The sequence below is a fragment of the Aeromonas sp. 2MA4 genome, from assembly GCF_029237305.1.
Lineage (GTDB): Bacteria > Pseudomonadota > Gammaproteobacteria > Enterobacterales > Aeromonadaceae > Aeromonas > Aeromonas salmonicida.
Genome location: NZ_JAACFY010000027.1, coordinates 1 through 46,571 on the forward strand (window position 1 = coordinate 1; position 46,571 = coordinate 46,571).

Here is a 46,571-nt window from a genome sequence, read left to right on the forward strand (position 1 = left end):
TGGAGGCGCATTATAGGGAGTTGAATCTTTCTGGCAACCCCTTATCGGCAATAAAATTGCAAAAATCGGCATCTTTTTAGTTATTCATATCCAACCACAGCTTTTGTACAAACTTATCCACAGAAACGAGTTCCGGATTGCTAGAATGGCCAAAAACAAGGAGGCCAAGATGGACTTGCGACTGAGACCCTACAAGGGAAAACGCCCGCAACTGGGCAAACGGGTATATGTAGACCCCTGCGCGACTCTGGTAGGGGATATAGATCTGGCGGAAGATGCCAGCATCTGGCCCATGGTGGCGGCGCGGGGGGATGTGAACCATATCCGCATCGGTGCCCGCAGCAATATTCAAGATGGCACCGTGTTGCACCTTACCCGCAAGAGTGCCAGCAATCCTGACGGCTATCCGCTGTTGATCGGAGAGGATGTGACGATCGGCCACAAGGCCATGCTGCACGGCTGCACCATAGGCGACCGTGTGCTGGTCGGCATGGGGGCCATCATCCTGGATGGGGTTGTGGTGGAAGATGACGTGATGATCGGGGCCGGCAGTCTGGTGCCACCAGGTAAGCGACTCGAATCCGGATTCCTCTATATGGGTAACCCCGTCAAGCAGGTCCGCCCCCTCAAACCTGCCGAGGTCGTATTTCTCAAGACCTCAGCCGGCAACTATGTCCTGCTCAAGGACGAGTATCTGCAAGAGGCTTGAGCAGACCCCACAAACAGGAAGCCCGGCATGATGCCGGGCTTCTCTTCTTATATAGCTATCTATATAGCAACAGAGTGCCGAGAGTTAATGGGCCTGATCCCAGTTGTCGCCCGTGCCCGCTTCGACTAGCAGCGGCACATGCAGTTCGGCAGCGGCCGACATCTTCTCCTTGATGATGGCAGTGTACTCTTCCAGCTTCTCTTCGCGGATCTCGAACACCAGTTCATCGTGTACCTGCATCAGCATGCGGATCGACTCATCCTCGATGCCGCGGATCCAGCCATCTACATTGATCATGGCGCGCTTGATGATGTCGGCGGCCGTCCCCTGCATGGGGGCGTTGATCGCCGCCCGCTCGGCGCCCTTGCGCAGACCGGCGTTGCGGGACTTGATATCCGGCAGATAGAGACGACGACCGAACAGGGTCTCGACATAGCCCTGTGCTTCCGCCTGCTGGCGGGTACGCTCCATATACTCCAACACACCCGGGTAGCGTTCGAAGTAAAGGTCCATGTACTTCTGCGCCTCGGCGCGACCGATCCCCAGCTGTTTGGCCAGGCCAAAGGCGCTCATGCCATAAATGAGGCCGAAGTTGATCGCCTTGGCGCTGCGACGCATGTCGGTGGTAACCGCATCGAGCGCGACCCCGAACACCTCGGCGGCCGTTGCCTTGTGGATGTCCTTGCCCTCGGCAAAGGCGGTCAACAACCCCTTGTCACCGGAGAGGTGTGCCATGATGCGCAGCTCGATCTGGGAGTAGTCCGCCGCCACCAGCTTGTAACCGGCGCTCGGGATGAAGGCCTGCCGGATCCGGCGACCCTGTTCGTTGCGCACCGGAATGTTTTGCAGGTTGGGATCAGAGGAGGACAAACGGCCGGTGGCCGCCACCGCCTGATGATAGGAGGTGTGTACCCGCCCTGTCTGGGGCTTGATCATCAGCGGCAGCTTGTCGGTATAGGTGGACTTGAGCTTGGCCAGGGTGCGGTGCTCCATCAGCAGGCGCGGGAGCTCGTAGGTCTCGGCCAGTTCGGCCAGCACCTCTTCCGCGGTGGATGGTGCACCTTTTGGGGTCTTCTTGATGATCGGCAGACCCAGCTTGGTGAAGAGGATCTCCCCCAGCTGCTTGGGCGAGGAGAGGTTGAACTCCTGCCCGGCCAGCTCATGGGCCTGACGCTCCAGTTCGGCCAGCCGCAGCTCTATCTCCTGGCTCTGCTGGTGCAGCAGCTTGGGATCTATGGTGGTACCGAGCAATTCCATCCGCGCCAGTACCGGCAGCAGCGGCAGCTCGATTTCGCTGAATACCTGGCACAGGCCAGGCACGGCTTCCAGTTGGCCCCACAGGGTCTGGTGCAGACGCAGGGTGATATCCGCATCTTCCGCCGCATAGGGGGCTGCCTGCTCCAGCTCAATCTGGTTGAAGGTAAGCTGCTTGACCCCTTTGCCAGCGATATCTTCAAAAGAGGTGGTTTCGACCCCGAGATAGCGTTTGGCCAGCGAATCCATGTCATGACGACTGGCGGTAGAGTTGAGCACGTAGGACTCGAGCATGGTGTCGTAGGCGATACCCTGCAGGTCGATGTCGTGGTTGAGCAACACGTTGCGATCGTACTTGAGGTTCTGACCCACCTTGAGACGGGTCGGATCTTCCAGCAACGGCTTGAGCTTGCCCAGCACTACGGCCTCGGTCAGCTGCACCGGCGCCCCGAGATAATCGTGACCGAACGGCACATAGGCCGCCTTGCCCGCTTCGACGGCGAAAGAAACGCCGACGATGCGCGCCTCCATGTAGTCGAGACTGGTGGTTTCGGTATCGAAGGCAAACAGCGGTGCCACTTTCAGCTGTTCCAGCCAGCCGTCAAACTCGGCCTCATCCAGAATGCAGCGGTAGTCGGTTTCGATGGCGGCAACCGGTGGAGCGCTGTCATCGCCAGCCTCTGCCTGTCCGGCACCCTCTTCGCCACCGGACTCAAGCTCCTTGATCAGGTTGCGAAGCTCGTATTCACGGTAGACTGCCAGCAGTGACTCCTTGTCGATGGGGCCAAGCTGCAGCTCTTCCAGACTCTGTTCCAGCTCGACATCGGTCTTGATGGTCGCCAGTACATAGGAAAGGCGAACCTGCTCCTCCTGCTCACGGAACTTGTCGGCGAACGCCTTGGAGCCGCGGAAGCCGAGGGCCGCCACCTTGTCGAGGTTGGCTGCAATCTCGTCTATGCTGCCAATCCCCTGCAGCAGGGCCAGCGCTGTCTTCTCGCCGACACCCGTCATGCCGGGGATGTTGTCCACCTTGTCCCCCATCAGGGCCAGATAGTCGATGATGAGCTCGGGCGGCACGCCAAACTTTTCAATCACCCCTTCCCTGTCTGTCTTCACATCTTTCATGGTGTCGATCAGGGTGACATGGTCGGAGACCAGCTGCGCCATGTCCTTGTCGCCGGTACTGATCAGCACAGGTAACTGCTTCTCGGTGGCCTGGCGGGCAAGCGTGCCGATCACATCGTCCGCCTCGACTCCTTCGACCATCAAAAAGGGGAAGCCCATCGCCTTGATCATCTGATGGATGGGGGCAACCTGGCTGCGCAGATCGTCCGGCATGCTGGCACGGGTCGCCTTGTACTCGGGATAGATGTCGTCACGGAAAGTCTTGCCCTTGGCGTCGAACACCACGGCCACATGGCAGTCAGGGTATTGCTTGCGCAGGCTGCGCATCATGTTGGCCATGACACGGACGGCACCACTCGGCAAACCGGTCGATGTACGCAGATCAGCCTGCTGGGAGGCGAAGAAGGCGCGGTAAAGATAAGAAGAGCCGTCGACCAGAATAAGGGGATTGCTAGGGGCCATGAAATCGTCCTGCCAGAGATAAACAGCCGCTAGGATGCCACAGGGCCCCCTTCACACCAAGGGGGCTAGCGCCACCATCAACAGGCCATTGAAAAGGGGCGCGCTGTGGATAACTCTGTGTTCAAAAATGGGGCTCAGTACGGACCACAGTGACAAAGCTGTGCATAACAATATAAAAGTACATATAAAACAATACGATGAGATCGTAAAAACTGATCTTGAGACGGTTGAGATGATCTCGATCAATGTGGAAAAAGATTTAAGGGAGTAGATACGGCAGGATCGAAAACGAAACAATCCTAGCACAGCGAGATGACTTGACCAGCGGATGGCGAACGATAACCATACAAAAGTACAACAATCTATCCTGGCTCACATTTTCAACAACGAGGGGTTTGCCATGAAAAAAGTGGCCGTGATTTTGAGTGGCTGTGGCGTCTTTGATGGTGCCGAAATCCATGAGGCCGTCATCAGTTTGCTGGCGCTGGCCCGCCAGGGTGCGACTACCCAATGCTTCGCTCCGAACGTGGCGCAGCTCCATGTTATCAACCACCTGACCGGTGACGTGAGCGAGGGGGAAAGCCGCAACGTGCTGGTTGAAGCCGCTCGTATCTGTCGCGGTCAGATCAGAGATGTGGCAGAGCTGGATGCGGCCGATTACGACGCGTTGCTGGTGCCCGGCGGCTTTGGTGCCGCCAAGAACCTGTGCGACTTCGCCATCAAGGGAGCCGAGTGCCAAATTCAGCCAGATGTCCTCAAAGCCTGCCAGAGCTTTGCCAACGCCAACAAGCCGGCGGCATACATCTGCATCGCGCCCGCCATGATACCGCTCATCTATGGCGCAGGCACTCTGGCGACCATAGGTCATGACGAAGGCACCGCCAATGCCATGGAGGCCATGGGGGGCAGCCATCTCAACTGCCCGGTCAACGAGTTCGTGGTGGATCAGGAGCGCAAGGTGATCTCCACCCCCGCCTACATGCTGGCCAACAACATTGTGGAAGCGGCAGATGGCATAGAGAAGACGGTCAAGCAGCTGCTGGCGCTGTAATCCCCACCCCACCAAAAACAAACGGGCCGCTCATGGAGCGGCCCGTTTTCAATCTTGCAGCTGGCTGCCGGTTAGATGGATTCGCCCATCTGCTCCATCTTGCCCAGCAGGGCACGCAGACGCTCCTGCCATGCCACGTGCTCGTTGCGCAGCAGATGGTTCTCGTCTTGCAGCTTGCTGTTTTGCTCTTTCAGTTCGTCCAGCTCCATCTTCAGCAGGGAGATGTTGTCGACGGCGGATTGTACTTTGGATTCGAGTTGCTCAAGGACTTCTAGTGACATATGCATACCTGTATGTTCAATTGCGATGCCCCACAGAGGGCGATTCAAGCGCGTAAAGCCAGCATACCCCGAGCACATCGGCACAAACAAGCCAGCGCGCTGTAAAATGCGCCTTCCATAGATGTATTGTCTAAATATGCGTCTATTTTTCTCGCATCCTGCGCCCTGGCAGATACAAGAGCCTCATAACCAGCAGGCAACACCCTGCCAATCCAGTCACCACGGGCATGTTGCCGGGCACTTCCCCCCAGTTATGCCTTCATCCGTGCAGCGCCACATAAGCCCCCAACAGCAAGCAGGCGACCCCGTACATCAGCAGGCCATAGAGCAGGTTCCAGCGCAGGATCATCCCCGCACTCAGGTTGTAGCGCGATGCCAATGCCAGGTTGGAGCCGGAGAGCGGGCTGGTACCGGTCGCAAGCCCCCACCCCAGCAAAAAGCACATGCCGAGCAGGCTGGGATCCGGTGACAAGGGCCACAGCAGCGGCGCCAGCCCGGAGATGCTGATGAGCGGATGCACACCGACGATGGCCACCAGCAGGATCAACAGCAGCGTCAGGGATGACTCGAGCCAGCCGAAGTGGTTGAAGAGTGGCAGCCCGTGCTCACCGCCGAGCTCGAGCACAGACAGAGCGCTGTTGATGCCGGCTGCCAGCAAACCGGCCCCCAGAAACAGCACCAGCTGGCCACCGATGGCTGGGAAACGCTCCACCACCTGCCGCTTGAGGGCGGCGCCTCGCCCGGCTCTGGGCATGAACAGCAGCGCCAGCAGCGGTGCCACCAGCGCAATCACAGCCAGAATGCCAAGTGCTGGCCAGATCTGTTTGATGAGCAGCACCAGCAGCGCCAAGGCCACCGGCAGCCCCAGGGTCTGCAGTCGCAGCGGATAGCCGGCAAAATCCTGTACACCGAGTCGCTCCACCTGCCAGGCGGTCAGTCCCATGGCCAGCAGAGCCGCAATCACACCAAACGGCATTATGCTGGAGAGCTGCAGACCCGGCGCGTACGTGAGCGCCACCGCCATGGCGACGAAGAAGGGGGACCAGAAAGCCGCCGCACAGAAGATCCGGCTCAGCACCATTACCTGGCGTCGCTCCAGGGTGCCGTTACGTTCCAGCCGATCGCCGATGATGAACAACACGGAGAGGTTGATGACGGATCCCAGCAGATTGAGGCTGGCCATGGTGCTCCACAGCCCCTTGCGACCGGACCAGGAGGCAGTACCGGTCAGCAGGCCGGACGTTGCAAGATTGAGGGTGCTCACGGCGGCAAACATGGTGAGCATATTGATGTTGGGCAACAGCCAGTCGCCCGGGTTGAGACTGGCCCCCCGCCACCCTGAGAAGATCAGCAGCAAGAGGGCTGCCCCATACAGAGCAAGGGCCTGTCGCCTGGCAGCCCCCACCAGCCAGGGCCAGGTGAGGAGCGATGCCCCCCAGGCAGCGATGGCCGCCGGCCAGGGGGAGAATCCCAGATAGAGGTGCAGCAGGTTGAGCAGCCACATCCCCAGGATCAGGTAACCTGACCAGCGCTTGGCCATCGAATCGTCTCGGTCAGGGGATCAGAGACACTGATCCATATCCAGCGAAGGCTTGTCGCACTCCGGGCGGCCCACTATCTTGGCCGGTACGCCGGCGACAGTGGTGTGCGGGGGCACAGGGTTGATCACCACGCTGCCGGCACCTATCTTGGCACCCATCCCCACTTCGATATTGCCGAGCACCTTGGCGCCCGCCCCTATCATGACCCCTTCGCGGATCTTGGGATGGCGATCGCCGCTCTCCTTGCCGGTCCCTCCCAGGGTCACGCTCTGCAGGATGGAGACATCGTCTTCAATCACAGCGGTTTCACCGACCACTATGCCGGTGGCATGGTCAAACATGATGCCCTTGCCGATCCGTGCAGCCGGGTGCACGTCGACCCCGAATACCACCGAAATCTGGTTTTGCAGGTAGAGCGCCAGCGAGCGACGACCCTGGCGCCACAGCCAGTTGGCAACCCTATACCCCTGCAGGGCATGGAAACCCTTGAGGTAGAGCAGCGGGGTGGAGAAGAGATCGACCGCCGGGTCGCGCTCCTGCACGGCGCAGATATCCGCCGCCACCATTGCCAGCAACTCGGGCTCGCTGCGCAGGGCCAGCTCGATCACCTCACGCAGGGCGATGGCGGGCATGGTGGCGCTGTCGAGCTTGTTGGCCAGCTGGAAGCTGAGAGCCGAACGCAGGTTCTTGTGATTGAGAATCGTGGAGTGAAAGAAGCTGGCCAGCATGGGCTCTTCGGTCGCCATGCATGCCGCTTCTCGCTCAATTTTTTGCCAGGTTCTGGCAACCAGATCATCCATGTTGCAGCCTACTGTTGTTCTGATGGAGTGCCTTGCTGTTCCTTGTGCACCACAGAGATGGGGTCCATATGAATGATGACATCCATGCGTTCAAATTCCTGACGCACCGCCAGTTCGGCTTCATCGGCAATCTGATGGGCCTTGACCAGAGGGAGCTGATCGTCCAGTTCCAGATGCAACTGAACGAAACGGGTCGGACCGGATTGGCGGGTACGCAGATCATGCACCCCGTGGACACCTTCGACTTCACAGCAGAGGGCCATTATTCTCGCTTGTTCTTCGGCTGGCAACTGACGATCGAGCAGCGCCTGCACAGACTCATAGCCGATATGGATGGCGCCCCACAGCAGGAACAGACCGATCAGGATGGCAAACAGGCCATCGGCCCAGAACCAGCCCCGCCCCGCCAGCACCAGCGCCAGCAAGACGCCGGCATTGAGCAGCAGATCGGAGCGGTAGTGCATCATGTCGGCCTTGATGGCCACGCTGTTGGTCTTGCGGATGACAAAACCCTGGAAGCTGACCAGCAGCAAGGTCAGCACTATGGAGCCGCCGCTGACCCAGATACCCGCTTCAAGTCGCAGAATGGGGGCCTGATTGAGCAGGGAGGAGATGCCGTGCATCACCAGCAGCAGGGCCGACCCAGATATGAAAGCGGACTGAATGAGACCCGCCAGCGATTCCGCCTTGCCGTGGCCGAAGCGGTGCTCATCATCGGCCGGGGCCAGCGCATAGCGAATGGCCAGCAGGTTGATGATAGAGGCACTGACATCCATGAAGGAGTCGGTGAGCGACGCCAGCAGACTTGAGGAGTCGGTCATGAGCCAGGCGATCAGCTTGCCGGTGATCAGCAGGGTGGCGGTGGTAACGGCGGCCATGCTGGCCAGCGTCACCCAGCGGGAATATTGTTGATGGCTCAAAACCGGCTTTCCTCTTGCGGTTAAAAATCTATTATACCCTGACCCCTGCGTCACTTTGGCGCGAAAAATCAGCGGAATGACCCTAGATGCACAAAATACTCCTGGTCGACGACGATCTCGAGCTGACTCAGCTGCTCACCGAAATTCTGACCCTGGAAGGCTTCCAGGTGACTGTCGCCGAGGATGGCGAAGAGGGGTTGCTGCGGCTGGCCGAGCAGGACTTCAACCTGGTGCTGCTGGACGTGATGATGCCCAGGCTCAACGGCTTCGCCATGCTGGCAAAGCTGCGTGAGACCCACGACACCCCGGTGCTGATGCTGACTGCGCGGGGCGACAGCCAGGACAGGGTCAACGGGCTGGAGGCCGGCGCCGATGATTACCTTGCCAAACCCTTTGATGACAGAGAATTGCTGGCCCGGATCCGCGCCATACTGCGCCGGACCCAGAGTGCGCAACCCCAACGTGGCGGCACTTCCGAAGAGATCCGCTTCATGGATCTGGTGCTGCAACCGGGCTTGCAGCAAGCCAGTAGCGGCGAACAGCTGCTGGAGCTCACCGCCACCGAATTCGGGTTGCTGGAGTGTCTGCTGCGCAATCCCGGCCAGATCGTCAGCAAGAGCCAGCTCTCGGAGCTGGTGCTCGGCAAGAAGCTGGAACCCTTCGATCGCGCCATCGACATGCACCTGAGCAACCTGCGCAAGAAACTGCCGGAACGCGCCGATGGCCAGCCGCGGTTCAAAACCGTGCGGGGACGCGGCTACCTCTGGCTGGAACAGGCATGAAAACGGCTCGCTCCCTCAATGGCCTCTCCACCCAGATTTTCCTCTGGTTCTGGTTCATGCTGCTGGTAGTGGTCGCCGCTGTCGTGATACTGCCGACCCTGGATCCCCGCAACATAATCCCGTTACCCGCCCACGAGATGGTGCGGATGAACAACAACCTGAAAGCCCTGCAGCGGGGTGCCGACCCCAATCAGGATTTCGATCTGGCCAAGGCCATAGAGGCTGCTGGTCTGTTGCCGGTGGACAATATCTACCTGCGCGACGAGAAGGGCCAGATGCAATCCAGCACGCGGCTCAGCAAGTTCGTCGTCCGCTTCATGGTCGACTCGGACAACCCGGCCAAACCCATGCTGGGCAGCGAGCACCAGAGAGCCATCGCAGGTCCCTTCGAGATGGAGCACCACGGTCAGACCTATCACGTCTACTTCGGCCTCAATGTCGAAAACTCCTATCTGTTCCTGTTTATCCAGATCCTGGATCACCCGATCCAGATCCTGGGGATCGCCATGCTGGTCAGCACACCACTCTGCCTGTTGCTGGCCTGGCGACTAACTCGCCCCATACTGCAGTTGCAGCGATCAGTCTCCCAGTTGGCGGAGGGCAACCTGGAAGTACAGATCCCCAATCTGGGGCGGCGTGACGAGATCGGCCAGCTGGCGGATCACGTCAGCCACATGGTCGACACGCTCAAGAGCATGATCCAGAAGCAGAAACAGCTGCTGTCCGATATATCCCACGAGCTGCGCAGCCCCCTCACCCGTATCCAGCTGGCGCAGGCGCTGATCCGCCGCAAGCAGGGCGACAGCAACGAGCTGGCACGGATAGAGTCGGAGATTGGACGGCTGGACAAGCTGATCGGTGACCTGCTCGACCTGTCACGGGTACAGCAGCATGTGGAGGCACCTGTGGTGATGCCGTTGGCCGAACTGCTGGAGCCCATGCTGGACGACGCCATGTTCGAGGCCAACCAGAACGGCAAGCAACTCCGGCTGCCGCCACTGCCGACCGAGTCGATCAGGATGTGGCCCGAGCTGCTGGCACGGGCGCTGGAAAATCCCCTGCGCAACGCACTCAAGTACGCTCACAAGTTCATCAAACTGGATTGGTATCGGGAAGGAAGAGAGTGGGTCATTACCATTCGTGATGACGGCCCGGGTGTGCCGGTGGCGCAACAGGAGCAGCTGTTCCTGCCCTTCTTTCGGGTGGATGATGCCCGTAACGCCAAGACCGGCGGCACCGGGCTGGGGCTGGCCATCGCCTCGGAGGCAATCCAGCGCCATGGCGGCACCATTCGCGCCAGTTGCAATCAGCCCACCGGGCTGACTATCACCATACGTCTGCCTATTGGCTGAGCCATCTCTTTTCATCCAGGTGGGCGCTGGGTATGCTGGCGCCCTTTTCAGCCCCATCTCAGCCCGCATCAGGATCCCGCCATGCTCGATATCGTGCTCTACCAACCGGAAATCCCGCCCAACACAGGCAACATCATCCGCCTCTGCGCCAACACCGGCTACCGGCTGCATCTGATAGAACCGCTGGGGTTCGAGTGGGATGACAAGCGGGTGAAGCGGGCCGGGCTCGATTATCACGAGTTTGCCGAGGTGAAACGCTGGCCGAGCTATGAGGCATTTCTGGCTGCCGTTGCTCCCGAGCGGGTATTTGCCTGCACCACCAAGGGCAGCACCGCCCATTCTGCAGCGCAGTTCGCGCCCGGTGATGCCCTGCTGTTCGGCCCGGAGAGCCGAGGTCTGCCACTGGAGATCATAGAGAGCCTGCCGTTCGAACAGCGGCTGCGCATCCCCATGTTGCCCCAGAGCCGCAGCATGAATCTCTCCAATGCGGTGGCGGTATTCGTGTACGAGAGCTGGCGCCAGCTGGGTTATGAGGGCTCGCTCTGAGCCTGACTCACCCCATGGGGTGAATGCAACAGGCGGCCATCACGTTCCAGTTGCCAGCACAGATACCCCAGCGTCAGACCTCGGCCCGCCATCAGGGCGCCCATGGCGGCCCACAAGGCGGCAACGCCCCAGCCCTGACAGAGCCACCAGACCGGGAAGAAGCCGCAAAACGCCGCTACCAGCATGCTGTTACGCATCTCCCGGGCACGGGTAGCGCCAATGAAGACCCCATCCAGCAGGAAGCACCAGACCGCCAGTAACGGCATCAGGATCAGCCAGGGCAACTGGCGGTTTGCCTCGGCGATCACCGCCGGTATGTCGGTAATATGGGCGATGAGCTGACTGCCACCCGCCGCAAACAGCAGGCTGAAACCAATCGCTATGATCAGCGCCCAGCCAAGGTTCAAGACGATGGCTTCGCGCAGCCCCTGCCGATCACGCCGGCCGATGGCCCGGCCCACCATGGCCTCCACCGCATAGGCAAAGCCATCCATCCCGTAGGAGATGAGCATCAGAAAGTTGAGCAGCACCGCATTGGCGGCCACTGCCACATCCCCCAAACGCGCGCCCTGCAAGGTCATGAAGGCAAAGCAGAGCTGCAGGCAGAGGGAACGGATGAAAATATCCCGATTCAGGCTGAGCAATCTCAACAGCGCGGGCCACTGACGCCAGCGTTGCCAGGCCCCCTGCCACACCTCGGGCGAGAGGCGGCGCAGATGGCGGCTCACCAGCCAGAGCCCGACCCCCAGCGCACTGTAGTCCGCCAGCAGAGAGGCGGCGGCCACGCCTTTCACCTGCCAGCCCAGCCCCAGTACGAACAAGGTATCCAGCGCCATGTTGATCAGGTTGGTGAAGATCAGCAACAGCATGGGGCTGCGGGCATCCTGCATGCCCAGCAACCAGCCCATGATCACCAGATTGCAGAGCGCCGCAGGCGCACTCCAGATACGTACCGACACATACTCGCTGGCATAAATCTGCACCTCGGCTGACCCGCCACTGAGTGCAATCAGCCCGGGCAGCAGGGGCAGCAGCAAGAGCAAGAGCAGCACGCCCAGCCCGACGGCGAGACCGAGCGCCCGCGCCAGGGTGTCGAGCTGGCCACCTGGACTACCGGCGCCATGAGCCTGGGCGGTCAGCCCTGTGGTGGACATGCGCAGGAAGCCGAGCAGCCAGAAGATGAGATTGATGAGGGTCGCCCCGACCGAGACGCCTCCCAAAAACCAGGCCTGACCGAGCTGGCCTATCACCCAGGTATCCACCAGCCCCAGCAATGGGGTTGTGATATTGGAGAGCACCATGGGCAGTGCCAAAGCAAACACGGCCCCATGGCGCCGCCTGTCTGTCAACCAGGACGGGATCAGCATGAAAGCAGCCACTCATCCGGCATCATTCGCCCTCCAGTCGCACAATTTTGGCGAAATCGGAGACCAGGGTTTCCATGACCACGTGGGGTACTCTCCCCTCGCTCATCTGGGGGCGGAACACGGCTTCCAGCTTGCCTTCCGGATTGATCAGCACTATGGAGGCGGAGTGGTCGATCAGGTAATCCTTCTCTCCCTGTTCGGCAATGGAGTAGATGAGGCCCAGGTTGCGCACAAACGGGAACAACTTCTCGTGGGGGCCGGTTGCCGCCTTGAACTCGGGATGGAAGAAAGCGGTATAGGTCTTGAGGCGAGTGATGTCATCGCGCTGCGGATCCGCCGAAATGAACACTACCTGGCTGTCCGGTGCAATCTTCTTCAGCGCCGGATAGACGGAGCGCAGATCCGCCAGCGTGGTCGGGCAGATATCCGGGCAGAAGGTATAGCCGACAAACAGAAAGGTCCAGTGCCCCACCAGACTGGCTGGAACGAAGGGCTGCCCCTCCTCGTCGGTGAAGGCAAACGGATTGATGTCCCGCCCCGCCGGGTAATAGTCGGCCTGCTCGGGCAGGGAGGGCCGGCTCCAGTGGAATGCAGCCATCATGCCCCCGACCAGCAGCAGGAACAGCAAGGGATAACGCGGTTTAACCATAACAACAGACCTTTTCACTGCGACATGCCCGCAGAGTGGGCACGAATGGATGGCCCATTGTAACCCAGCCCATCGCGCTCCGGGTTATCCCTTGCACCGGATGCCGCTTTGGTCAAAAGAGGCTCCCATCACCACTGGTCAGCCGGGCTGGGCCATAAAACAACAGCCCCACCATCAAGGTGGGGCTGTGAGACAAGGGCCAGGAAACATCAGGGTTGTTGTCTGCGCCGCTCATGGGCGCGCTTTGTCAAGGCTCGCAGCGGTATGACGGGAGCCGTCCAGGGAAGATCCGTTTGTCCCGTGTCGCTATGACGGTGAAACAGACGCACCAGGCGGACTATCTTGTCTTTGGGGCAGCCAAGCCAGACAGTCCAGCAGGCACCCTTGTGATGTACCCAGAGAGCATAGAAGCGGGTCATCCGGTTACCCTTGATGAAACGGGTGATGGAAGAAGCGGGCGATGCCAGACCCGGATCCCATGGCGAGCTTGAAGCCATACCTGTCCTCCTTGACCAACAGGTCACGCCGGTCAGCATCGACAGCCCCCTTGGGTGGCCAGATCGATGACTGCCGCGTGTCGACTGCGCAGGTGTGCCTTTATCCTCCAGACGGCAGATGCCGCCGGTGCAATGCTGGCCACCCTCCCTTCTATCCCGCGAACGCCTCCATCAACTGGGCTGGTAGCGCCCTTGCTGTCCGGCGCTCCGCCTGAGGCTGTTATTATGCATCCCTGCTGACCTTGATTCCTGCCACCTGCCAAGTGGGAGAGGATCGTCTTGTCGAGCATTCGGGGCAGATCAAGCAAGTGACTGCCTTAGCCAAGGATATATCTGAAATGAGGCGGATGCGGACGGGCGCGACAGACAAAAATCACGGGTATCAGGATCTGATTGAAATCATGGGGAAAGAGGTACAGAAGCGAGACGGCCTCCCGAGGGAGGCCGTGCTGTTACATCCAGTCGGCGTTGCGGATCACGCCGACGGCCAGCCCCTCTATGGTGAGCTGCTGGCAGGAGAGATCAACCGCGATGGGTTCAAGCTCTTCATTTTCAGGCAGCAGCCACACCTGGCTGCCCTTGCGCTGGAAGCGCTTGACGGTGACGTCTTCGTCGAGACGTGCCACCACCACCTGGCCGTTGCGCACTTCCTGGGTTTTGTGGACGGCCAGCAGGTCGCCATCCAGGATGCCGATGTTCTTCATGCTCATGCCTTGCACCCGCAGCAGGAAGTCTGCCCGCGGATGGAACAGGGCGGGATCCACCTGATAGTGGCTCTCGATATGCTCCTGAGCCAGTATGGGTTCACCGGCCGCGACCTTGCCGATCAGAGGCAGGCCGGTCTCTTCCAGCACAGCCTCTTCTTCAATCAGCAGGCGGATGCCACGAGAGGTCCCCGGCATGATCTCGATGACCCCTTTTTTGGCCAGGGCCTTCAGATGTTCTTCGGCCGCATTGGCCGACTTGAAACCAAGCTTCTGGGCAATCTCGGCACGAGTCGGCGGCATGCCGGTCTCGCTCATATTCACCTTGATCAGTTCCAGCACTTCGGCCTGGCGTGGAGTAAGGGGTTTCATAACATTGGCACCTGTTTTTTTATACAGCACACTGGCAGTATATACAGTGCAGTGGCCAAGGCAAGGCGCGGCTGACATTTGTCGCGGCCAACCCCTTATTTGCCATGGTTTTACGGCTGCGCAGCCGACTCATCGTACCTCTCGGCGACAAGGCGCCGGTGATTTGTTATGCTCACGCCGCATTTTTTTGGAGAGCAGACGCACATGTCCCTTGGACAGAAGATTTCCAGAGCCATCTTGCAATGGCCGGTCAGTGGCTTGGTCAATCACAAGAGCCTGCCGGAAAATCCCATCACAGAGCTCAAGCTGGATCCGGCCAGACCCATAGTCTATGCCCTGAAAACCAGCTCGATCACCGACCTGATGACACTGCAACAGTGCTGCGAGGATCTCGGCCTGCCCGGTCCCTTCACCCCGCTGGAACTGAACGGTCAGTTGCTGCCGCGCTATGTCTGTCTGGACCGCCCGCCTCCCCTGTTCGGCAAGCGCAGCAAACCGCTGCCTTTCTTGCAGGAGTTCCACCAGCTGCTGGATCTGCACAAGCAGGATCCGGCACTGGATATACAGGTGGTGCCCGTCACCCTGTTCTGGGGCCGCGCCCCCGGCCGGGAAGGGGAAGAGGCCTCCGGCTGGAACATCATCAGCAGCCTGGCACCGAACCGGCTCAAGAAGGCACTGATTGTGATCCTCAAGGGCCGCGAGAACCTGGTGCGCTTCTCTCCGCCGCTCTCCCTGCGTCAAATGGCGGACAAGCACGGCACCGACGAGGCTATTGCCCACAAACTGGCGCGGGTGGCCCGCACCCACTTCAGCCGCCAGCAGCTGGCGGCCACCGGCCCCAAGCTGCCGAACCGCAACCTGCTGTTCAGGCAGTTGCTGGATTCCAGCGTGATCCAGCAGGCCATAGAAGAGGAGGCCCAGCGCGAGGGCATCAGCCTGGAGAAAGCGCAAAAGCGCGCCCACGGTTACATGGACGAGATCGCCTCCGATTTCTCCTACCGGCTGATCCGCCTCAGTGAAAGCTTCCTCGGCTGGCTGTGGAACAAGCTCTATCGCGGCCTCTCGGTCAACGGCGCCGAGAAGGTACGCCAGCTGGCGCAAGAAGGGCACGAGATCGTCTATATGCCCTGCCATCGCAGCCACATGGACTACCTGCTGCTCTCCTACGTCATCTACCACCAGGGGATGGTGCCGCCCCACATAGCGGCGGGCATCAACCTCAACTTCTGGCCGGCGGGCCCCATCTTCCGCCACGGCGGCGCCTTCTTCATCCGCCGCACCTTCAAGGGCAACCCGCTCTACAGCACTGTATTTCGCGAATACCTCAACCTGCTGTTTGCCAAGGGCTATTCGGTGGAGTTCTTTACCGAGGGTGGGCGCTCCCGCACCGGTCGTCTGCTGCCACCCAAAACCGGCATGCTGGCGATGACACTGCAGGCCATGATGCGAGGGCTGGACAGACCCGTGACCCTGGTGCCCGTCTATCTGGGCTACGAGCACGTGATGGAGGTGAACACCTATCACAACGAGCTCAAGGGCAGCCGCAAGGAGAAAGAGAGCTTCCTGCAGGTGCTCGGCATACTGCGCAAGCTGCGCAACTATGGCCGCGGCTTCGTCAACTTCGGCGAACCCCTGACCCTCAACAGCTACCTCAATGAACATGTGCCCGAGTGGAAGGACCACATAGGTCAGGAGGAGCGCCCAGAGTGGATGGCACCCACAGTCACCCGGCTGGCCGAGCTGCTGATGACCCGCATCAACGCTGCCGCCGCCGTCAATGGCCTGACCCTGAGCGCGCTGGCACTGCTGGCCGCCGAACGCCACGCCCTGACTCGCGATGAACTGCAGGCACAGCTCAACACCTATCTGGACCTGCTCAAGCAGGTGCCCTACAGCCCCCAGAGCACAATCCCGGCTGAGGATGCCAAGACACTGCTGGATCAGGCGATGGAGCTCAACAAGTTCGAGGTGAGCGAGGACAAGCTGGGCCAGATCATCAGCCTGGACCGCTATCAGGCGATCCTGCTGACCTACTACCGCAACAACATACTGCACCTGTTTGCATTGCCATCCCTGGTGGCCGCGCTGATCGAACGTTGCGAGGGGATATCCCGCGGCGAGATCGTCGCCCGCTGCATCGACATCTATCCGCTGCTCAAGACGGAGCTGTTCCTCCACTACGAAGAGGATGAGCTGCCCGAGCTGGTCGATGCCCTGCTGGCCGAACTGCAACGCCAGCAACTGGTCGAGGCACGGGATGGCGGCTTCTGGGTCAATCCGGGCAACCAGATGCGCCTGCTGCTGCTGGCCGAGAGCATTCAGGAGACGCTGCAACGCTACGCCATAGTATTGACCCGGGTGTTGGCCCAGCCCTATGTCGAGGCGGAGCAGCTGGAGGCGGACGGCCTGATGATGGCGGAGCGCCTCGGCACCCTGCACGGCATCAATGCCCCCGAGTTCTTCGACCAGAAGCTGTTCAGCACCCTGATCCACACCCTGCGCAAGGAGGGCTACCTCTCTTCCGAGTGCAAACCGGATCTGGGCCGCTTCCAGGCGCTGGCCGATAACATAGTGCCGCTGCTGAGCAACAAGATCCGCCGCACCATACAGGCGGGCAACCGGCTCTGACAGAGACCGGAAACAAAGAAGGCCGCATGATGCGGCCTTCTTTTTATCCTGACATGCGTCACGGCAACAGGTAGTTGAGCACCAGGCCGATGAATACCAGCGCCCCCGCATAGTTGTTGTTGAGAAACGCCTGGAAGCAGGCCTCCCGCTGCCGCTCCCGGATCAGCCGCTGCTGGTAGACAAACAGGGCCGCAGCCCCCAACAGCCCCCAGTAATACCAAGCCCCCAGCCCCATCACCTGGCCTACCGCCAGCAGGATCAGCAGGGTGGCCAGCTGCAACACGCCGATGATCCGCTTGTCGTGGCGACCAAACAGAATCGCGCTCGATTTCAAGCCGAGCTTGAGGTCATCATCCCTGTCCACCATGGCGTACTGGGTATCGTAGGCGATGGTCCACAGCAGATTGGCGAGGAATACCAGCCAGGCCACCAGCGGCAAGGCGTTGGCCTGAGCCGCATAGGCCATGGGGATAGACCAGGAGAAGGCCATGCCGAGCACCAGTTGCGGGATCGGAATATAGCGCTTCATGAAGGGGTAGCAGACTGCCAGCAGCAAGGCCGCGAACGACAGTGCTATGGTGAGGGAATTCATGGTCAGCACCAGCGCGAACGAGATGAGCGCCAGCACGGCGAACAGCGCCAGCACCTCCCGCGGCTTGACCTTGCCCATGGGCAGTGGCCGACCGGCGGTGCGTTTCACATGGCCATCGAAGTTGCGATCCGCATAGTCGTTGATGACACAACCGGCCGAGCGCATCAGAAACACGCCCACCACAAACACCAGCAGGGTCCAGAGATCCGGCAGGCCGCCGGCCGCCAGCCAGAGCGCCCACAGGGTCGGCCACAGCAGCAGCAGGGTCCCGATAGGCTTGTCGATGCGGGCCAGCTGCACATAGGCCAGTCCCCGCTCCTTGGTTAACAGATTCACTCCAGCTCCTTGTTGCATGACAGAGAGGGCAAGAAGAGTTCATGGACCAACAGTGGCCATTGCCCCAGAAACAGACGGGAACGACGTCCCCAGACGGTGGCGGCCGGGCACCAGGGATTGCTCGCAATCTCGAAACAGGCCAGTTGCAGGTGATCGCGGCGGGTGGGCTCGTCACCGAAAATACGCTCGCCCAGGGGCTGCTCACCCAGCTCGCCCAGCCCGCTCTCTTGCAGGGCGGCTTCGGCAAACAGGGTCCAGCCCAGCACAGCCGGCCCCCGATCACCGTGCAGTATCACCTCGCGGCACAAGCCCATGGGTTGCTCGGCGGCCACCAGCTGCTGTTCATCGGCGCAGAGGGTGACACTGCGATTGCCCAGCAGCTGCACCGAGAAGTGGCGATTGTGGTGGCGCAGACGCCGGGTCATGGAATCGGCCTCCAGCAACCAGGGCCGCAATGCCTCGGGCAGCTCGCACTCTACGGGAACCCGCCACGGCGCTAGCTGGATAAGGGGAACAGTCAACTCGGACTTCACGGCTTCACCATCCGGAGATTTACGTTATCAGGTTAAAATCCGGTTTATTATCCGTAAATCATTCGAGAATTGTAAGAACATCCGTGCTTGACGGCCCCGATGGCAACATCAAAAATGGGGTACCTGCCGCTGATGAGCCATCTATATGAAGATCTTCAAAATTCTGCTGCTGTTGTTACTGAGCTGTGGCTCCCTGCATGTGCAGGCCTCGTCCGAAGAGGAACCGCCGGCAGAGGGCGCCGACGCTGCTGCCAAGCCCGGCTTTTCCTACCACGCCCTCGATCCCGACATCATCACCAACTACATCAGCGACGGCAAGACTCTCGGCTATATCCGGATCACGGTCGAGCTGATGGCCGAGAATGAGAGCGACCTCAAACTGCTGGAACAGCACGACCCCCTGATCCGCGACGCCATCATACGTCTGATGGGCAGCAAGACCGCCGAGCAGGTCAAATCGCTGGTAAACCGTGAGGAGCTGCGCAAGGAGTGCCAGACCCAGGTCAACGAGCTGCTGGTAAAAGAAACCGGTAAGAAGGCGGTGCGCGAGCTCATCTTCACCAAGTTCCTCTACCAGTAACAGATACAAGCCTTAAGCGAGGGCCACCCCAAGGTGGCCCTGTCGCTGTTTTCGAAATGAAAAGTGATTACACTAGGCCCCCACCGAGTTGTCGAGGTAGTCGTTATGGGCAACAAAACCCTGTGTGAATGGCGCCGCAGCGAGATCCCCGCCGATCTCAAGACACTGCGCAAAATCGTGCGCAAACCCAAGTTTGTCTGTGGCAAGTGTGCTCGTAGCGCCAATGACAAAAGCTATCTATGTCAGCCGCTGCGGTTGAAAGAGGAGTAAGACTGGACATCCCCACCACGTGACCGGCTATTGATCGGTCCAGCCCTGGCGCCCCTGCTCGAACAATCTGCGCGCCTGCCCGTCATTGGGGCAAACCCCACGGTATTCACTGCCGGAACGCCCGGCCAGATAGAGGTGTTCAGGCCGGCAATACCAGGCCAGTCCCTTTTGGCGTCCCTGTTTCCATAGCTCGACATCCACCTTCTTGCCGCACAGGTCCTGATGAAACGCGACCCGTTCCGTGGTGAAGCCCAGCTTGCCATCTGCCTCCCCCACCTCGCTCCATACCTTCTCGCACGGATCATCCTTGGAGGCACAGCCTCCCAGCAGGGCAGCAAACAGTATGATGGTGAGTCTCATAGTCATCCTTGAGTGTCGTTTGGGCTGTTCATTCTAGTCAGCCTGATGGCGGCAACCAAGGGATCATCCCCATTCCTGTGAGCCGCACAAAAAAATCAGGCGGGCCCCAAGGCCCGCCTGCTCTCTCAATGCGTGGATTACTGATCGTCGAGAGGGTCATCATCCTGCCAGCTCTCGTCTTCCCATTCATCCAGCTCTTCTTCCCAGGATTCCGGTTCCCATTCATCATCGAGATCGTAATCCGGCTTGTGTCCACCCATGCTCATTCTCCTTGGATAGTGCACCCGCCCTCAAAGTCTATCCAGAAAAATGGGGCTCGCCAGTCAAGGCTGGATCAAAGTTTGACCAGAGTGCGACCCGCGATCCGGCCTTGCGTGATGGCCTCGGCAGCCGCCACCACCTGCTCCAGTGCTATCTCGGTCACCGCCTGTTCGAAGAAGCTGGCGGGCAGATCCCGCGCCAGTCGCTGCCACGCCAACTGGCGGCGCGCCAGCGGGCACATCACAGAGTCGACACCTTGCAACCGCACGTTGCGCAGGATGAAAGGCATGACAGTGGCCTTCAGATCGAAACCGCCAGCCAGCCCGCAGGCGGCCACGGCACCACCATAGTTCATCTGGGCCAGCAGCTTGACCAGCACCTGACTGCCGACGGTATCGACCGCCCCGGCCCACAGCTGCCTCTCCAGCGGCTTGGCAGGCTCCAGCAGCTCGCCGCGCGGCACTATGCGGCTGGCACCAAGCGCCATCAGCATATCCCCCTGCTCGTCGGGGCGACCGGTCAGGGCCGCGACTTGATAACCCAGTGCGGCCAGCAGGGCTACTGCGGTGGAACCCACGCCACCCGCGGCGCCCGTCACCAGAATTTCGCCGCTGTCGGGGGTGACGCCTGCCTCCTCCAGCGCCAGTACGCAGAGCATGGCGGTGAGACCGGCGGTACCGATACACATGGCCTGGCGCTCATCCAGCCCGGCGGGCAGCGGCACCAGCCAGTCGGCCTTGACCCTTGCCTGCTCGGCCATGCCGCCCCAGTGTCCTTCCCCCACGCCCCAACCGGTCAGCACGACTTTGTCGCCGACCTGATAGCGGCTGTCGGCCGATTCCAGCACTGTACCGGCAAAATCGATGCCGGGCACCAGCGGCCACTGACGCACTATCTTGCCCTTGCCGGTGATGGCCAGCCCATCCTTGTAGTTGAGAGAGCTGTAGCTCACCGCCACCCGCACCTCGCCTGCCGGCAACTGGCTCTCGGCCAGCCGGGTCAGAGTCGCAGCAGTCTTGCCGTCTTGATTTTCCAGTAACAGAGCCTTGAACATGGTTGCCTCTTTGATGAAGTGTGAAACGGGGATCAACTGCTTTGACGCTTCTGCAGTTGAAAATCCAGGGTCAGGGCCGTGCCCATGACAGGTTCGCCAGCCAGCTGGCGCAAGATAAGCTCGGCCGCCTCCTGCCCCATTTTGCGATAGGGGATCCGGACCGAAGTGAGCGCCGGATAGCAGGCGCGCGCCACATCCAGATCGTCGAATCCGGCGATGGCGAGCTTGCCAGGCACGCTCAGGTGACGACGCTGGCACTCGAACAGCACCCCCGCCGCCAGCTCGTCATTGACGCACACCAGTGCATCCAGCTCGGGCCAGCGCAACAAAAACTCCCCCAGCATGGCGGCCCCGGTGCTGAAACTCGGCAGCTCAGAGGTGTTGATGATGGCATCGGGGGAGAGGTAGTTGTCCAGCAGTGCCTTCTGCCAGCCCTGCATGCGCTGTTGCAGCATCCACTGTTCCTGGCGGGCACAAAGAAAGCCGATGTTGCGATAGCCGCGCTCGATGAGATGCCGGGTCAGCTGATAACCGGCATCGAAGTTGGAGACCCCCACGTTCATGTCGACAGGGTTGCGCGCCATGGCTCCCACCTCCACGACCGGCAGGCGGGATGCTTTCAGGCGGGCACGGATGGTCTCGCCGGGATCGCCACCAAACAGCACAACAGCAGCCGGGTTATGTTGCAAAAAGCTGGTCAGAAGGCTCTCTTCCTGCTGCTTCAGGTGCTGGGCATCCCCCAGCATTATCTGGTAGCCCTCATCGAGCAGGGTCTGCTGCAGGCCGGCGATCACGTCGCCGCAACCGCGCTCGGTCAGGCTGGGCACTATCACCACTATGGTCTGGGACGTCGCGGAGGCGAGCGCACCCGCCGCCCGGTTGGGAATATAGCCGAGTTCACCCACGGCGGCGTCGATGCGCTCGCGCATCTTGTCTGACACCAGCTCGGGGGTGCGCAGGGCACGGGACACCGTCATGGCACCCACTCCGGCCAGCTGGGCCACATCGTTGAGGGTCACCCGACCCGTGCTACGGCGCTTCTTCGCTTCTGACATCCCTTCCCTTCCTCGACATACGGGTGCTCACTTTAAGGCAAAAGTGCGGCACTGACTATTTGCTCAAACCGGATTTTACCCCCTTTGAGCGAGTGACGGGGCAAGATGAATCCCACTCATGGCATAAATGATAGCGCTATCACAATTTCATGTTAGCGCTATCTGGTAGCGCTAACTTTCGGGATCAGGCTCACAGTTATCGCGGGGCAAGATCGCTAGATTGGCGCCATCTCATCCAGCCGGATCATTGCCATGCTGACTCAACTGCTGACCGAAGAGGTCATTTCCATCGAAACGGGAGCCCGCGACTGGCGTCATGCCATCGAGCTCGCCACCGCTCCCCTGCTGGCCAACGGCACCATAGAGCCCTCCTATGTGGCGGCGCTGTTTCGCTCCCACGAGGAGCTCGGCCCTTACTACGTGCTGGGCCCAGGTCTGGCCATGCCCCACGCCCGCCCGGAAGATGGCGTCAATCGTCTCGGCCTTGGGCTGACAGTGCTGAAAACCGGGGTCAATTTCGGCTCCGAGGGCAACGACCCGATCCGGCTGCTCGTCACCCTGGCCGCCAGCGACAGCAATTCCCACGTGGAGACCATCGCCCAGCTGGCCGAGCTGTTCATGAACGAAGAGGACGTGGCGGCCATCATGGCGGCCGACACCAAAGACGACATATTGCGCATTCTGGCGCGTTACTGAGCGGCGCCCTGCGCCCGACAAAGGAAGAGACGATGAAAATTCTGGTTGTATGCGGACACGGCCTGGGCACCAGCCTGATGATGGAGATGAGCATCAAGAGCATCCTCAAGGAGCTGGCAGTCACTGCCGAAGTGGATCACAGGGATCTCGCCTCCGCCGGCAGCGAAACCGCCGAGATGTTCGTGGCTACCCGCGACATCGCCGAGCAACTCATCAGCATGGGGGTCAACGGCCGACTGGTATCCCTGGACAACATGGTCGACAAGGCCGCCATGAAAGAGAAACTCTCCATTGCCCTGCGCGAACTGGGCGCTCTCTGACCACCTGACTTCGCGGCCTGCGGGCCGCCTTTTCCATCTGATTGGAGCTGACCATGGAATTTTTCAATTTTCTGATGTTTGACGTGCTGTCCGAGCCGGCCGTGCTGGTCGGCCTGATCGCGCTCATCGGCCTGATTGCCCAGAAGAAACCCGTGACCGAGTGCATCAAGGGCACGGTCAAGACCATAATGGGCTTCGTCATCCTGGGGGCCGGTGCCACCCTGGTGGTGAACTCGCTGGGCGATTTTGCCACCATCTTCCAGCACGCCTTCGGCATCAAGGGCGTGGTTCCCAACAATGAAGCCATCGTCTCCATCGCCCAGCAGTCATTCGGCAAGGAGATGGCGATGATCATGTTCTTCGCCATGCTGGTGAACATACTGATCGCCCGCCTCACCCCGTGGAAATTCATCTTCCTGACCGGTCACCACACCCTCTTCATGTCCATGATGGTGGCGGCGATCCTCTCCGCCGGCGGCATGAGCGGCATTCCGCTGATCGCGGTAGGCAGCCTGGTGGTCGGCGTGACCATGGTGCTGTTCCCGGCCCTCGCTCACCCCTACATGAAGCAGATCACCGGCTCCGACGAGGTGGCACTCGGCCACTTCTCCACCATCTCCTACGTGCTGGCCGGCTGGATCGGCGCCAAGTTCGGCAACAAGGCCCACAGCAGCGAAGAGGTGCAGGTGCCCAAGAGCCTGCTGTTCCTGCGCGATACCCCGGTGGCCATCTCCTTCACCATGGGCATCATCTTCCTCATCACCTCCGCCTTTGCCGGGCCCGAGTTCGTCACCAGCGTTGCCAAGGGCAAGCACTGGTTCATGTTCTCCCTGATGCAGTCCATCACCTTCGCCGCCGGGGTCTATGTGATCCTGCAGGGGGTGCGCATGGTCATCGCCGAAATCGTGCCGGCCTTCAAGGGGATCTCCGACAAGCTGGTGCCGAACGCCAAGCCGGCGCTGGACTGCCCCATCGTCTTCCCCTACGCCCCCAATGCGGTGCTGATCGGCTTCCTGTCGAGCTTTGCCGCCGGTCTGGTGGGCATGGTGCTGCTCTACCTGCTGGGGCTCACCGTCATCATACCGGGCGTGGTACCGCACTTCTTCGTCGGCGCGGCGGCCGGGGTATTCGGCAACGCCACCGGTGGTCGCCGCGGGGCCCTGCTTGGTGCCTTCGCCAACGGCCTGCTGATCACCTTCCTGCCGGTATTTCTGCTGCCTGTGCTGGGGGATCTCGGCTTTGCCAACACCACCTTCAGCGATGCCGACTTCGGCGTGGTGGGCATACTGCTCGGCCTGATAATGCGTTGACCGACGCCTGCACGAAAAACAAAAACGGAGCGCCTGGCGCTCCGTTTTTTATGGCCACTCTGGGCTCAGTCACTTTCCAGACTGGCAAGACAGTGAGAGAGGGCTCGCGCCAGCGCGCCCTGATTGCGCAACACAACGGCGCGGGCCTGTTCGCCCATCTGCCGGCGCTCGCCCTCGTCGGCCAGCAGCTCGCTCACTTTCTCCCCCAGCGCGGCGGCATCGGCCACCAGAGCCGCGCCACCCTGAGCCACCAGCTGGCGGGTGATGTCGCTGAAGTTGAAGTAGGCAGGGCCGGTCAGGCAGGGCTTGCCCAGCGCCGCCGGTTCCAGCAGGTTGTGACCGCCGACCGTCACCAGACTGCCGCCGACGAAGGCCACATCGGCCGCCGCCAGCATCAGCGGCAACTCGCCCATGGTATCGCCGAGATAGACCTTGTCCGTCTCGCGGATCGGGGCGCCGCCGGTGCGCCGCACACAGCCGTAAGGGGCGCACAGCTCGGCCACCCGATCGAAGCGCTCCGGATGGCGCGGCACCAGGATCAGCAAGGCCTGGGGGTGGCGTTGCAGCACCAGGTCAAACGCCGCCAATACCTGCTCATCCTCACCCTGATGGGTACTGGCGGCGATCCAGACCGGCCTGCTCTGCCCCAGCTGCTGACGCAGGGCGTGCCCCCTGGCCTGCACTTCGTCACCCAGCTGGATATCGAACTTGATGGAACCGGTCACCGCCAGCCGCTCACGACCGATGCCGAGCCGTGCAAAGCGCTCGGCATCGTCCTGATGCTGGCAAAGCAGATGGGTCAGCGGCCGACTGAGGGTATCGAACGCCCCCTGAAAACGGGCATAGCGCTGGCAGGAGCGTTCGGAGAGACGGGCATTGATGATGGTCACCGGCAGATGGCGCGCCTCGCAGGCCGCCAGCCAGTTCGGCCACAGCTCTGTCTCCATCACCCAGAGGGCGCGAGGCTTGATGCACTTGAGAAAAGCGGCAACCGCCCAGGGGTAATCGAGGGGGGCGTAGCGATGCATCACCAGGTTGCCGAGCTTTGCTGCCTGCTCGGCGCCGGTGCGGGTGGTGGTGGTGAGCAGGATCGGCAAATCCGGCCGATCGGCCTTGAGTGCACGGATGAAGGGACTGATGGCCAGGGTTTCACCCACGCTGACCGCATGGATCCAGAGCGGCGCCTCCTGCCCGCTGGCCGGCGTCCGTCCCAGATGCTCGGCCCAGCGCGCACCAAAGCCAGGCTTGCCCTTCTTCGGCTTGTAGAGTGCCAGCAACGCCAGCGGCAAGCCCAGATGGATCAGCAGGTTGTAGAGCAGCCGATAGCCCATGTTATGTCGGCTCCGATCGCTTGCTCGCATCGGAGACAAACCGTGGCGGCTCACCCACTTGCAGCACGATCGGTTGATCTGGCGACTCGGCGCACTCCAGCCGTCGGCCTGCCTCTATCACCTGTTCCGGCATCAGCTCGATCAGGCACTTGAGGTGGCCGAACTTGCAAGTGCGCTTGAAACAGGGGCGGCACTCTATGTCGGTGTGCACTATCTCGACCCTGTCCGCCAGCGGCGGCGTGTAGAGCGGCGAGGTAGAGCCATAGACGCCGATCAACGGCCGGTTGAGGGCGGCGGCTATGTGCATCAGGCCGGAGTCATTGGAGATGACCCGCCCGGCCAGCGCCATCAGATCGATCGCCTCATACAGGTTGGTCTTGCCCGCCAGCACGTGGCAGTTGGGGCGCGACAGGGGATTGATCCGCTCGCGAATGGTGTTGGCCACAGGCACATCCTTGCCGGAGCCGAAGATCCACACCTGCCAGCCCTCATCCAGATACTTCTGCGCCACCACGGCGTAGTGCCCTTCAGGCCAGCGCTTGGACGGGCCGAACTCGGCTCCCGGACAGAGCACCAGCACGGGACGAACGCGATCCAGACCGAGTCGCTCCAGCGCCTTCCCCTGATTGATGAGATCCACATTGAGCGAGGGGTGGGGAATGGCGGGAATATCGACCCGGCTCTTCATCTGCGCCTTGGGATAGGCCAGCGCCAGATAGGCTTCCACCATCAGCGGGAAGGCGGACTTGTTGCTGCGCATGTCATTGAGCAGGCCGAAGCGGTGCTCCCCCTTCCAGCCGGTGCGCACCGGGATCCTGGCGAACCAGGGGATCAGCGCCGACTTCATGGAGTTGGGCTGGATGATGGCCTGATCGTACTTCTCGGCCGCCAGTTGCTTGCCGAGCCGACGGCGGGCCCCCAGCTTGAAGTCACCGTGGCCGAGCGGCATGGGGATAGCCTTGTCCACTTCGGGCATCCGCTCCAGCAGGGCACCGCACCAAGCTGGCGCCATCACATGCAACTCGCTGTCAGGGTGATTGGTCTTGATCGCCTTGTAGAGGCTCTGGGACATCACCATGTCGCCGACCCAGGAGGGGCCGATCACCAATATTTTCATCTCACGCTTCTCTTGGGGCCAAGCCCTGCGGTTAATCATTGCTGGGCGAGATTATGCCCCAAGAATGGCCCGAGAAATAACAGAAGATCCCTGTATCACCCGCGCTCATGCCAAAAAAGAACCCTTTTGAAACTGACTTGCTACGGGCGCCGGAACCATGCTCCGCCAGCCGTTTTAGGCTAGAATGGGCGCCAATTCGAGCATGCCCCGCCAGCCGGGCGCCAACAAGAGCCTTCAACCCGTGAAAAAACCGACTCTGGCGGCCGTCCTGATCGTCAAGAACGAAGCCGACAACCTGAAAGCCTGCCTCGCCTCACTCGACGGTCTGGTGGACGAGATCGTCATTCTGGACTCCGGTAGCCAGGACGAGACCCCCGCCATCGCCGCCGAATTCGGCGCCCGTTTCTTCGTCAATACGGTGTGGCCCGGTTTCGGCCGCCAACGCCGCCTCGCCCAGTCCCATGTCCAGTCAGAGTGGGTACTGTGGCTGGATGCGGACGAGCGGCTCACCCCTGAGCTGAAAGAGGCCATCGCGACCGTCATGGCCAATCCGGCCAGCGACACCATCTACTCTATCCCGCGCCTCTCCTGGGTATTTGGCCGCTTCATCCGCCACAGCGGCTGGTATCCGGATCGGGTGCTGCGCCTCTATCCCAAGGCGCTCACCCGTTACAACGAGGTGCTGGTACACGAGAAGGTGGAGGTGCGCGCCAACATGAAGATCGTCAATATCCATGGCGACCTGCTCCACTTCACCTACCGGGATCTGGAGCACTATCTGGTGAAGTCCGCCGGCTATGCCAAGGCCTGGGCCGATCAGCGCACCGCCCGTGGCAAGAAGGGCTCCCTCGGCCAGGGACTGGTACATGCCGTGGGCTGTTTCCTCAAGATGTATCTGCTCAAGGCCGGCTTCCTCGATGGCAAGCAGGGACTCTTGCTCGCGATCCTCTCGGCCCACTCCACTTTCGCGAAGTACGCAGATCTCTGGATCCGCCAGCAGCCGCAAGCACCGGACCAGACCGGCAACTAAACTAATTGCGCAGCCGCTCAAGCCAGCATGACGAAACAGGGCCCGAAAGGGCCCTGTTTGCATCTGTCAGCTCTCTGTTCGCCAGAAGGGCGGTGCCCAGCGAGCTATCGCCGCCGCCATTGCCTTGGGATCGAGCTGGCTCATGTCTTCCGGATGATCGCTGTCTTCCGGCGGGCTGAACGCCAGGTGACGCCCCTCGCTGTTGAGCGGACGCCAGCGCAGCGGGGTGGCCGAGCGGTGCGCCGGGAAGAAACCTATGGTGGGCACGTCCAGCGCCGCCGCTATGTGCAGCGGCCCGGTACTGCCCGCCACAAACAGGGCCGCGTTGGCCATCACCTGACAGAACTTGGGCAGCCCCTCGTCGGAGCGATAGATCCAGCCATTGCCGCCGTGGGCCAGCAATTCTGCCGCCAGCTGCTCGGCGATCTTCTCCTCCCCCGGCCCCGCCGTCAGGATGCACTGCAATTCCGGGCATGCCTGATTGAGCTTGATGATGAGGCGCGAGTACTGCTCGATGGAGAGGTTGTTGGCCGAACCACCGCTGCCGGCGTGTACCATCAGCCAGGGGCGACTGGCATCCAGCTTCAGTCTGGTTGCAACCTGTTCGCGCACCAGCTGCAGGCTCTGGGGGTCAAAGCTGAGGTAGGGGCCCTGTGGCTCGACCACGCTTACCTGCTGGTCGGCGAGAAAGCGACGCACCAGATCCAGGTTGTACTCGTACTCCGGCTTCTGGGAGCGGGAGCGGCGCTGCACCAGCCGCTGGTTGTAGAGCACCTGGGCCAGCTTGGTGGCCGGGGCCAGCCGGTAGGGGATGTGCGCCTTCCACACCAGCTTGGCGTTACGGGTGTTGGAGAACAGACAAATTGAGGCATCGAAGGCTGCAGCCTTGATGCGGGCCAGCAAGGCGCGTTGCTGTTCCTTGTCGGCTCCTGACCCCGGATCCAGGATAATTTCGTCGATCCAGGGACAGAGACGGGCCAACGGCGCCGTGTAGGCAGGAACCAGGGCAGTCACATGACAATCCATGGAGCGCTTGAGCATGGCAAAACTCGGCCATGCCAGCATGAAGTCACCAATCTTGTCGTTGCGTACTACCAGAATACGTTTCATAAAAAATCCCTTTGCTCCCTGTCACCAATGCAAGGAGGCTTGATGCGCGGTGCGGGTATTCTTGCCTGATGCACAGCTATTCTCAAGCGAAGACACCAGACGATACTGATTTGGACGACCAAACCAGGCCTCTCGCGCCAGGTCCCGCACAAAACGGACATCGTCCCGGTCGCGACAAAACGTCAACAGACCCTATAATGCGACCAAATTTCCAGGTTGCAGGAATCAACAGCATGACCAACAAGGTAATTTATCCCGGCACCTTCGACCCCATCACCAACGGCCATACCGATCTGATAGGTCGTGCCGCCAGGCTGTTTGATGAAGTGGTCGTCGGGGTAGCCAACAGCCCGAGCAAGCGCCCCTTGTTCGATCTGGCAGAACGTGTCCTGCTTGCCCGGCAAGTGACGGCCCACCTGCCCAACGTCAAGGTGGTGGGCTTCTCCGGCCTCTTGGTGGACTTTGCCAAAGAGCAGCAAGCCAACGTGCTGATCCGTGGTTTGCGGGCCGTCTCCGACTTCGAATACGAATTTCAGCTGGCCAACATGAACCGCCGCCTGATGCCGGAGCTGGAGAGCGTGTTTCTCACCCCTGCCGAAGAGAACTCCTTCATCTCCTCGACCCTGGTGAAGGAGGTCGCCCTGCATGGCGGTGATATCCGCCAGTTTGTCGACCCGATCGTCGCCAAGGCGATTGCCGCCAAGCAAGGCAAGTAACAAGTAACAAGTAACAAGTAACAAGTAACAAGTAACAAGTAAACAGGCTACCCGAGGGTAGCCTGTTTAGTGCGGCGCACATGAGCCGCGCTCGCCATTGTCCGCACTGGCAGTCAGCCCGCCGCGCGACCCAGCACCTGCTGGCAGGAGAGCGCCAGCTCGTCGAGCCATTCGTAACGACGCCGGTACATGGCCCGCTTTTTGGAGGCAATCTCCTCCAGCGGCTTGCGCACCGCAGGCAACAGCTGCACGAAGTTGTCATCCTGATCGATGGCGCCAAACTCCTCCCACAGCTCGTCATAATCCGCCTGCAAACAGGCTTTCTTCTTCTTGCTGTAACGCTTGGCCTGGTAGATGTGTGCCTTCATCCGCACCGCCGAGATATGCTCGGCCCCCATCGCCTCGGCCAGCTGCATCACCAGCATCACCACCAGTGACTTGGGCCGCAAACCATGGCCCTCCTTGGTCAGGGCTCGAACCTTGTCCTGTGCCTGTTCGACGCAGGGTTCCGGCCCCTGTACCGAGCCGATCACCAGCGACAGCTTGCCGGGGGTGCCCGCCAGCGAGAAGGCACAGCTATAGAGGCGCTTGCCCTGTTGATCGACGATGGAGAGCGCCAGCTCGGCCTCACGACGGAAGGTACCATCGTGGCGCAGCACTATGCGACATCCACTCTGGGGATAGTGGCCAAGCTCTATGCCCTCGTCCAGATAGAGCGGATCTATCAGCTCGGGGTAACGGGCCAGCAGCAGTCGATAGTGGTTTTCCAGCATCTCGGCCCGCTGGGTCGCGGTGGAGCCGGCAAACCGATAGGGTCGCATCGGCTTGTCGAGCAGCTCGGGATAGTGGGCAGGCAGGGCCTTGAGCGGTTCGGCCTGAAACAGCTCGAACACCCGGCTCATCTGCTGCCGATAGAGTAGGCTGCGCAGCACGAACTTGGCGCGATTGAAGGTCTTGCGGGCGCTGTCATCGGGATAGAGGAAGCGGGCCATTTTTTGGGCACAATAGTGCCCCTGCCGGGATAAATGATCCCAGTCCATTGATTTAGCTGTCATTTTATTTTCTCAAACCGCCTGAACGGTCGAGATACTAGTGACAGCAGGCCAAATATTCAACAGACCGGAAATACTCTCTTACAACTTGGCTGTTTTTGGTCAAAATAACTGCGTTCAGCGCTGGCAATGAGAACAAAAAACGGTAGTACGCTGCCCCAGCCGTATTTCGCTGAGCAGGGTGTGGCAGTGCAAACAGGGCTGGCCGCCGCGACCATAAACCTGCAACTGCTGCACGAAATAGCCCGGCTTGCCATCGGCGCTGGTGAAATCCTTGAGGGTGGTTCCCCCCTGCTGGATGGCAGAAGCCAGCACCCGCTTGATCTCGGCCACCAGTGTCGCCAGTCGCTCGGTACTGATGTTGCCCGCTGCCCGTTTGGGGTGAATACCGGCAGCGTACAGCGCCTCATTGGCGTAGATATTACCCACACCGACCACCACATGATTGTCCATCAGGAAGGTCTTGATGGCAGTGCTGCGCCCCTTGGCCCGCCCTTGCAGATACTCGGCGTTAAAGCCATCGGTCAGCGGCTCCGGGCCCAGTTTGGCCAGCAGGGCGTGTGCCTCGGCCGGTTCACGGGTCCACAGCAGGGCACCGAACCGGCGCGGGTCATTGAGTCGCAGCAGCTTGCCGTTGGCGAGCTCTATATCCACGTGATCGTGTTTCTCGGCCGGCGTACCGATGTTCAGCACCCGCAGACTGCCGGACATGCCCAGATGCAGGATGGCGGTGCCAAAGTCGGTCTCCAGCAGCAAATACTTGGCACGACGGCTGACCCTGTGGATGGTGAGATCCACCAGCTCCTGGATTTCGCCAGGTACCGGCCAGCGCAGCCGGCCATCCCGTACCACGACGCGGGTCACCTTGATGCCGGTGAGCCAGGGAGATATGCCCTGGCGGCTGACTTCAACTTCCGGTAATTCAGGCATGGGGCCTCCAACAAATAGGGTGGATTACGGAGAGGGGCGCAACAGGCTGCGATACTGCTCCTGACTCAGGGTGAGCCAGGTCGAGGGCGGCAACAGGGCGGCAAACTTGCCGTTGTCCTGATAGATCCCCACTTCAATCGGATCGCTCTGACCGGCGATCCACACCTTGAGGGTAACCGGCGCGCCGCGCACTGCATCGCCAGGGGGCAGCAACCAAGCCTGCCAAGCCTCGACATGGGCCGCCAGCTGGGCACTGGTGAGCCCCAGATCCGGTCCGCTGCGCCAGCCCTGGCCGATGCGCTCTATCTGCCAGCTCGGCCCCTGCCAGGTGAGAACGACTGCACTGTCCGGCAACAGGGTACGAGGCCGCTGGGCGCTGTTCTCCTGCTGGGCAACCTCCAGCCGGTGCAACAAGGTCACGACCCCCAGCACGGCCACTATGATCACGTTATTCCAGCCTTTACGGCTCAATTTGAACATGGCAAGCCTCCGTTGAACCGGCAGTGTACTGAATTCCAGCCATAAAAAAACCCGGCACTGGGCCGGGCTTTTGGGAAAGCAGCATCAAGTAATTACTTGATTTTGCCTTCCTTGTAGATCACATGCTGACGAACAACGGGATCAAACTTTTTGATCTCCATTTTTTCGGGCATGGTGCGCTTGTTCTTGGTAGTGGTATAGAAGTGACCAGTACCGGCGCTGGAGTTCAGGCGAATTTTCTCGCGAATACCTTTAGCCATGATCTAATTCCTTATACCTTAACACCGCTGGCGCGCAGTTCAGCCAGAACCACTTCAACGCCACGCTTGTCGATAATACGCATGCCTTTTGCGGATACGCGCAGGCTTACGAAGCGTTTTTCACCCTCAACCCAAAAACGGTGAGTGTGCAGGTTCGGCAGGAAACGACGCTTGGTAGCGTTGTTAGCGTGCGAACGGTTGTTACCAACTGCCGGGCGCTTGCCGGTTACTTGGCATACTCTAGACATGTCAGTCTCTCCAAATCTTACTTCATTGCTCGAGCAAATATCTGCCCCGCTGGCCTTCGATTGCGGGGCAAACAGAAGGCGGCATTTTATACAGCATCCGTGATCAAAGATCAACTAATACAGTGCCAGAGCCCAGTTACAACCAACCACGCTCTGCAAAAGAAACCGTGATGCCGTCACCGATCACCAAGTGATCCAGCACTCTGATATCGATCAAGGCCAAGGCGGCCAAGATCCGATCCGTGATCTGGCGGTCGGCCCGACTGGGCTCGGCCACGCCGGACGGGTGATTATGCGCCAGAATCACTGCGGCTGCATTATGTTTGAGCGCGATCTGCACGATTTCTCTGGGCCAGACGCTTGCAGAATCGAGGGTGCCGTAAAAAAGTTCAACGAATTGAATGACTCTGTGCTGGTTATCCAGCAACAGCAGGGCGAACACCTCCCGCGGCCGATCCCGCAGCTGGGCTTGCAGGTAATCCCGGGTCAGCTGGGGCGAGGTCAGGGCATCGCCCCGTTGCAACTGCTCGGCCAGATGGCGCTTGCCCATCTCCAGCACCGCCTGCAATTGAGCATACTTGGCAGGCCCCAGTCCATGGGCATGACAGAAGGCGCCTTGATCGGCCCCGAGCAGTGCCCTCAGCGAACCAAACTGCTGCAATAGCTGACGGGAGAGATCCACCGCACTCAGGCCGTTGACGCCGGTTCGCAGGAAGATGGCCAGCAATTCGGCATCGGATAACGTCGCTGGCCCCTGCCGCAGCAGTTTCTCTCTGGGTCTCTCATCCTCAGGCCACTCCTTGATGCTCATTTGTCTCTCCCTAATGCCTATTGAGAGAAAACATAGCAAAAAATCACGGGAGGCCGGCCACAAGTCCCCCATGTCAGCCTCTGTCGTCGTCCGTTGCCTGTGGTATCTTAGCCGACCAGTCAGAGTGAGCCGGAAGAGAAGCAGCAGATGAGATTGGCCGATAAACGCATCCTGTTGGGTGTCAGTGGCGGGATCGCCGCCTACAAGAGTGCCGAACTGGTACGCCGCTTGAAAGATCAGGGGGCCGAGGTACGGGTAGTGATGACGCGCTCTGCCAAGGAGTTCATCACCCCGCTGACCCTGCAGGCGGTTTCCGGTCATCCAGTGGCTGACAGCTTGCTGGATCCGGCTGCCGAAGCGGGCATGGGCCACATAGAGCTGGCCAAGTGGGCGGATCTGGTGCTGATCGCCCCGGCGAGCGCCAACCTGATGGCCCGCATGGCCGCCGGCATGGCCGACGAACTGCTCACCACCCTCTGCGTGGCAACCCCGGCCCCCGTGGCACTGGCTCCCGCCATGAATCAGCAGATGTATCTCAACGCCGCCACCCAGGCCAATCTCAAGACCCTGGCCAGCCGCGGCATACTGCTGTGGGGGCCGGATTCCGGCAGCCAGGCCTGTGGCGACGTAGGCCCGGGCCGGATGCTGGATCCCTTGGAACTGGTTGAGCACTGCTGCCAGCAACTGGCCGCCGAGCCACTGCTGGCGGGCGTCAGACTGCTGCTCACCGCCGGGCCGACCCGCGAGGCACTGGATCCGGTGCGCTACATCAGCAACCACAGCTCGGGCAAAATGGGTTACGCCATCGCCCGCGCCGCCCGTGAGGCAGGGGCCGAAGTGACGCTGGTGAGCGGGCCGGTCGCCCTGCCTGCACCGAGCGGGGTGGAGCGTGTCGATGTGGAGAGCGCCGAACAGATGCATCAGGCGGTGATGAGCCGGGTCGGCGAGTGCGACCTCTTTATCGGTTGCGCGGCGGTGGCCGACTATAGGCCCGAGCAAGTTGCCAGCCAGAAGATCAAGAAGACCGGTGATAACGATCAGATGGTGCTGACCCTGGTCAAGAATCCCGACATCATAGCCGCAGTGGGGGCGTTATCAGACAAGCCCTTCACCGTCGGATTTGCCGCCGAAACCGTGGATGTGGAACAATACGCCCTCGACAAACTGCAGCGAAAACGGCTGGACATGATCGCCGCCAACGATGTGTCTCGTGCGGGCCAGGGCTTCAATGCCGATGACAACGCTCTGACCGTGTTCTGGCAAGGGGGTCAAGCCCCTCTGCCACTGGCCGATAAGCTGACGCTGGCTCGCCACCTCATCGCCCTGATTGCGCGCAACTACCGGCGCTGAGTGCAGACACATGGCACCCCGCTGGCATTGCCCATGCAGGACGCCCACATCAACACTCGCTAAGCAACGATCAGTTCATGACTGCCCGGACTGTACCGAACATTCCGGGTGTCCACACAAGAACCCATTGAAAAACGAACGATTCATGACAACACAAATTGAGCTGAAAATTCTGGATGCCCGCATCGGCACCGAGTACCCGCTGCCCGCCTACGCCACACCGGGCTCTGCCGGTATGGACCTGCGTGCGCTGCTGGATGCGCCCATGACGCTGGCACCAGGCGACACCATTCTGGTACCGACCGGTCTGGCCATCCACATTCAGGATCCCGGCTTGTGCGCCACCATTTTGCCCCGCTCCGGCCTCGGCCATAAGCACGGCATAGTGCTGGGCAATCTGGTGGGCCTCATCGATTCCGATTACCAGGGCCAGCTGATGGTTTCGGTCTGGAATCGCGGCAACGACAATTTCACCATGCAACCCGGTGAACGCATCGCCCAACTGGTGATCATGCCGGTGGTGCAGGCCAGCTTCCAACTGGTCGATGAGTTCAATCAGAGTGAACGGGGTGAAGGCGGTTTTGGTTCTTCTGGTCGCCAATAACAGACCACACAGGCCCCCGGGGCTGTGCCTAATAACAGAATCAAGCCATTGTTTTTTTTAGGGGAATCCATGGCAAGCAGTAATCAGAAACAGAGTCGGCGCGATCAGATCCTGCAAGCACTCGCCCATATGCTGGAGACCAGCCCTGGCCAGCGTATCACCACGGCACGTCTGGCGGCCGAGGTGGGTGTCTCTGAGGCCGCCCTCTATCGACATTTTCCCAGCAAGGCGCGGATGTTCGAGGGACTGATCGACTTTATCGAGGATTCCCTGCTGTCACGGGTCAACCTGATCATGGCCGAAGAGAAGGACACCATGGCCCGCTGCCATCATATCCTTCAGCTGCTGCTGGTGTTCGCCGAGCGCAATCCCGGCATCACCCGCATCCTCAACGGCGATGCCCTGCTGGGTGAGCACGATCGATTGCGGGATCGCATCAGCATCCTGTTCGACAAGCTGGAAACCCAGATCAAGCAGGTGTTGCGGGAAAAACGGCTGCGGGAAGGTCAGGGCTTCCAGCTCGACGAGACCATGCTCGCCAATCTGCTACTGGCCTATACCGAGGGACGGATCAGTCAGTTTGTCCGCTCCGAGTTCAAACTCAAGCCCACCGCCGGCTTCGAAGATCAGTGGCTCTTCATCCGCAGTCAACTGCTGCAAAGCTGACGCCATTCGGGTGGATACACAGAGGGAGGCCTTGGCCTCCCTTGTTTTTTATGGCAAAAAATGGAAGGGAGCACCAGATGCGACCCAAACTGTCGCATGCCAGTGTTAGATTCATGCGTCATAAACCTTTACTGCCTGACAGGACATCCTATGGAACCCGAAATCATCACAGAAGCGCAGACCTGGCTGGTCAATAATCAGGGCCTGCTGATCGAGTATGCCGTCAATATTGCGGCCGCCCTGATCACCCTGCTGGTCGGTTACATCGCCGCCAACCTTCTCAGCAATGGCGTGATCAAGGTGATGCATGCTCGCAAGCTGGATGCCACCGTGGTTCATTTCGTTGGCAGCATCCTCAAGTACACCATTCTGGTGTTCGTGGTGATTGCAGCCATGGGGCGAGTCGGGGTGCAAACCGCCTCCTTCGTCGCCATTATCGGTGCCGCCGGTCTGGCCATAGGTCTGGCACTGCAAGGCTCGCTCTCCAACTTCGCCGCCGGTTTCCTGCTGATCATCTTCCGCCCCATCAAGGCCGGTGAGTTTATCGAAGTGGCGGGCACCAGTGGTGTCGTGCAGTCGGTGCAGCTATTCACAACCACTCTCACCTCGGGTGACAACAAGATGGTAGTGGTCCCCAACTCCGCCATCCTCAACGGCACCATAGTCAACTACTCGCGCATGGACACCCGCCGCGTCGACATGACCTTCGGTATCGGCTACGGCTCGGACCTGCGCAAGGCCAAACAGCTCCTCGAGCGCCTGGTGAGTGAAGATCCGCGCATTCTGAAGGAACAGGCAGCCACCATAGCCGTTGCCGCCCTGGCCGACTCCTCGGTCAATATCGTAGTGCGTCCCTGGGTCAAGACTGCCGATTACTGGGGCGTCTGGTTCGACTTCCACGAAAAGGTGAAGCTGACCTTCGATGCCGAAGGCATCGAGATCCCCTTCCCGCAGATGGTCATGCACATGCAAAAGCCTCAGGCCTGATACCTGCGCAGACGATCACAACAATGCCAGCCCCGGGGCTGGCATTGTTGTTTCTGAAACCCAGGTCATGCGGCAAGGCATAAAGATTCGACCCGCAGCTCACCTTGCACCATGGGGTCGAAAACCTGTCAATCCGGGCAGCCAGGTTGGCTTGCCTACCTTCATACCAGTCGACGAGCGACCCGGTTGAGCAGTGGCTGCACCAGCGCATAGCCCCCCAGCACGGCCCCGATCACGGCCAACACCCGAATCTCGAGAGTCGGCGCGGCGGCGGTCAGCGCCAGGGTCAACAGGCCGATGAGGCCTGTGGCGATCAGGCTCAGGGCAAACAGGGATAAAACATGTTTCATATCGATCTCCTCATTCCAGACAGTGGCCATCCCTGGGAGATCTCGTCCATTCGGTGCACATACTAGCCAACGCCCAACCCCGACAAGTTGCGTTTGCTCATAAAACGAGCCGAAAAACGGCTGTCAGATACTCCTTTAGCTGTAATACAAACTTGCCAGGCAGGCAGCCATAGATGAAAACCCTTTCACCCCGGGCAAGCCGGGTGAAGTATGAGCAAACTCAAGATCCCCTGGCCATGAGTGACTCATAATCGCAGTGTTTTGGTTGTAAACTCCTTCGATGGCAGACAATTGGTAAAGCTCTGTTACACGGGCCGCGCCATGGGCTCGGTATAATGGGCCCGGTATAGTGCTCGAATAATAAGGTTTGGCGGGAGCCTTGCCTGCAAGGTTCAAACACAACTTGGAAGATCGGTAATCCTATGAAAAATATCAATCCAACCCAGACCCAGGCCTGGCAGGCGCTGGAAGCCCATTTTGTAGCTAACAAAGAGACTCGACTCAAGGACCTGTTCGCGCAGGACCCGCAGCGCTTCGACAAGTTCTCCCTCACCTTTGGCGGCGACATTCTGGTCGACTACTCCAAGAACCTGATCACCGAGGAAACCCTCAAATTGCTGGTTGATCTGGCCAAAGAGACTGATCTTCGCAGCGCGATCGATGCCATGTTCAATGGCGACAAGATCAATATGACCGAAGGGCGCTCCGTACTGCACGTGGCCCTGCGCAACCGCTCCGACCGCCCTATCGAGTGCGACGGCAAGGACGTGATGCCGGAAGTTAACGCCGTGCTGGCCAAGATGAAGGGCTTCTGCGAGAAAATCATCTCCGGCGAGTGGAAAGGCTACACCGGCAAGGCGATCCAGCACGTGGTCAACATCGGTATCGGTGGTTCAGACCTGGGCCCGGTAATGATCACAGAGGCGCTGCGCCCCTACAAAAATCACCTGCAGATGCACTTCGTCTCCAACGTCGATGGCACCCACATCGCCGAGACGCTCAAAGAGATTGATGCGGAAACCACCCTGTTCCTGGTGGCCTCCAAGACCTTCACTACTCAGGAGACCATGACCAACGCCCTGACCGCCCGCGACTGGTTCATCAACATCGCCGGTGACAAGGCCCACGTTGCCAAGCACTTCGCTGCCCTCTCCACCAATGGCAAGGCCGTGGCCGAGTTCGGCATCGACACCGACAACATGTTCGAGTTCTGGGACTGGGTTGGCGGCCGTTACTCCTCCTGGTCTGCCATCGGCATGCCCATCGCCCTGTCCGTCGGTTTCGAGCACTTCGAAGCCCTGCTGCAAGGCGCCTTCGAGATGGACATGCACTTCGCCACTGCCGCCTATGAGCAGAACGTGCCTGTGCTGCTGGCGCTGATTGGCCTGTGGTACAACAACTTCCATGGTGCCGAGTCCGAAGCCATTCTGCCGTACGATCAGTACATGCACCGCTTCCCTGCCTACTTCCAGCAGGGCAACATGGAATCCAACGGCAAATACGTGGATCGCAACGGCAAGCCGGTTGATTACCAGACTGGCCCCATCATCTGGGGTGAGCCGGGCACCAACGGTCAGCACGCTTTTTACCAGCTGATCCACCAGGGCACCAAGCTGATCCCCTGTGACTTCCTGGCGCCTGCCATCAGCCACAACCCGATCGGTGACCACCACCCGAAACTGCTGGCCAACTTCTTCGCCCAGACCGAGGCACTGGCCTTCGGCAAGAGCAAAGAACAGGTCGAAGCCGAGTTCCTGGCGGCCGGCAAAACCCTGGAGCAGGTCAAGGATCTGGTGCCGTTCAAGGTGTTCGAAGGCAACCGCCCGACCAACAGCATACTGTTCAAGAGCCTGACCCCGAAGACGCTTGGCTCTTTGATTGCCATGTACGAGCACAAGATCTTCGTACAGGGCGCAATCTGGAACATCTTCAGCTTCGACCAGTGGGGCGTGGAGCTGGGCAAACAGTTGGCCAACAAGATACTGCCAGAGCTCAACACCGATGCGGCTGTCACCAGCCACGACGGCTCCACCAATGGCCTCATCAACACCTGGAAAGCCTGGAAAGCCTGAGTTCTCCGGCCTTCCTGAACGCAAAAGCCCCGCTCGATGAGCGGGGCTTTTTTATGGCGGGTCGGGCTGGTTTTTCTGGCTGACCGGTCGGGTGTCCAGCCCGACCGGCGACGGGGATCGTCATCCCCGCCCCTTCATCATCCAGCTCGCTGCAGGCTTAACCGCCAACGGCGATACGTTTCATGTCTTTCATGTAACCGCGCAGTACCTGACCGATCTTCTCGCATCAGGCATGGTTGCGGGTCATGCCTGATTAACCGCCGACGGCGATGCGCTTCATGTCTTTCATGTAACCGCGCAGTACCTGACCGATCTTCTCGATCGGATGGTTACGGGTCGCCTCGTTGGCCGCCAGCAGTGCCAGGTTGTCCACGCTCTGCCCTTCCGCCTTGCTGGCACCCAGATCGCCAGCCTTCAGAGTCGGCATGAAGTGCTCGTGCAGCAAGGGCACAGCGGCGTTGGCGAACAGGTAGTTACCGTACTCGGCGGTGTCGGAGATGACCACGTTCATCTCGTACAGACGCTTGCGAGCAACTGTGTTGGCGATCAGCGGCAGCTCGTGCAGGGATTCGTAGTAGGCAGACTCCTCGTAGATACCGGAAGCCACCATGGTCTCGAACGCCAGCTCGACACCCGCCTTGACCATGGCCACCATGACCACGCCATTGTCGAAATACTCCTGTTCGGCAATTTTGCCAGTGAACGCAGGAGCATTCTCGAAGGCAGATTTGCCGGTCTCTTCACGCCAGGTCAGCAGCTTGACGTCATCCTCAGCCCAGTCGGCCATCATGCCGCGGGAGAATTCGCCAGCGATGATGTCATCCATGTGCTTCTCGAACAGCGGGCGCATCAGGGTGCGCAGTTGCTCGGACAGCTCGAAGGCACGCAGCTTGGCCGGATTGGAGAGGCGGTCCATCATCAGGCTGATGCCGCCCTGCTTCAGGGCTTCGGTGATGGTTTCCCAGCCGAACTGGATCAGCTTGCCGGCGTAGGCAGGGTCTGTCCCTTCGGCAACCAGCTTGTCGTAGCAGAGCAGGGAACCGGCCTGCAGCATGCCGCAGAGGATGGTCTGCTCGCCCATCAGGTCGGATTTCACTTCCGCGACGAAGGAGGATTCCAGTACGCCGGCACGGTCGCCGCCGGTGGCAGAAGCCCACGCCTTGGCGATGGCCATGCCTTCACCCTTGGGATCGTTCTCCGGGTGGACGGCGAGCAGAGTCGGCACGCCGAAGCCGCGTTTGTACTCTTCACGCACCTCGGTTCCCGGGCACTTTGGCGCAACCATGACGACAGTGATGTCGGCGCGGATCTGCTGACCTTCTTCCACCACGTTGAAGCCGTGGGAATAGCCCAGCGCGGCGCCCTGTTTCATCAGCGGCATCACGGTTTTCACCACGTCGGAGTGCTGCTTGTCCGGGGTCAGGTTCAACACCAGATCTGCGCTCGGGATCAGCTCTTCATAGGTGCCGACCGCGAAGCCGTTGTCGGTTGCCTTCTGCCAGGAGGCGCGCTTCTCGGTGATGGCAGCCTTGCGCAGGGCATAGGAGATATCCAGCCCGGAGTCGCGCATGTTCAGACCCTGGTTCAGACCCTGGGCACCACAGCCCACAATCACCACCTTCTTGCCCTTCAGCACGTCGCAACCGTCGGCGAATTCCGCCCGCTGCATGAAACGACACTTGCCCAGCTGGGCCAACTGCTGACGCAGGTTCAAGGTGTTGAAATAGTTAGCCATGGTGATTGCTCCGTTCGATTGATTCCATGCCGGGTAGCGGCGTTGTCTGAACCACTATAGCGCGGGACACTCATTGCCTGAACTGATATATTCGAAACAGTATGTTGCAGGAATTGAAAGATGATTCTTCGCAATCTCAAGCTGTTTCTCCCCCACGTCAGCAAACGCGCCGCCGCAGGAATAGAAAGATGGACCTCCGCAATCTCGAGCTGTTTCTCCACCTCGCCGACTCCCTTCACTTTGGCAAGAGTGCCGATGCCATGGCGGTCAGCCCCTCCACCCTCAGCCGCGCCATTCAGCGACTGGAGCAGGAGACCGGCTGCGTGCTGTTCGAGCGGGACAACCGCAGCGTGCGACTCACCTCGGCGGGTGAGAAACTGCGGGAGTTTGGCGGCAGCCTGTTGCAGGAGTGGCGCCAGCTCAAGCAGGAGCTCAAACGCAGCGACGAACCGCTGCAGGGGAGGCTGCGGGTGTTCTGCTCGGTCACCGCCAGCTACTTTCTGCTGCCAGAGGTGCTGGAGCGCTTCCGCCGCCGCTACCCCCAGCTGGAGATCAAGCTGGAGACCGGCGACCCGGCGCTGGCGGTGGACAAGATACTGGCCGATGAGGCCGATCTCGCCATCGCCGCGCGGCCGGATGCGCTCTCCGCCAAGCTGGAATTTGCCAGCCTGCAGCAGGTGCCGCTGGTATTCATTGCCCCGCGTACCGCACCGCAACAGAGCCAGTGGTTCTTGCAGGGTGAGCCGGACTGGGAGCGGCTGCCGCTGATCCTCTCCGAACAGGGTCTGGCACGAAAGCGCTGTGACCAGTGGTTTCGCAACAAGGGAATTGCCCCCAATATCTATGCCGAGGTGGCGGGCAACGAGGGCATAGTCGCCATGGTGGCACTCGGTTTTGGCGTCGGGCTGGTGCCTGCCGCCGTGATCGATCACAGCCCCATGGGGGAGAAGGTACGCATCGTCGAGCCCAGACCTGCGCTCAAGCCATTCGACGTCGGTATCGCAGTACTCAAGAAGCGGCTGGAAGAGCCTCTTATCCGCGCCTTCTGGGATACGGCGCGCGGCCAGGGTTCACTGCGCTGACGGGGTGGCAGTGACCGGCGCATAGATTAGCGAGGGGTCAGCCATCATGTTGCGGCTCCTGGCGGGCAGATCCGGATTATGCAGCTCAAGCATGACCCGCTCGTCCAGCTTCAACCGACGAATCGTGCTGCCAAACTCCTCTTCAAAGATCTGATCAAAGGCACCGGACTGGCGAGCCCGCTGCAGCCCGAGCTCGATGCGCTGTGCCAGTTCGGGATATTGGGGGGAAACAAAGAACAGCAGCGCCAGCGGATAACGGAACACCAGATGGGGCTCGATTGCGAGCTCCGGATGCTGCTTTAGTTCATCCTCTATCTCGATGACGGAACGCAGAAAGCAGTCAAAACGCCGCTTGCTCAGCATGTTGAACAGCGCCTCGTAGAGATTGCCCACCGTTACCTTGAGGCCGTTGGCCTTGAGCAGGCGGGTATCGGGCCAGGATCTGTGCTGACCGATGGTGAGTCCGGCGCTATGCCAGTCCGCCAGCGACCCTATGCCGCTAAAGCGCCCCTCATCCCCCGGCCGGATGAGGCAGACCCGCCAGCCCAGCAACCCCTTCGCCAACGGAATATGGACCGCCAGCAGGGAACGCTCCCGCTCTTCATCAGGGGCAAAAACTCCTATCTGTACCAGGGCGCCCTCCTGTAACGCCTTGACTGCCCGCCCCTGCTCCATTGGCGGACTCGCAATCAGCTGATAGGGACCATATTCAGGCACTGTGAGATCGAGCGACAACCGCAGCAAGCCCGCCACAGCCGGATTGGGGTGCTCCAACAGCAGGTTCCAGGCCCGAATGTGCGACTCGGCAGCCAGGACACTCCCCGCAAACAGTGTGATGCACCACAGCCAAATCCTGAGCATTGCGCCTCGTACCTCTGATCTTGATGCACTCACTATAACGCTTGAGCGCCCAGTTCTGATGCATGGACCCACAGATGTGTGAGCGACTTGGTGTCAAATCTGACAATGGTCAGAGCAAGATCCAGATCACAGACTAGGCTCGGTGTTCAACCTGAATGGAAAAAGCCTCGCCATGATGCGTCACCTGATCGAAATCAACAGCTCACAGCTGTTTGAAGAGTACCTGCAGAGTCTGGGAGTGCCACAAACCTTGCTGGATCACGAACAGGATATCTATCTGCAAGAGCGCCCGCTGGCGGCAGTGCGCCAAATTCAGGGCAAGATGAAGTTTTATCTGCGAGCCAGCGCCCTGACCAAACAGTGATCCGCAACCGGTCACAGAACAGGCAATCAAAGCGTATTACACTGGCACCATCCGTCACCCTCGCCTCCGGGGGTCGCCATGAGGAGTGCCCATGAAACCAAGCGGCCTGGATCGGCTCTTCAAACCCCAGTCAATCGCCGTCATCGGTGCCTCGACCGACCCGCAGAAAGCGGGTCACGTGGTGATCAGACACCTGCTTGCGGGTCAGTTCAAAGGCCCCATACTGCCGGTCAGCCCCCATAACAAAGCCATCGCCGGAGTGCTGGCTTATCCCGACATTGCCAGCCTGCCACTCTCCCCCGATCTCGCCATCATCTGCACCAAACGCGAACGGGTACTGTCGCTCATCGAAGCGCTCGGCAAAAAAGGGGCCGGGGCCGCCATCATACTGGCCGCCGATTTTTCGCAGGAAGAGAGGGAACAGTTGCAGCGCCTGAGCAGCCAATATGACATTCGCCTGCTTGGCCCCAACAGCATGGGCATGTTGCTGCCAGCGCAGGGCATCAACGCCAGCTTCTCCCCCATCGCCGCCAAACCTGGGCAGGTTGCCTTTGTCTCACAGTCAGCGGCCGTCAGCACGACCATACTGGATTGGGCCAAACAGCATGAGCTGGGCTTTTCCGCCTTTATCTCCCTCGGCGACCACTGTGACATCGACTTCGGCCAACTGCTGGATCAGCTCTCTCGCGACGGCACCACTCGCGCCATCCTGCTTTATATGGACAAGTTGCACGACGCCCGCCACTTCCTCTCGGCAGCGCGGGCGGCCTCACGCAACAAGCCAATACTGGTGCTCAAGAGCGGTCGCCACGATCCGGCCAAGGGGCTGGACAACGTCTACGATGCCGCCATCCGGCGAGCAGGCATGCTGCGGGTACGAGATACCCACGAGCTGTTTGCCGCGGTCGAAACCCTGAGCCATTCGCTGACCCTCAAGGGGGAACGGCTGGCCATCATCTCCAACGGCCGCGGACTGGCCAACATGGCGGTCGATGTGCTGCTTGAGCGGGGCGGAAAACTGGCCATGCCGCCAAAAGACATAGGTAGTGATGCCGATATCACCGCCTATCAGCAGGCACTCGATACCTTGCTGCAAGGGAATGAAGCAGATGCCATCCTGCTCATTCATGCGCCTTCCCTCACAGCACGCGGGGCCGAATTGGCGCGCAGTCTGATCGATTACCTCAGGCAGCATCCCAGAGCCAGGCGCTTCAATATCCTGACCAACTGGGCCGGGGAATACTCGGCACAGGAAGGACGCAAGCTATTCACCGAGGCGGGCATTCCGACCTATCGCACTCCCGAAAGTGCAGTGGCCGCCTTCATGCATATGGTGGAATACCGTCGCAACCAGAAGCAGCTGATGGAAACACCCGCGTCCCTGCAGGGGGACAAGCTCAACGTCGAACTCTGCCAACAACTGATCCGGCAGGCTCTGGAACGCAAGCAACTCACCCTCGATACCCATCTGGTGCAACCCATACTGCAAGCTGCCGGGCTCGCAACCCTGCCGACCTGGATTGTCTCCGACGCCATCGAAGCCACCCTGACGGCTGAACAGATCGGCTATCCGGTAGCGGTCAAATTGCGCTCGCCGGATATTGCCCACAAGTCTGCGGTGCACGGCGTCATGCTGAACCTGCGCACCTCGGCCGAAGTCGCCCAGGCAGCAGATGCCATTCTCGACAGGGTGAGGCAACACGATGCGGGGGCGCGTATCGAAGGCTTGCTGGTGCAGCGCATGGCACGCCGCAGCGGCGGCCTGGAGCTGAGGATCCGCCTGCAACAGGATCCCGTCTTCGGTCCTGTCATCCTGCTCGGCGAGTCGGGAGCAGAACCCCAGGAGATGGTCGCCGCACTCCCGCCACTGAACCAGGCTCTCGCACGCTACCAGGTCATCGGTGCTCTCAAGAGCCGCAAGATCCGCGAGCAGGCCACCCCCGAAAGACTCGATATCGATGCGCTTGGTCAGGTGTTATGCCAGCTGTCAGAACTGCTGCTGGCGTTTCCCGAGATCCAGGAGCTGGACCTGCATCCATTGCAAGCATGCGGGGCCGAGATGGTGATCCTGGATGCCAGCCTGACACTGATGCCAATAACGCAGCAGCGTTGCCCCCTGGCGATACGCCCCTATCCCACCGAGCTGGAAGAGGGGGCCTGGCTCAAGGACCAGAGCCATGTGCTGCTTCGCCCGATCCGGCCGGAGGATGAACCCGCTCACAAGCAATTTGTACTCAAGGTCTCCGATGAAGACAGGTACAAGCGCTTCTTTGCTGACGTGGGAGAACTGGGCCACGAGGAGCTCGCTCGCATGACCCAGATTGACTACGACCGGGAGATGGCCTTCGTCGCGGTAGGACAGGATGGCGCCTTCAACCAGCAAATCCTGGGGGTGGTGCGAGCCATTTCAAACCCGGATCAGTCCGATGCGGAGTTTGCCATTCTGGTGCGATCCGACCTAAAGGGGTTGGGGCTCGGCAAGTTGATGATGGAGAAAATCGTACGTTACGCCAGAGAGAGAGGGATTGGCCAGCTATCCGGCATGACCATGCCCAGCAATCGCGGCATGATCAATCTGGCCAAGCGTCTTGGTTTCAAGATCGATATCCAGCTGGAAGATGGGGTGGTCAATATGGAGTTGCCCTGTGCGGAGAGAGCCTAAGGGGCATAGCGCAGAGGACACCGCAGGAATGATAAATTTCAGGCAATAAAAAACCCCGCTCGATGAGCAGGGTTTTTCGTGTTGGGTGCCTGGCAGTGTCCTACTCTCGCATGGCGAATGCCACACTACCATCGGCGCTACCGCGTTTCACTTCTGAGTTCGGCACGGGATCAGGTGGTTCCACGGCGCTATGGCCGCCAGGCAAATTACTTCAATCTGAGAAAGCTGACGTGAATAACGATGTTGCTCGTGGCTTGTCGTTATCACTGAATTAGTAGTTCGCTTGGTATTTGCTACAAGCCTTAGAACACTTCTTGGGTGTTGTATGGTTAAGCCTCACGGGTAA

48 protein-coding genes and 1 rRNA gene are annotated in these 46,571 nt (G+C 60.3%); 21 read left to right on the forward strand and 28 right to left on the reverse strand.

All coding sequences use genetic code 11. The features are described 5' to 3' along the window. The first annotated feature begins 169 nt into the window (after window positions 1-169). Window positions 170-709, forward strand: a complete 540-nt coding sequence (locus GWQ31_RS20280) for a gamma carbonic anhydrase family protein (RefSeq protein ID WP_275910144.1) — start codon at window positions 170-172, stop codon at window positions 707-709. A gap of 84 nt (window positions 710-793) precedes the next feature. Here the strand turns inward: GWQ31_RS20280 and polA are convergent, their stop codons facing one another. Next, entirely contained in the window at window positions 794-3,550 is a 2,757-nt protein-coding gene (gene polA, locus GWQ31_RS20285) for a DNA polymerase I (RefSeq protein ID WP_265422787.1), read from the reverse strand. Between the two features lie 400 nt (window positions 3,551-3,950). Here polA and elbB point away from each other — a divergent pair, with 400 nt between their 5' ends. Then, a complete protein-coding gene (gene elbB / locus GWQ31_RS20290; RefSeq protein WP_005321205.1) occupies window positions 3,951-4,601 on the forward strand; it encodes an isoprenoid biosynthesis glyoxalase ElbB in 651 nt (216 codons plus the stop codon). A 71-nt stretch (window positions 4,602-4,672) separates the two neighbouring features. On the opposite strand, the gene GWQ31_RS20295 is transcribed toward elbB, so the two are convergent. The 4 genes from GWQ31_RS20295 to GWQ31_RS20310 form a co-directional block, all read right to left on the reverse strand. Next, the gene (locus GWQ31_RS20295; RefSeq protein ID WP_011899225.1) at window positions 4,673-4,882 is read right to left on the reverse strand and encodes a cell division protein ZapB; all 210 of its coding nucleotides are present in this window, start codon (window positions 4,880-4,882) and stop codon (window positions 4,673-4,675) included. 259 nt (window positions 4,883-5,141) lie between these two features. Further along, window positions 5,142-6,422 (reverse strand): hypothetical protein, encoded by a 1,281-nt coding sequence (locus tag GWQ31_RS20300; protein ID WP_275910145.1) that lies wholly within the window; start codon window positions 6,420-6,422, stop codon window positions 5,142-5,144. Between the two features lie 21 nt (window positions 6,423-6,443). Next, on the reverse strand, window positions 6,444-7,223 hold the full coding sequence (cysE, locus tag GWQ31_RS20305) for a serine O-acetyltransferase (protein WP_011899226.1): 780 nt from the start codon (window positions 7,221-7,223) through the stop codon (window positions 6,444-6,446). A gap of 8 nt (window positions 7,224-7,231) precedes the next feature. After that, window positions 7,232-8,143 carry a cation diffusion facilitator family transporter gene (locus GWQ31_RS20310; protein WP_005321213.1) on the reverse strand — a complete coding sequence of 304 codons (912 nt, stop codon included), beginning with the start codon at window positions 8,141-8,143 and terminating at the stop codon, window positions 7,232-7,234. An 86-nt stretch (window positions 8,144-8,229) separates the two neighbouring features. On the opposite strand from GWQ31_RS20310, the gene GWQ31_RS20315 reads away from it, so the two are divergent. From GWQ31_RS20315 to trmL, 3 genes are all read left to right on the forward strand, one after another. Further along, on the forward strand, window positions 8,230-8,925 hold the full coding sequence (locus GWQ31_RS20315) for a response regulator (RefSeq protein ID WP_159165095.1): 696 nt from the start codon (window positions 8,230-8,232) through the stop codon (window positions 8,923-8,925). Further along, complete coding sequence (locus GWQ31_RS20320; protein ID WP_265463176.1) at window positions 8,922-10,277, forward strand: ATP-binding protein; 1,356 nt, start codon at window positions 8,922-8,924, stop codon at window positions 10,275-10,277. Before GWQ31_RS20315 ends, GWQ31_RS20320 begins: the two co-directional genes overlap by 4 nt. 81 nt (window positions 10,278-10,358) lie before the next feature. Beyond that, window positions 10,359-10,823 carry a tRNA (uridine(34)/cytosine(34)/5-carboxymethylaminomethyluridine(34)-2'-O)-methyltransferase TrmL gene (gene trmL, locus GWQ31_RS20325; RefSeq protein WP_005321220.1) on the forward strand — a complete coding sequence of 155 codons (465 nt, stop codon included), beginning with the start codon at window positions 10,359-10,361 and terminating at the stop codon, window positions 10,821-10,823. Here the strand turns inward: trmL and GWQ31_RS20330 are convergent. The 4 genes from GWQ31_RS20330 to lexA all read right to left on the reverse strand — a co-directional run bounded on the left by GWQ31_RS20330 (window position 10,805) and on the right by lexA (window position 14,412). Next, window positions 10,805-12,190 carry an MATE family efflux transporter gene (locus GWQ31_RS20330; protein WP_275910158.1) on the reverse strand — a complete coding sequence of 462 codons (1,386 nt, stop codon included), beginning with the start codon at window positions 12,188-12,190 and terminating at the stop codon, window positions 10,805-10,807. The genes trmL and GWQ31_RS20330 overlap by 19 nt on opposite strands. Before the next feature lie 22 nt (window positions 12,191-12,212). Continuing rightward, window positions 12,213-12,839, reverse strand: a complete 627-nt coding sequence (locus GWQ31_RS20335) for an SCO family protein (RefSeq protein ID WP_005321230.1) — start codon at window positions 12,837-12,839, stop codon at window positions 12,213-12,215. 209 nt (window positions 12,840-13,048) lie between these two features. After that, a complete protein-coding gene (locus GWQ31_RS20340; protein WP_005321232.1) occupies window positions 13,049-13,336 on the reverse strand; it encodes a hypothetical protein in 288 nt (95 codons plus the stop codon). A 452-nt stretch (window positions 13,337-13,788) separates the two neighbouring features. Next, window positions 13,789-14,412, reverse strand: coding sequence for a transcriptional repressor LexA (lexA, locus tag GWQ31_RS20345; protein WP_005321237.1), 624 nt, complete (start codon window positions 14,410-14,412; stop codon window positions 13,789-13,791). Window positions 14,413-14,616: 204 nt separating this feature from the next. Between lexA and plsB the strand changes: the two genes are divergently transcribed. Next, the gene (gene plsB / locus GWQ31_RS20350; RefSeq protein ID WP_021140709.1) at window positions 14,617-17,040 is read left to right on the forward strand and encodes a glycerol-3-phosphate 1-O-acyltransferase PlsB; all 2,424 of its coding nucleotides are present in this window, start codon (window positions 14,617-14,619) and stop codon (window positions 17,038-17,040) included. Window positions 17,041-17,098: 58 nt separating this feature from the next. On the opposite strand, the gene ubiA is transcribed toward plsB, so the two are convergent. Further along, window positions 17,099-17,968, reverse strand: coding sequence for a 4-hydroxybenzoate octaprenyltransferase (gene ubiA / locus GWQ31_RS20355; protein WP_265422783.1), 870 nt, complete (start codon window positions 17,966-17,968; stop codon window positions 17,099-17,101). After that, window positions 17,965-18,501 (reverse strand): chorismate lyase, encoded by a 537-nt coding sequence (locus tag GWQ31_RS20360; protein WP_275910146.1) that lies wholly within the window; start codon window positions 18,499-18,501, stop codon window positions 17,965-17,967. Before GWQ31_RS20360 ends, ubiA begins: the two co-directional genes overlap by 4 nt. A gap of 145 nt (window positions 18,502-18,646) precedes the next feature. Here GWQ31_RS20360 and GWQ31_RS20365 point away from each other — a divergent pair, with 145 nt between their 5' ends. Further along, window positions 18,647-19,081, forward strand: a complete 435-nt coding sequence (locus GWQ31_RS20365; protein WP_275908247.1) for a flagellar basal body-associated protein FliL — start codon at window positions 18,647-18,649, stop codon at window positions 19,079-19,081. Between the two features lie 105 nt (window positions 19,082-19,186). After that, window positions 19,187-19,351, forward strand: coding sequence for a hypothetical protein (locus GWQ31_RS20370; RefSeq protein ID WP_021140706.1), 165 nt, complete (start codon window positions 19,187-19,189; stop codon window positions 19,349-19,351). Between the two features lie 27 nt (window positions 19,352-19,378). Here GWQ31_RS20370 and GWQ31_RS20375 read toward each other — a convergent pair whose 3' ends face one another. The 4 genes from GWQ31_RS20375 to GWQ31_RS20390 all read right to left on the reverse strand — a co-directional run bounded on the left by GWQ31_RS20375 (window position 19,379) and on the right by GWQ31_RS20390 (window position 22,081). Then, window positions 19,379-19,711 (reverse strand): DUF2799 domain-containing protein, encoded by a 333-nt coding sequence (locus tag GWQ31_RS20375; RefSeq protein ID WP_181455368.1) that lies wholly within the window; start codon window positions 19,709-19,711, stop codon window positions 19,379-19,381. Between the two features lie 137 nt (window positions 19,712-19,848). Next, window positions 19,849-19,971, reverse strand: a complete 123-nt coding sequence (locus GWQ31_RS20380; protein ID WP_111589670.1) for a hypothetical protein — start codon at window positions 19,969-19,971, stop codon at window positions 19,849-19,851. Window positions 19,972-20,045: 74 nt separating this feature from the next. Next, complete coding sequence (locus GWQ31_RS20385; protein ID WP_275910147.1) at window positions 20,046-21,026, reverse strand: MDR family oxidoreductase; 981 nt, start codon at window positions 21,024-21,026, stop codon at window positions 20,046-20,048. 32 nt (window positions 21,027-21,058) lie between these two features. Then, on the reverse strand, window positions 21,059-22,081 hold the full coding sequence (locus GWQ31_RS20390) for a LacI family DNA-binding transcriptional regulator (RefSeq protein WP_275910148.1): 1,023 nt from the start codon (window positions 22,079-22,081) through the stop codon (window positions 21,059-21,061). 252 nt (window positions 22,082-22,333) lie between these two features. Here GWQ31_RS20390 and GWQ31_RS20395 point away from each other — a divergent pair, with 252 nt between their 5' ends. From GWQ31_RS20395 to GWQ31_RS20405, 3 genes are read left to right on the forward strand one after another with little or no spacing between them, the layout of a single operon-like run. Next, on the forward strand, window positions 22,334-22,777 hold the full coding sequence (locus GWQ31_RS20395) for a PTS sugar transporter subunit IIA (protein WP_005321254.1): 444 nt from the start codon (window positions 22,334-22,336) through the stop codon (window positions 22,775-22,777). Between the two features lie 32 nt (window positions 22,778-22,809). Further along, window positions 22,810-23,097, forward strand: a complete 288-nt coding sequence (locus tag GWQ31_RS20400) for a PTS sugar transporter subunit IIB (RefSeq protein WP_005321257.1) — start codon at window positions 22,810-22,812, stop codon at window positions 23,095-23,097. Between the two features lie 53 nt (window positions 23,098-23,150). Further along, window positions 23,151-24,407: a PTS ascorbate transporter subunit IIC gene (locus tag GWQ31_RS20405; RefSeq protein ID WP_005321259.1), complete on the forward strand. Its 1,257-nt coding sequence runs from the start codon at window positions 23,151-23,153 to the stop codon at window positions 24,405-24,407. Window positions 24,408-24,472: 65 nt separating this feature from the next. On the opposite strand, the gene waaA is transcribed toward GWQ31_RS20405, so the two are convergent. Both waaA and waaF read right to left on the reverse strand, forming a co-directional pair. Next, window positions 24,473-25,738, reverse strand: a complete 1,266-nt coding sequence (gene waaA, locus GWQ31_RS20410) for a lipid IV(A) 3-deoxy-D-manno-octulosonic acid transferase (RefSeq protein WP_275910149.1) — start codon at window positions 25,736-25,738, stop codon at window positions 24,473-24,475. A gap of 1 nt (window position 25,739) precedes the next feature. Beyond that, entirely contained in the window at window positions 25,740-26,855 is a 1,116-nt protein-coding gene (gene waaF, locus GWQ31_RS20415; protein WP_275910150.1) for a lipopolysaccharide heptosyltransferase II, read from the reverse strand. A 241-nt stretch (window positions 26,856-27,096) separates the two neighbouring features. Here waaF and GWQ31_RS20420 point away from each other — a divergent pair, with 241 nt between their 5' ends. Beyond that, on the forward strand, window positions 27,097-27,885 hold the full coding sequence (locus tag GWQ31_RS20420; RefSeq protein ID WP_125609350.1) for a glycosyltransferase family 2 protein: 789 nt from the start codon (window positions 27,097-27,099) through the stop codon (window positions 27,883-27,885). Between the two features lie 66 nt (window positions 27,886-27,951). Here GWQ31_RS20420 and GWQ31_RS20425 read toward each other — a convergent pair whose 3' ends face one another. Next, window positions 27,952-28,995, reverse strand: a complete 1,044-nt coding sequence (locus tag GWQ31_RS20425; RefSeq protein ID WP_219598137.1) for a glycosyltransferase family 9 protein — start codon at window positions 28,993-28,995, stop codon at window positions 27,952-27,954. Between the two features lie 233 nt (window positions 28,996-29,228). Here GWQ31_RS20425 and coaD point away from each other — a divergent pair, with 233 nt between their 5' ends. Continuing rightward, window positions 29,229-29,711 (forward strand): pantetheine-phosphate adenylyltransferase, encoded by a 483-nt coding sequence (gene coaD, locus GWQ31_RS20430; protein WP_005321264.1) that lies wholly within the window; start codon window positions 29,229-29,231, stop codon window positions 29,709-29,711. A gap of 113 nt (window positions 29,712-29,824) precedes the next feature. Here the strand turns inward: coaD and GWQ31_RS20435 are convergent, their stop codons facing one another. The 6 genes from GWQ31_RS20435 to radC all read right to left on the reverse strand — a co-directional run bounded on the left by GWQ31_RS20435 (window position 29,825) and on the right by radC (window position 33,492). Next, entirely contained in the window at window positions 29,825-30,703 is an 879-nt protein-coding gene (locus tag GWQ31_RS20435) for a VirK/YbjX family protein (RefSeq protein WP_081045713.1), read from the reverse strand. A 177-nt stretch (window positions 30,704-30,880) separates the two neighbouring features. Next, window positions 30,881-31,693, reverse strand: a complete 813-nt coding sequence (gene mutM / locus GWQ31_RS20440) for a bifunctional DNA-formamidopyrimidine glycosylase/DNA-(apurinic or apyrimidinic site) lyase (RefSeq protein WP_265422777.1) — start codon at window positions 31,691-31,693, stop codon at window positions 30,881-30,883. Window positions 31,694-31,717: 24 nt separating this feature from the next. Then, window positions 31,718-32,173 (reverse strand): hypothetical protein, encoded by a 456-nt coding sequence (locus GWQ31_RS20445; RefSeq protein ID WP_275910151.1) that lies wholly within the window; start codon window positions 32,171-32,173, stop codon window positions 31,718-31,720. Window positions 32,174-32,265: 92 nt separating this feature from the next. After that, entirely contained in the window at window positions 32,266-32,433 is a 168-nt protein-coding gene (gene rpmG, locus GWQ31_RS20450; protein WP_005307500.1) for a 50S ribosomal protein L33, read from the reverse strand. Between the two features lie 11 nt (window positions 32,434-32,444). Beyond that, window positions 32,445-32,681: a 50S ribosomal protein L28 gene (rpmB, locus tag GWQ31_RS20455; RefSeq protein WP_005321271.1), complete on the reverse strand. Its 237-nt coding sequence runs from the start codon at window positions 32,679-32,681 to the stop codon at window positions 32,445-32,447. A 136-nt stretch (window positions 32,682-32,817) separates the two neighbouring features. Continuing rightward, window positions 32,818-33,492 carry a DNA repair protein RadC gene (radC, locus tag GWQ31_RS20460; protein WP_017411691.1) on the reverse strand — a complete coding sequence of 225 codons (675 nt, stop codon included), beginning with the start codon at window positions 33,490-33,492 and terminating at the stop codon, window positions 32,818-32,820. Between the two features lie 147 nt (window positions 33,493-33,639). Here radC and coaBC point away from each other — a divergent pair, with 147 nt between their 5' ends. The 4 genes from coaBC to GWQ31_RS20480 all read left to right on the forward strand — a co-directional run bounded on the left by coaBC (window position 33,640) and on the right by GWQ31_RS20480 (window position 37,099). Then, window positions 33,640-34,842 carry a bifunctional phosphopantothenoylcysteine decarboxylase/phosphopantothenate--cysteine ligase CoaBC gene (gene coaBC, locus GWQ31_RS20465; protein WP_275910152.1) on the forward strand — a complete coding sequence of 401 codons (1,203 nt, stop codon included), beginning with the start codon at window positions 33,640-33,642 and terminating at the stop codon, window positions 34,840-34,842. A 145-nt stretch (window positions 34,843-34,987) separates the two neighbouring features. Further along, on the forward strand, window positions 34,988-35,446 hold the full coding sequence (gene dut / locus GWQ31_RS20470) for a dUTP diphosphatase (RefSeq protein WP_159165080.1): 459 nt from the start codon (window positions 34,988-34,990) through the stop codon (window positions 35,444-35,446). Between the two features lie 69 nt (window positions 35,447-35,515). Next, on the forward strand, window positions 35,516-36,112 hold the full coding sequence (gene slmA / locus GWQ31_RS20475) for a nucleoid occlusion factor SlmA (protein WP_005321293.1): 597 nt from the start codon (window positions 35,516-35,518) through the stop codon (window positions 36,110-36,112). A 150-nt stretch (window positions 36,113-36,262) separates the two neighbouring features. Further along, window positions 36,263-37,099, forward strand: coding sequence for a mechanosensitive ion channel domain-containing protein (locus GWQ31_RS20480; protein ID WP_275910153.1), 837 nt, complete (start codon window positions 36,263-36,265; stop codon window positions 37,097-37,099). Between the two features lie 161 nt (window positions 37,100-37,260). Here GWQ31_RS20480 and GWQ31_RS20485 read toward each other — a convergent pair whose 3' ends face one another. Further along, window positions 37,261-37,449, reverse strand: a complete 189-nt coding sequence (locus tag GWQ31_RS20485) for a hypothetical protein (RefSeq protein ID WP_034524411.1) — start codon at window positions 37,447-37,449, stop codon at window positions 37,261-37,263. Between the two features lie 422 nt (window positions 37,450-37,871). Between GWQ31_RS20485 and pgi the strand changes: the two genes are divergently transcribed. Then, entirely contained in the window at window positions 37,872-39,521 is a 1,650-nt protein-coding gene (gene pgi / locus GWQ31_RS20490) for a glucose-6-phosphate isomerase (RefSeq protein WP_275910154.1), read from the forward strand. A 253-nt stretch (window positions 39,522-39,774) separates the two neighbouring features. On the opposite strand, the gene ilvC is transcribed toward pgi, so the two are convergent. Beyond that, a complete protein-coding gene (gene ilvC, locus GWQ31_RS20495; protein WP_275910155.1) occupies window positions 39,775-41,256 on the reverse strand; it encodes a ketol-acid reductoisomerase in 1,482 nt (493 codons plus the stop codon). Between the two features lie 188 nt (window positions 41,257-41,444). Between ilvC and ilvY the strand changes: the two genes are divergently transcribed. Further along, entirely contained in the window at window positions 41,445-42,338 is an 894-nt protein-coding gene (gene ilvY / locus GWQ31_RS20500) for an HTH-type transcriptional activator IlvY (RefSeq protein ID WP_005321302.1), read from the forward strand. Here ilvY and GWQ31_RS20505 read toward each other — a convergent pair. After that, window positions 42,327-43,199, reverse strand: a complete 873-nt coding sequence (locus GWQ31_RS20505) for a transporter substrate-binding domain-containing protein (RefSeq protein WP_275910156.1) — start codon at window positions 43,197-43,199, stop codon at window positions 42,327-42,329. The two genes, ilvY and GWQ31_RS20505, sit on opposite strands and share 12 nt — an antisense overlap. Before the next feature lie 172 nt (window positions 43,200-43,371). Between GWQ31_RS20505 and GWQ31_RS20510 the strand changes: the two genes are divergently transcribed. After that, window positions 43,372-43,563: a hypothetical protein gene (locus tag GWQ31_RS20510; RefSeq protein WP_021140974.1), complete on the forward strand. Its 192-nt coding sequence runs from the start codon at window positions 43,372-43,374 to the stop codon at window positions 43,561-43,563. Window positions 43,564-43,654: 91 nt separating this feature from the next. Then, a complete protein-coding gene (locus tag GWQ31_RS20515; RefSeq protein ID WP_275910157.1) occupies window positions 43,655-46,225 on the forward strand; it encodes a bifunctional acetate--CoA ligase family protein/GNAT family N-acetyltransferase in 2,571 nt (856 codons plus the stop codon). Window positions 46,226-46,312: 87 nt separating this feature from the next. Here the strand turns inward: GWQ31_RS20515 and rrf are convergent. After that, window positions 46,313-46,427: ribosomal RNA gene (gene rrf / locus GWQ31_RS20520) — 5S ribosomal RNA — on the reverse strand. Window positions 46,428-46,571 lie beyond the last annotated feature (144 nt).

What these genes read in the sequence shown, in the direction of transcription:
- GWQ31_RS20330 (WP_275910158.1), bottom strand. Translation starts at nt 12,190, where the DNA reads ATGCTGATCCCGTCCTGGTTGACAGACAGGCGGCGCCATGGGGCCGTG.
- coaBC (WP_275910152.1), top strand. Translation starts at nt 33,640, where the DNA reads ATGAGATTGGCCGATAAACGCATCCTGTTGGGTGTCAGTGGCGGGATC.
- pgi (WP_275910154.1), top strand. Translation starts at nt 37,872, where the DNA reads ATGAAAAATATCAATCCAACCCAGACCCAGGCCTGGCAGGCGCTGGAA.
- rpmG (WP_005307500.1), bottom strand. Translation starts at nt 32,433, where the DNA reads ATGGCTAAAGGTATTCGCGAGAAAATTCGCCTGAACTCCAGCGCCGGT.
- GWQ31_RS20485 (WP_034524411.1), bottom strand. Translation starts at nt 37,449, where the DNA reads ATGAAACATGTTTTATCCCTGTTTGCCCTGAGCCTGATCGCCACAGGC.
- GWQ31_RS20315 (WP_159165095.1), top strand. Translation starts at nt 8,230, where the DNA reads ATGCACAAAATACTCCTGGTCGACGACGATCTCGAGCTGACTCAGCTG.
- lexA (WP_005321237.1), bottom strand. Translation starts at nt 14,412, where the DNA reads ATGAAACCCCTTACTCCACGCCAGGCCGAAGTGCTGGAACTGATCAAG.
- GWQ31_RS20385 (WP_275910147.1), bottom strand. Translation starts at nt 21,026, where the DNA reads ATGTTCAAGGCTCTGTTACTGGAAAATCAAGACGGCAAGACTGCTGCG.
- GWQ31_RS20280 (WP_275910144.1), top strand. Translation starts at nt 170, where the DNA reads ATGGACTTGCGACTGAGACCCTACAAGGGAAAACGCCCGCAACTGGGC.
- elbB (WP_005321205.1), top strand. Translation starts at nt 3,951, where the DNA reads ATGAAAAAAGTGGCCGTGATTTTGAGTGGCTGTGGCGTCTTTGATGGT.
- ilvC (WP_275910155.1), bottom strand. Translation starts at nt 41,256, where the DNA reads ATGGCTAACTATTTCAACACCTTGAACCTGCGTCAGCAGTTGGCCCAG.
- radC (WP_017411691.1), bottom strand. Translation starts at nt 33,492, where the DNA reads ATGAGCATCAAGGAGTGGCCTGAGGATGAGAGACCCAGAGAGAAACTG.
- GWQ31_RS20390 (WP_275910148.1), bottom strand. Translation starts at nt 22,081, where the DNA reads ATGTCAGAAGCGAAGAAGCGCCGTAGCACGGGTCGGGTGACCCTCAAC.
- ilvY (WP_005321302.1), top strand. Translation starts at nt 41,445, where the DNA reads ATGGACCTCCGCAATCTCGAGCTGTTTCTCCACCTCGCCGACTCCCTT.
- GWQ31_RS20335 (WP_005321230.1), bottom strand. Translation starts at nt 12,839, where the DNA reads ATGGTTAAACCGCGTTATCCCTTGCTGTTCCTGCTGCTGGTCGGGGGC.
- rpmB (WP_005321271.1), bottom strand. Translation starts at nt 32,681, where the DNA reads ATGTCTAGAGTATGCCAAGTAACCGGCAAGCGCCCGGCAGTTGGTAAC.
- GWQ31_RS20340 (WP_005321232.1), bottom strand. Translation starts at nt 13,336, where the DNA reads ATGGCTTCAAGCTCGCCATGGGATCCGGGTCTGGCATCGCCCGCTTCT.
- GWQ31_RS20445 (WP_275910151.1), bottom strand. Translation starts at nt 32,173, where the DNA reads ATGTTCAAATTGAGCCGTAAAGGCTGGAATAACGTGATCATAGTGGCC.
- GWQ31_RS20300 (WP_275910145.1), bottom strand. Translation starts at nt 6,422, where the DNA reads ATGGCCAAGCGCTGGTCAGGTTACCTGATCCTGGGGATGTGGCTGCTC.
- GWQ31_RS20405 (WP_005321259.1), top strand. Translation starts at nt 23,151, where the DNA reads ATGGAATTTTTCAATTTTCTGATGTTTGACGTGCTGTCCGAGCCGGCC.
- coaD (WP_005321264.1), top strand. Translation starts at nt 29,229, where the DNA reads ATGACCAACAAGGTAATTTATCCCGGCACCTTCGACCCCATCACCAAC.
- GWQ31_RS20395 (WP_005321254.1), top strand. Translation starts at nt 22,334, where the DNA reads ATGCTGACTCAACTGCTGACCGAAGAGGTCATTTCCATCGAAACGGGA.
- slmA (WP_005321293.1), top strand. Translation starts at nt 35,516, where the DNA reads ATGGCAAGCAGTAATCAGAAACAGAGTCGGCGCGATCAGATCCTGCAA.
- dut (WP_159165080.1), top strand. Translation starts at nt 34,988, where the DNA reads ATGACAACACAAATTGAGCTGAAAATTCTGGATGCCCGCATCGGCACC.
- polA (WP_265422787.1), bottom strand. Translation starts at nt 3,550, where the DNA reads ATGGCCCCTAGCAATCCCCTTATTCTGGTCGACGGCTCTTCTTATCTT.
- trmL (WP_005321220.1), top strand. Translation starts at nt 10,359, where the DNA reads ATGCTCGATATCGTGCTCTACCAACCGGAAATCCCGCCCAACACAGGC.
- GWQ31_RS20515 (WP_275910157.1), top strand. Translation starts at nt 43,655, where the DNA reads ATGAAACCAAGCGGCCTGGATCGGCTCTTCAAACCCCAGTCAATCGCC.
- cysE (WP_011899226.1), bottom strand. Translation starts at nt 7,223, where the DNA reads ATGGATGATCTGGTTGCCAGAACCTGGCAAAAAATTGAGCGAGAAGCG.
- GWQ31_RS20295 (WP_011899225.1), bottom strand. Translation starts at nt 4,882, where the DNA reads ATGTCACTAGAAGTCCTTGAGCAACTCGAATCCAAAGTACAATCCGCC.
- GWQ31_RS20375 (WP_181455368.1), bottom strand. Translation starts at nt 19,711, where the DNA reads ATGAGACTCACCATCATACTGTTTGCTGCCCTGCTGGGAGGCTGTGCC.
- waaA (WP_275910149.1), bottom strand. Translation starts at nt 25,738, where the DNA reads ATGGGCTATCGGCTGCTCTACAACCTGCTGATCCATCTGGGCTTGCCG.
- GWQ31_RS20380 (WP_111589670.1), bottom strand. Translation starts at nt 19,971, where the DNA reads ATGGGTGGACACAAGCCGGATTACGATCTCGATGATGAATGGGAACCG.
- GWQ31_RS20365 (WP_275908247.1), top strand. Translation starts at nt 18,647, where the DNA reads ATGAAGATCTTCAAAATTCTGCTGCTGTTGTTACTGAGCTGTGGCTCC.
- GWQ31_RS20425 (WP_219598137.1), bottom strand. Translation starts at nt 28,995, where the DNA reads ATGAAACGTATTCTGGTAGTACGCAACGACAAGATTGGTGACTTCATG.
- GWQ31_RS20370 (WP_021140706.1), top strand. Translation starts at nt 19,187, where the DNA reads ATGGGCAACAAAACCCTGTGTGAATGGCGCCGCAGCGAGATCCCCGCC.
- plsB (WP_021140709.1), top strand. Translation starts at nt 14,617, where the DNA reads ATGTCCCTTGGACAGAAGATTTCCAGAGCCATCTTGCAATGGCCGGTC.
- GWQ31_RS20320 (WP_265463176.1), top strand. Translation starts at nt 8,922, where the DNA reads ATGAAAACGGCTCGCTCCCTCAATGGCCTCTCCACCCAGATTTTCCTC.
- waaF (WP_275910150.1), bottom strand. Translation starts at nt 26,855, where the DNA reads ATGAAAATATTGGTGATCGGCCCCTCCTGGGTCGGCGACATGGTGATG.
- GWQ31_RS20510 (WP_021140974.1), top strand. Translation starts at nt 43,372, where the DNA reads ATGATGCGTCACCTGATCGAAATCAACAGCTCACAGCTGTTTGAAGAG.
- GWQ31_RS20505 (WP_275910156.1), bottom strand. Translation starts at nt 43,199, where the DNA reads ATGCTCAGGATTTGGCTGTGGTGCATCACACTGTTTGCGGGGAGTGTC.
- mutM (WP_265422777.1), bottom strand. Translation starts at nt 31,693, where the DNA reads ATGCCTGAATTACCGGAAGTTGAAGTCAGCCGCCAGGGCATATCTCCC.
- GWQ31_RS20435 (WP_081045713.1), bottom strand. Translation starts at nt 30,703, where the DNA reads ATGGCCCGCTTCCTCTATCCCGATGACAGCGCCCGCAAGACCTTCAAT.
- GWQ31_RS20480 (WP_275910153.1), top strand. Translation starts at nt 36,263, where the DNA reads ATGGAACCCGAAATCATCACAGAAGCGCAGACCTGGCTGGTCAATAAT.
- GWQ31_RS20400 (WP_005321257.1), top strand. Translation starts at nt 22,810, where the DNA reads ATGAAAATTCTGGTTGTATGCGGACACGGCCTGGGCACCAGCCTGATG.